Raw genomic sequence first — 57,671 nt, forward strand, 5'->3', positions numbered from 1 at the left:
GATCGCCTTTCCCATCGGCTTGATCGCCATCAGATCGCGCAAGTGAATCGGCGGGGCGGCTTGCATAGCGGCCGAGTATCGCTTCCACAGATCAAAGCTTGCTGTATTGCACGCGGTTTGCAGCATGTGCATGTTCTGCGCGCCCCACGCGTGGCTCTCGCCGGTTTTGCGCGCCTTGTAAAAGCCACCGATTGGCAGGACGTTGTCGGCACCGTTGAACGCGCGGGCGTGGACCTCCTCCAGCTTGGTCTGGATGCCGCTGACACCGATGCCGCTGATGCGGCTGACAAGGCCGGGAAAATATTCGGCACACATTGCGCGGGAGAGGCCAACCGCCTCAAAGTTCAGGCCGCCGCGATAGGACGAGATGACGGAAATACCCATTTTAGACATGATTTTGAGCAGGCCCGCGTCGATGGCCTTGCGGTAGCGCGCGACGACCTCTGTCAGGGTGCCGTCCAGAAGGTTCCGCTCGATCCGGTCGGCCAGGCTATCCTCGGCCAGATAGGCGTTGACCACAGTTGCGCCCGCGCCGATCAATACGGCGAAGTAATGCGGGTCGATGCACTCGGCAGATCGCACATTCAGCGAGCAGAACGTGCGCAAGCCTTTGCGGGTTAAATGGCTATGCACGGCGGATGTTGCCAAGATCATCGGCATGCCAATGCGGTCCTCGCCCACCGCCTGATCGGTCAGTATCAGATGACCCGCACCACTGCGCACCGCATCCTCGGCCTCCGCGCGGATCCGCGTCAGACCCTCTTGCAGGGCGCCCGGCCCCTTGGCGAAGGTGCAGTCAATATGGCCCACATCGGATGTGAACTGGCTCGTCAACACATTCCACTGCGTGTTGCCGACAAAGGGGCTGTCCAGCACGATAATCTGCGTTTGGGCACCACTCTCGTCCAGAACGTTCTTGAGGTTGCCAAACCGCGTCTTGAGACTCATCACGCGGTATTCGCGGAGAGAGTCAATCGGCGGGTTCGTCACTTGGCTAAAGTTCTGGCGGAAGAAATGGCTGAGCGGGCGGTATTGCATCGACAGGACAGCACTGGGTGTGTCGTCGCCCATGGATGCGATCGCTTCCTTGCCGTCCTCGCCCATGGGGGCAAGGATCTGCTCCAGCTCCTCAATCGTGTAACCGGCTGCGATCTGGCGGCGGCGCAAGTCGCCTGCCGTATGCATCGGCGCCTCGCTGACGACGGCCAGCGTATCGCCCAGATCGTTGATTTTGCCGACCCATTCGCCAAACGGCTGCGCGGCCGATAACTGGTCCTTTATCTCGACATCGTGGAAAAGCTTGCCCTCTTTCATGTCGACGGCCAGCATCTGGCCCGGTCCCAATGCACCCTTTTCGCGCACCGTGCCTTCGTCGATGGGCACCATCCCGGCCTCGCTGCCCGCGATCACCAGACCGTCGCCGGTCACAACATAGCGCATTGGCCGTAGCCCGTTCCGATCAAGGCCGGCGCAAACCCAGCGACCATCCGTCATGGCCAACGCGGCGGGGCCGTCCCACGGCTCCATCACGCTGTTGCAGTAGGAATACATGTCGCGCCACGCCTGCGGCAATTCCTGCGCAAGGTTCGACCACGATTCAGGCACCAGCATTGTCTTGGCCATCGGGGCCGAGCGGCCGGCACGCACCAGCACCTCGAATACAGAGTCGAGCGCGGCAGAATCGGACGCGCCTGCCGGAATGATTGGCTTGATATCCTCGGCCAGATCACCGAACGCGGACGAGGCCATGCGAATCTCGTGGCTTTTCATCCAATTGCGGTTGCCCTTTAGCGTATTGACCTCGCCGTTATGGGCCAGCATGCGAAATGGCTGCGCCAACCACCATTGAGGGAAGGTGTTGGTTGAATAGCGCTGGTGATAGATGGCGAATGCGGATTTGAACCGCTCGTCCATCAGATCGGGGTAAAAGACCGCGACCTCCTCGGCCAGCATCATGCCCTTGTAGATGATGCTGCGGCACGACAGGGACGCGATGTAAAAACCGCCAATTGCGGCGGCGATCACGGCCTTTTCGATGCGGCGGCGAATGACGTACAGCTCGCGCTCGAAATCCTCCTCGTCGATGCCGCGCGCATTGGAAATCAGGATCTGTTCAATCTCGGGGCGCGTTGCGTTCGCCTTGTCACCTAGGCAGGTGACATCTACGGGCACGTGCCGCCAGCCATAGATCGTGTGGCCCATGCGCAGCACTTCGGTTTCGACGATCGTGCGGCACGCCTCCTGCGCACCGAAATCCGTGCGGGGCAGAAACACCTGTCCGACCGCGACCAGCTGGTCTTGCCTCGGCTCGTGGCCCGTGCGGCGAATCTGGTCGTAGAAGAACGACACCGGGATTTGCAGGTGTATGCCTGCGCCATCGCCCGTTTTGCCATCTGCGTCGACGGCGCCGCGGTGCCAGATCGCTTTCAGGGCGTCGATGCCCGCCTGGACCACGCGGCGCGACCGCTTGCCACTTACTGCAACGACCAGACCGACACCGCAGGACGAATGCTCTTCGTCATTGGCGTACATGCCGTTCTCGGTCATCCACTCGCGCTTGGCTGCTTCGGCGGTGGCCCAATCGGTGTCGTAGGTGGTCATGGGGTATCTCCTTGGACGGCGGGGTTGTGGGCCTCATACTCAGCGGCGGTCTTGCGGGGGTGATCGCCCGTGAGCGGCGCGTAGGCCGGGGCCTGATCGATATAGATTTCCGATATCAGGGGGAACTTCGACGCCCCCTTGAAAAGGCCAGCCATTAGTTCGAACTTGGCGCCCTCTTCGTGGTCCCGCAGCCACAGGTTGCTGCCACAGGTCCCACAGAAGGCCCGTTCGGCTAAGGGAGAGGCGCTATAGCGCGTGACGGGGCCAGTCACCACAACGGACGTGGAAGGCGCATTGAACGTCGCATAAAGCGCACCTGACCAGCGTTGGCATCTGTAGCAATGGCACACCGCAACGCCGGTATCATGCGCGCCGCTGACCGTGATTTGCACAGCGCCGCACAGGCAACGGCCTTCGAGTTTGCTCGCGGCGCTCATTCGGCAGCAACCGCTTGAGCGGCGGCCAGATCGGAAAGGATGGCAGCGGCTGTATCGCGCCCGTCGCGGATGGCCCAGACGACCAGCGATGCACCGCGCACGATGTCGCCCACGGCATAGACGCCGGGCAGCGACGTGCGGCCGCTGGTAAATTCAGCCTTGATAGTACCCCAGCGCGTGACCTCCAGCTCGCGCTGATCCCAGAGGGTTGGCAGATCTTCGGCCTCGAAACCCAGCGCCTTGATAACCAGGTCCGCTGGCTCGTCATGGACGGCGCCGTCAATCTCCTCGGGCGATTGGCGCCCTGTCGCATCAGGCGCGCCGAGGCGCATCTTTTGCACACGGACGGAGGTGACAGGATCGCCGCCGAACCCCTTGGGTAGTGACAGCCAGTCAAAGACCACGCCCTCCTCCTCGGCATTGGCGACCTCGCGCTGGCTACCCGGCATATTGGCGCGGTCGCGGCGATAGAGGCATTTGACCGACGTCGCACCCTGCCGGATGGCGGTTCGCACACAGTCCATTGCGGTATCACCCCCGCCGATGACAACGACGCGCTTGCCGCTCGCGTTCAACTCGCCGCTCTCAAACTCTGGCACAGCATCGCCAAAGGAGTGGCGATTGCTGGTGGTCAGGAAGTCGATGGCACGAACGATGCCCGCCGCGCCCGCGCCGGGGCCACCCAGATCGCGGGACTTATAGACGCCCGTGGCGATGATGATCGCGTCGTGGCGCGCGCGCAGATCGCCGAATTCGGTATCCTCACCGATGTTGCAATTGAGCTGAAACTGGACGCCTCCTGCCTCCAGCTGCTCGATCCGGCGCATGACCACGTCCTTCTCCAGCTTGAAGCCGGGGATGCCGTAGGTCATCAGGCCGCCGCCCCTGTCATATCGGTCATAAACCGTGACTTGAATCCCGGCACGGCGCAGCATGTCAGCCGCCGCAAGGCCGCCGGGCCCTGCGCCGATGATGCCGACACTCTCGGTGCGCTCATGCGTGGGCTTGGCCGGCGTGACCCACCCTTCGTCCCATGCTGTGTCGGTTATATATTTCTCGACCGCGCCGATGGTGACGGTGCCGTGGCCGGAAGTCTCGATCACACAGTTGCCCTCGCAAAGGCGATCCTGCGGGCAGATGCGGCCGCAAATTTCTGGGAATGTGTTCGTGGCTTGGCTGAGCTCATACGCCTCTTGAAGACGGCCCTCGGCAGTCAGACGCAGCCAGTCTGGGATGTTGTTGTGCAGGGGGCAATGGCTCTGGCAATAAGGGACGCCGCACTGGCTACACCGGCTGGCTTGCTCTCGCGCCTTGGCGCCTGCATACTCGGCATAGATCTCGCGGAAATCGTGGGCACGCAGATCCGGCGGACGCTTTTCGGGCATGTCGCGAGTGACAGTAGTGAATTTCAGCATCGGGTTGTCGGCCATTGGCGCACCTATCTATTCAGCCGTTGATGAATAGACTGGGTTTGGATGCTATAAAAGACAGTGTTACTGTCCTATATATCAATTAATCTAGGGCTAGGCATAAAAAATCCTATCACCCGCGCAACTATATGGCATTATTACTGACTTACTTTTCAGTAGCCGACCAGAAGGAATACCAAAGCTAGCGAGCCGATCGCGATTCTCCACCAGCCGAACAAGGCGTATCCATTGCGCGACACAAACCCAAGCAGCCATTTGACCACGAAGATCCCGCTGATGAATGCCAGCGCAAAGCCGACTGCGATGTCACTCATTGCACTCAAGTCCAGAACGTCGCGATTTTTATAAAGGTCGTAGGCCACCGCCCCTGCCATGGTGGGCATCGACAAAAAGAACGAGAATTCCGCTGCTGCCCGCTTGTCGACACCCATAAGGAGCGCGCCGACAATGGTCGCGCCTGATCGGCTGGTGCCGGGGATCATCGCAAGACATTGGAAAAAGCCAATGCGCAATGTCAGCCACATCGGCAGATACGCAGCATCAGTATAACGCGGCGGCGGCGCGAAACGGTCAACAAAAATCAAGATAATGCCACCGATGATCAACATGACGGCCACCAAAATGGGCGTCTCAAACAAGACATCCTTGATAAAGTCATGCGCCAGAACACCGACGAACAGAGCAGGCAGGAACGCGACGATAACCGTGGCCAGAAACCGCCGCGCGCCTCGGCTATACGGCGCATCAATGATAACTTGGCCAAGACGGGCGGCATAAACAGTCAGCAGTGCCAGCACTGCACCCAACTGAATTACCACCTCAAAGCTACGGCCAGGGCTGCTGAATCCCAGAAAATGCCCGGACAGCAACAGATGACCCGTGGAGGACACCGGAATAAATTCAGTCAGGCCTTCAATCAGCCCTAGGGCGGCCGCGACCAGCGTAGTGTCGGACATAGCTGTACCGCTCTTGCCTGTTAATATTCACCGCGCGTTGGCGGATGCCTCATTTGCAGCTCTTTGGCGATCTGTCTTTATCGCTCTGTACTCATTTTGCCTTCGGCACCCTTGGCCGATTCCTTGATCGCGGCGTATTGGCCGGATGGGCGAAAGCGCCACAGATAGTCTGGCAGGACTGCCGCCATTGCCGTCGGCTCGATCCCCAAATCCCGCAGTCCGCGCGCGCCGTCCGGCACAACGTTGTCGGATTTCAGCGATTTAACCTGATCGCGTGTAATTTGCGCAGACACAAGGCCCAGCGTCAGCGTCTGTCCCGTCTCCATCAGCACGCCCAAAAGATACGCTAGCGGGAATGGGATATTCATGACCAGACGTCGGCGACGGATCACGTCCAGCATGGTCTGCATCAGCTCCCGAAAGGTCTGCACATCCGGGCCGCCCAATTCGTAAATACCCGGCGCGGCCTTACCTTGGGCGCCCAACGCTGCGGCCTGTGCCACGTCGTCAACATAAACGGGCTGAAAGCGGGTGTCGGCGCCAACAACGGGCAGGACCGGGCCAAGTTTAGTCATCCCCGCAAAGCGGTTAAAAAACTGATCCTCTGGCCCAAAGACGACAGAGGGACGCAGGATCACTGGATTTGGGAAATACTCCTGCACGCCCGCCTCGCCGCGTCCCTTACTCTGGGCATAGAGGCTGGCGCCGTCCACATCCGCGCCGATGGCCGAGATATGCACGAGGTGCGATGTACCCTCTTCGGCGGCGATACGGGCGATGCGCGTGGCACCCTCGTCCTGCACAGCGCCGAAGTTGTTCTTGCCCTTGCGGTCGAACGTACCAACACAATTGACAACAGCATCCGTGCCGCGCGTGACGCTGCGCACGCTGTCATCATTGCGGATGTTGCACATCACAGGCTCGACCTGCCCGACATCACCGTAGGTCCGCACAAAACCCGCCGTTTCGGGACTGCGGCAAGCGACACGCACACGCCAGCCATCCTGCGCCATGCGGGACGCAACATAGCGACCGACAAAGCCCGATCCGCCAAAGATTGTGACCAGTTTCGACATTAGGAAGGCCTCCGGCACGCTTCGCTGAGTTCTTTTGCGCCTACCGTCCTACCCGCGCACGGCCCCGCGGGCAAGGTGGCATCGCCGCACATGGGAAAAACGCCGTTGACACGCCCAGTGGCTGGGGCTAAACGGCCCGTCACGTGACCTGCCCAGGTGGCGGAATGGTAGACGCGCTAGCTTCAGGTGCTAGTACTGGCAACGGTGTGGAGGTTCGAGTCCTCTCCTGGGCACCACTTAATTAAAATTACCCCTCAATAAGATCGGATAGTTTGGCATAAGCCTTGCTCGCCAGTGGCCCTTGTGTAGATCCGTTATATGCGATGGTCACTTGCGCGTTGCAGCCGTTTGTTCACAGAACCGCAGCAATCGGTCCATCGGCAGGCCGAGCGTCTCGGCCTCGCTGTTGCTAATATTCTGCGACCATCCGCTGATAGATCGCCGGGTAAATGGGCTTGGGCTCGTCGCGTTTGGCTCGGCTGTATTGGCGTCTATTTCACGGAATCGTTCGGGTAAGGTCCGGCGTAGAAGATCAACGGGTATTGGTGCATCAGAATGCAGGTGGTCTAACGGATTGATAACTGGGGCGGCCTTTTCGACAGGCACAATTGACCTGACTGCTAGCTGCAGCGGAGCCGGTTCGGGCGCATCTTCCAAATCGTCGGCGCGCGTGTGTTTGTGGGGGAAGCGGGTCAAGCGCCGAGGCTCAAAGGTTCGATGAAACACCTTTTCCGGGGGCTCTTGTTTCTTGAACAGCTTGGCAAACATCAGTAATTTTCCCTAATCCGACCTGACACACTAATTCCTAAATTAGTTATCGTGCAACCGAACTGAGGCATTTTATTGTTGATAATGGAATGATTTAGAGACGCTCAATTCAATCGTTGAGCCAGAGATCCGATCTTGCGGGCTTTACGCGTCAGATCTTTTAACCTTCGCCGTTATTCGATCTACTCACGAGACAGCAAGCCTTGGTTGCAAGCGGTATCGCTGGTTTCGAAGTAATGAACACCCCCAGCGCCATACATCCAGCGGCCGCGAACGGCAGGCTTTTTGCATGGAAAACTACAGCGCGTGGGGTGCACTCAGCATCTCGGCGAACCATATGCGCTTTATATGCGGTTACAGAAATGCGGCCCTTTAAATATTTAGGTGACTACAGTCACGAAACAAAAACCCCGCCGTCGCCCGTTGAGTTAAAATAGTACATCTACGCGGCTATGATAGATCTCGGTCTTCTGCTCATCAGCCAAGCTGGCGTATTAAGGAGAGTAAGCGATGGATGGGCGCCTTCTCGTCGTCACGCAGCATCTTAGCGCATTTATGGGATGCTGAATGAAGGCATTTAGGCTTAACGCCCATACAACACGTCGAAGTATTGACCGCCTTTTGCCTTCTCAGCAAAGGATTTCCGCGTAAGTTCTCGAAAGCCGAAGTCAGAAAGATATTTGCTCAGGTCTTCAACTTGGCAACATCCGACGTAGGCTTCGAAATCTGCCGCCTCGGTCTTTATGTAGCGAAAACTCTTTAGCAAATCGCCAGCCCCCTTAAGGACCATCAATTCCGCTCCCTGAGTGTCCATCACAAGTACATCGTAGGCGTTGAGATCGATGTTTTCGGCCCTAACAAAGCTTTTAAATGTGGTGCTTTTCATCTTGATCGAACCGACGTAATGGACCTCTGGCCATATTTCCTTATGCTCTCCAAGCTCAAAAATCGACGACGACGCTCCGTTGTTGTTGGCGATTTTCAACTCTACGTCGTTGCCATCACGGTCCGTTAGGATGTAACGAAAGGCCCTTTGCCGCTCAAGTGGCGCAATGTTCTGCTTCAACTCTGTAAAGACTTCGGGGATCGGCTCGACCCAAACCACATCTAGGCCCTGACGTGCATAGATGTCCCGCTCCTGACCCGTATTGGCCCCGATATGAATGACTCCACTGGCATCCATCAGAAACGTATCGAGGTCCGACACTCGTTTATTGAATAGGTGCCGAAGTTTACGGCGTATTTTGTTCAGTGCCCCGGTCATAACGTTGGCTCTTTTGTCTTCGACGGTAATAAGCCGCATTTGCGATCAAAGGCCAAACATTAGGACTGGCCGATACTAACTTCTCAAATCGCTCGTACTTGAAAATGATGCGATAGTAAATTGACGGCATGATGCACTTCCTGAGGATAACCCATCTATCGGTCAAATCAGCGATTGCACTGGCGCCGCCTTATTGCTGAGCGTCCTGCCCGAAGGTGAATAGACGCTATGACGCCGACACGATGCGGCCGATGTCGCAAAGTGTTTCCGTCCAGAGTTGCTTCTGCTGCAACCGTAGTTTCTGGATCTGAAGCCTGACCTCGAAGCTCTATCGGCATGTCCCATGTCGACCCCAACACCCCCCTTAAAGAGCCGCGGCATTGCCCCGCGGCTCTTGCTTGTATCACCCTTTGATCAGACCCATCTGCTCCAGCTTGAGGATCACCTGGTGGGCGCAGTTGTCGACGTCGACTTTTTCGGTCTCGACGCGCAGTTCGGGTGTCTCGGGGATGTCGTAGGGGTCCGAGATGCCGGTGAACTCCTTGATCTTGCCTGCGCGCGCCAGCTTGTAGAGGCCCTTGCGGTCGCGGCGCTCGCATTCCTCCAGCGAGGTCGCGACGTGGACCTCGACGAAGGCGCCGAACTCCTCGACGTCCTCGCGCACCGCGCGGCGGGTGGTCGCGTAGGGCGCGATCGGCGCGCAGATGGCGATGCCGCCATTCTTGGTGATCTCGCTCGCGACGTATCCGATGCGGCGGATGTTCAGATCGCGGTGCTCTTTGCTGAAGCCCAGCTCTGAGCTGAGGTTTTTGCGCACGATATCGCCGTCCAGCAGGGTCACGGGGCGCCCGCCCATCTCCATCAGCTTGACCATCAGCGCGTTGGCGATGGTGGATTTGCCGCTGCCCGAATAGCCGGTGAAAAACACGGTAAAGCCCTGTTTGGCCCGCGCGGGACGCGTGCGGCGCAACTCGGTCACGACCTCAGGAAAGGAGAACCATTCGGGGATCTCAAGGCCCTCTTGCAGGCGGCGGCGCAGCTCTGTGCCGGAGATGTTGAGGATCGTGACGTCGTCCTTGTCCTCGATCTCGTCCATCGGCTCGTACTGGGCGCGCTCCTGCACATAGACCATATGCTTAAAATCGACCATCTCGACGCCGATCTCGGACTGGTATTTGCGAAACAGGTCCTGCGCGTCATAGGGCCCGTAGAAATCTTCCCCGGCCGAGTTCTTGCCGGGGCCCGCGTGATCGCGGCCGACGATGAAATGCGTGCAGCCGTGATTGGCGCGGATCAGGCCGTGCCAGACCGCCTCGCGCGGGCCGCCCATGCGCATGGCAAGGTTCAAGAGCGACATCGCGGTGGTCGATCCGGGGTACTGATCAAGGACCGCCTCGTAGCAGCGCACGCGGGTGAAGTGATCGACATCGCCGGGCTTGGTCATGCCGACGACGGGGTGGATCAGCAGGTTCGCCTGCACCTCCTTGGCGGCGCGGAACGTCAGCTCCTGATGGGCGCGGTGCAGCGGATTGCGGGTCTGAAAGGCGACGACCTTGCGCCAGCCCAGCTTGCGGAAATAGGCGCGCAACTCGTTCGGGGTGTCGCGGCGGGCGCGAAAATCATAATGCACGGGCTGCTGAATGCCGGTGACCGGGCCGCCAAGATAGACCGCGCCGGCCGTGTTGTGCAGGTAGTTAACGGCCGGATGGGCGCTGTCATCGGCGCCAAAGACGCCCTTGGCCTCGACGGATTTGTCGGGCATCCAGCGGTCGGTGACGGTCATGGTCGCAAGGATCACGCCCTCAGGGTCGCGCAGCGCGATGTCCTGGCCCAGCTCAAGTTTGCCTGCAAACTCGTCCGCCACATCCAGCGTGATCGGCATCGGCCACAGCGCGCCCGAGGCCAGACGCATGTCGCTGACCACGCCGTCATAATCGGCCTCGCTCATGAACCCCTTCAGCGGATTGAACCCGCCATTCATCAAAAGCTCCAGATCGCACACCTGCCGCGCCGTCAAATCGTGACTGACCAGATCCGCCGCCTCCAGCTTCAGCTTCTGCGAAGACTCGTGGCTCACGTAAAGTTCTGGGATGGGGGTCATCATTTGGGCGGTCATGCTGTTTCCTTTGGGGGATCGGTCTAGGGCTAAATCACGCTTTCAGAGCGTGGGACTTGAGCATTTCATAATACGGCAGGTGGTGATCCAGATAATCCTGCGCGCGCGGATGCTCTTGCACCAGTGCGGCGAATTTGCGCTTTTTCTCGGCGATCTCTTTGTCAGTTATAGGCGCGATCCCGGTCGAGGTGGAAGCTGTTCCGTGCCATTCACCGACCTGTTTCCAATCGCCTGGCTGCTCATCCTGCCAGGAAAACGCGTGATCGGCGGGCGGCAGGCCGATCGCCCGCCACAGCGCGCCAATCGTGCCGGGCGTATCGCCGCGCGCATCCTCGGCGCAAATGACCGGTGCGTTAATGCCCCGCTCGGCCAGAGCGTTAAAATGGCTCGCCTGCGCCTCCAGGCCGATCTCCTCCAGCGTCGCGTCCGGGTCCAGCTTGAAATAAGAGGTGATCGACGCGACGGGATCGCGGATGAGGAAGCAATTAACCAGAGCATCCGACAGCGCGGCATCATCCATAATGCGCGGCATCACATAGTAGCTCATGTCCTTGATAAAAACCGGGCCGTGTGCGCTGCGCTCCAGCAGCATTGCGCGCACGTCCTCGTAGGAAATCGGGCGGTCTGCCTCAGCCTCAAAATGGGGCATCTGGCGGACCTGCCGGTGCAGGTAATAGTCATACATGAATGGCTCGTGATGGCAGTCCAGATCGCCGCGTTCGCGCATGACGCGTTCCATCGCGGTCGACATTGAGCGCGGGTGCGACCAGAGGGCATAGATGGGGTGCATTTGGCGATCCTTGGTCAGGCGGTGGGGGCACAGCGTGCCGCGGCCTTAGGATATTTCAGGAATGCTACGGGCGTAACGGTGCCTTTAGGCACTATTCAGCCATGACGCGAGCGCGTTAGACTTCATCGCTATGACATGCACCGCTAAGATGCCCGGCGACAGCAACGGTGGCAAACAATGCACCGGCGCGATAGAAACTGATTTAGGGCGCGCTCCGGGAAGCATACCGGGACCGCCGCACTGCAAACACCAAGGGACCGCAAACAGGCCCCAACATACAAAGACGACCCAACAAGGAGAATAAGATGAAATCGATACGCACCCTGACCGCCCTGCTTCTGGCAGGTACGTCAACCATCGGCATGGCAAGCGCCGCCGAAATGGGCGCCACGGACGAGCCGATCAAACTGGCAATCAACGAATGGACCGGCCAGCATATCTCGACCCATATCGCGGGCGATATTCTGGAGAGCATGGGTTACACGGTGGAATATGTCACCGCCGGCAATTTTCCGCAGCACACCGCGCTGGGCGAAGGCGATCTGTCTGCCTCGCTTGAGGTTTGGCTGAACAACGCGGGCGAGATTTATCCCAAGATGAAGGAAGCCGGCAAGACTGTCGACATCGGCACGCTGGGTTTAGAGACGCGCGAGGGGTGGATGTACCCCATCCACATGGAAGAGACCTGCCCCGGTTTGCCCGATTGGAAGGCGCTGCTCGAGTGCAAGGAGGCACTGGTTACAGCCGAGACGTTCCCTGATGGCCGCATCCTGTCCTACCCCGCCGATTGGGGCACACGTTCGGCCGATATCATCGCCGCGCTGGACATTGATTACAAAGCCGTCCCAGCCGGGTCCGAAGGTGCGCTGGTAGCCGAGCTGAAATCGGCGGCAACCCGCAAGACACCGCTGGTCATGATGTTCTGGTCACCGCATTGGGTGTTTGCCGATGTCGAGGCCGGCTGGGTCGATCTGCCTGCGTACGAGCCTGCCTGCGACACTGATCCGGCATGGGGCCCGAACCCGAATGCCACCGGCGATTGCGGCGTTGAGCAGCCCGTAACGATGAAGGTTGCATGGTCCGGCTTTGAGGAAAAATGGCCGGCAGCTTATGCCTTCCTTGAGGCGTTCCAGATGAACACGCCCGATCAGGAACAGATGATGAAGGCCATCGACCAGGACGGCGCAAAGATCGATGATATCGTCAGCGCCTATGTGGAGGAGACCAAGGACACATGGACGCCTTGGGTCGAAGCGGCCACGCAATAAGCTGAATGGCGCGCGGCCCGCGTTGATGCGCGGGCCGCGCGCCTATTTGCCAACTTCCTCCGATATTTCTGGAGCGCGCGATGCCCAAATCCTCTGACGCCGCAGCAGCAGGCGCTGCGCCGAAGAAGGCCAAGCTATCGGTACGAAACCTGTGGAAGGTGTACGGCGATGATCCCGGCGGCGTCACCTCGGGTGATTTCACGGGTATGACGCTAGATGAGCAACTGGCGCACGTGCGCGGTGCCAATCATTTCGTCGCTGCCGCCAATGTCTGCTTTGACGTACCGGAGGGAGAGATATTCGTCATTATGGGCCTGTCGGGGTCCGGCAAGTCCACCGTACTGCGCTGCATTTCGCGGCTGGTCGATCCGACGCTGGGCGAAGTGTTCTTGGACGGGGACGACCTGCTAAAGGCAAACGCCCGCGCGCTGATTGAGTTGCGCCGCCGCAAGATGGGCATGGTGTTTCAGGATTTCGGCCTGTTGCCGCATCTGGACGTCGTGCAGAACGTCGCCTTTCCGCTAAAAGCGCAGCGCCGCCCGCGAGAGGAGCGGCGCGCCCATGCCCGCGAGATGATCGAGTTGGTGGGCCTCAAAGGCAAGGAAAGCGCCTATCCGCACGAGTTGTCTGGCGGCCAGCAGCAGCGCGTCGGCATCGCGCGCAGCCTCGCCGCCAATCCCGAGCTATGGTTTCTGGACGAGCCGTTTTCGGCGCTGGACCCGCTAATCCGCAGCCAGATGCAGGACGAATTCTTGCGCCTGCAAAAACAGCTATCCAAGACCATCGTTTTCGTCACGCATGACTTTTTGGAGGCGCTGAAACTGGCCGACAAGATCTGCATCATGAAGGACGGCCAGATCGTGCAGATCGGCACCCCCGCCGAGATTGTCCTGCATCCCGCTGACGCCTATGTGCGCGAGTTCATCGGCGACGTGCCGCTGGCCAATGTGCTAGCCGCCGAGGATGTGATGGGCCCTGCACATGACGACGGCAAAGATCACCCGCAGGTTCCGCGCCGCACCATTTTGGACGAGGCAATCAAGCTATTTGACGACCATACCGTGACGGTCGATGTGATTGACGACGCGGGCCGCGTTATCGGAGCGTTGGACCCGCTGACAGTGATACGCTCGCTTTATCACGACGACGTTGTCGCCGACATATGAGCCGCGCCGCCAAACGCACTCTACGCTCGGCCCAGATGGCATGGCCATGGCTGGCCCTGATCGCCGCGACCGCAATTCTGGTACTGATGCGAACCAGCACTCCGGCGATTGTCGGATACCCGGATGGCTGGACCATACCGCTGGCCGGATGGACCAACGTTGCCGCTGACTGGTTTATCGAACGCGCGCAGCCGTTTTTCCGCGCCATCGCGCACGGCCTAGATGCTGCGTTTTCACTGATGCAGACTATGCTGACTGAGCTGCCGTGGCTGGCGGTCTGCGCTGTCATCGCGCTGGTTGCATGGCAGGGCGGGGGCCGCAGGCTGGCGATTATCGCGGTCACCGGGCTGACCTACATCCTGATTTCGGGCTACTGGATACAGGCGATGAACACGCTGTCGCTGGTCTTTGTCGCGCTGCCGCTTGCGGTGGGTCTGGGCTTTGGCTTCGGCTATCTGGGCTATCGCTCTGCTAAGGCGCGCGTGATTATCATGCCAGCGCTGGACCTGATGCAGACGGTCCCGGCGTTCGCATACCTCATCCCGATCCTGCTTCTCTTTGGCTTTGGGCCGGTCGTTGGCCTGGTTGCCAGCGTGATATTTGCCGCCCCCCCCATGGTGCGCAACACAGTGCTGGGATTTCAGTCCATCCCGCCCGCAATACTAGAGAGTGCGCGCATGTCCGGCCTGACCGGCTGGCAGCGCTTCCGCTGGGCCGAGCTGCCGACCGCGATGCGCCAGATGCTGATCGGCATCAACCAGACCACAATGGCGACGTTGTCGATGGTCATCATCGCCGCCATTATCGGTGGCTTTGAGGATATCGGGTGGGAGGTGCTGTCGTCCATGCGTAAGGCACAATTCGGCCAAAGCCTGATGTCGGGCTTCGTCATCGTCGTTATGGCGATCCTGCTGGACCGGATCACCGCCGCCTTTGCCGCGCGGCAATTGCCGACTGCCAGTTTTGCGGGGCTGCCTGTGCTGCGATTCTTTGGCCTGCTGGCGATTGTGGCGGCAGTGGCCATTGGCGCTGGCTACCTTGTATCCGGTCTCTGGATTTGGCCGGAATGGGCCGTCTGGTCACCCGCGCAGAGGATTAACGGCGCGGTGGACGATTTCCTGATCCGCTATGGCGGCGCGATGGACTCGCTAAAGAATGGCGCGCTCTATTATGTTCTACTGCCGGTCAAGATCGGGCTGGAGCGGGCAATCGTCCCGTTCACATGGGGCGTGACATTCGTGCCAGCCGCCAAGGTGGCCTACTGGGCCGTTGCGGCACTTGCCTGCCTTGCGGGATTTGCCACTGGCAAATGGCGGGCGGGCATCGCCGTCGTGATCGGCGCGGCCTTTGTCTATTTCGGGGCTACCGGCCTGCCATGGCTGTCGGTGCTCGGCTTTGCAACGTTGCTGGCATGGCAGCTGGGCGGCTGGAAATTAGCTGCATTCGTCGGGGGCAGTACGGCGTTCCTTTTGGTTAACGGTATCTGGTCGCAGGCTATGCTGTCGGTCTACCTATGCTCGGTCGCCGTGTTCACCTGTATCCTGCTTGGCGGCCTTTTGGGCATCTGGGGCGCATCGTCGAAATGGGTGTCGGGCGCGATTAGGCCGGTGAACGATATGTTGCAGACCTTGCCGCAGTTTGTGCTGCTGATCCCTGCGCTGATGCTATTTCAGGTGGGTGATTTCACCGCCCTCTTGGCCATTGTCGCCTACGCGATCGTGCCGATGATCCGCTATACCGAGTTCGGTTTGCGCTCTGTCTCGCCCACATTGATAGACGCCGGTATTTCCAGCGGCTGCTCCCCTTGGCAGCTGTTTTGGCAGGTGCGCCTGCCGCAGGCGATGCCGCAGATATTGGTTGGTCTGAACCAGACGGTTCTCTATGCGCTGGGGATGCTGGTCATCGCGGCGCTGGTCGGTACGACCGGGCTGGGGCAGCTGATCTTTCTCGCACTGGGGCGCGCGGATGCGGGTGCCGGGTTAGTCGCGGGCCTTGGCATGGCGCTGCTTGCGATGATCGTGGACCGGATCTTGCAGGCAGTGATGCGGCGGCAGCTTTAGCCGCGGGCGGCAACTGTGTCGATATACATCCCCAGCAGATCCCGCTCGCCGCGCACGTCCAGCTTGGCATAGATCCGGCGCTTGTGATTTTTGACGTTGCCCACCGACAGGGCCAGCGTAGCGGCGATTTCGGCGTTGCCCATGCCCTTTATGGTGGCCTCGACGATATCTCGCTCGCGCGGGGTCAGGCCAAGCCCGGCAATCCAACTGCGGGCGCTGTGCCGCCGCGGCGCGGCGCCTGCACCCTGCCGCGCCAAGGTTGAGCGATAGTCGTCGGGGCTGGCCTCCGCATCGACATTGCGCTCCGGCGCAAGGTCGGGCCGCTCTTGCGCGCTCCATTCATTGGTGAACCAGATTGTCGCGCCTGTGTCGCTGGTCAGGCGCGGCGGACTGCCCAGCGAGGGCGAGCCGCCCCTCACTGCGCCGCCCTCCTGTCCCAGAAGCGCGCGGATATGGACCCGGTATAGCGCGGCGCCCGCATCAAACACTTGCCGCACATCCCGCACCTCGCCGGGCGTGAACAGCCGCTGGCGGTTGTTATAGAAAAACGCGACAGAATCGCGGCCCACGGCGGGCATAAACACCCCGATCTCGTCTCGCACGCCGATCTGGGGCAGAAACTCATCGGTGTAGGTCCGATACCGATTGCGCGAGAATGCAATATCCTGAAGCCAGACGACCCCCGGCTCCTCGGCGCTGCGCCAATGCTCGATATAGGGGTCGGCATCGACGAATTGCGACAGATACAGCTCGGCCATATGTGACGGAAAGGTGTGCGAATGGATCAGAAAACGTGGCTTACCGCTCACTGAATAGCGCGCCATCGTGATAAAGTCATACTCCAGCGCGCCGCCGATCGCATCGGCCAGATGCTTCTCAAACCGCTCGGTGCCGACCGCATCCATCGCGGAGGGCAAGGCGGCCAGAAAACCGGATGGAGGCATGGCGGTGCTCTTTCGTGCAGGACGGCGCGGGGGCATCATAGACCGCGCCGCCACTCTTTGCCGCCCTTTTCGGTATCAGGCGTTCAGTGAGGAAAACGCTGCGTCCAGCCCGTCCGCCACGCCCTCCACATCGTCCATCGACAGGCACATGGGCGGCACGATGCGCAGCACCGATTGATGCGGTCCCGATTTGGACAGGATCAGCCCCGCATCGCGGCACGCCTCGAACACGGTGGCAGTTGCGGCCTTGTCCGGCTCCTTGGTCTTTCGATCCTTGACGATCTCGACCGCCAACATCAGGCCGCGCCCGCGCACGTCGCCGATGGAGGGGTGACGTTGTTGCAAATCGCTCAAGCGTTCCAGCAGCGCCCCGCCGACGTCCTTTGCGTTTTGCTGCACCTTGTCCTCGGCGATCACTTGCAGGACTGCACGTCCGGCTGCGCAGCAGGTCGGGTTCGCACCATAGGTGTGGAACATGAATTTCTCGGCCATCGGCGCGGCGATATGCTTGCGCGCGACGACCGCACCAAGGGGGAAGCCGTTGCCGATGCCCTTGGCCATGACCACTATGTCGGGGATGGCCTCATCTGCCTCAAAGCCCCACATATGATCGCCGGTGCGGCCAAAGCCGGACTGTACCTCGTCCGCGACATATAACCCGCCCGCCGCGCGCACCCTTTCGGCCGCGCCGGTTAGATAGCCGGGAGGCATCGGGATGATGCCGCCGTAGCCCTGCACAGGCTCGATAAACATGCCAGCAATGCGGCCGGTGGTGGCGCTCTGAATTGTGCGCTCAATCTCGTCCAGATAGGGCTGCGTCGTGGCGCCAAAGATGCCGCGATACTGGTTCGGCTCGGCCACGAAGGCGACGTTGCCGGGCATGCCCGGATGGCGCCAGCCCGCGATGCCGGTAATGGATTGCGCGGCGGCCGTCGGCCCGTGATAGGCAGTGCGCAGCGCCAGCAGATCGAGGTTGCCAGTATAGGTGCGCGCCATGGTCATCGCCAGATCAATGGCCTCAGAGCCAGAGTTCGTAAAATGGACGACCCATTTGAGATCACCGTTCGGCCCCTTGGGCATGGTGGCTGCCAGTTCTTCGGCGAAATGCGCAGGAACGGGGTGGTAGAACATGGTAGTGCAATGCGTCAGTTCTTGCGCCTGGCTCATCGCCGCTTCGACGACGCTTGGATGGGAATGGCCCACTGAAATGCACAGGTTCATGCCCAAAAGATCAGTGTATTTGCGCCCCTCAACGTCCCACAGGTACTGCATCTGGCCCTTTTTAAAGACAAGCGGCTCGCGGAATGGCACGAATTTCGTCAGCGACGCCGCGTAATAGGCATCGCGGCGGGCGGCAGTATCATCGGTCGTCCAGTCGGTGTGCAGCATCTGTCAGCCTTTCAGTCTTATGTTTTCCGGATCGAACGGAGGCCGGTCCAGCACTTGTGCGGCGCAGGCGCGACCCAGTATTTCAACACTAAGGCCCTCGCGCGCATCGCGGTCGCGCAGATACGCCAGCGCCAGCGTTTTGCCGGTACGGTGGCCATGCGCGCCCGAGGTCACGATGCCGACGACCCGGCCATTCTGGTGGACCGAATGGGCATAGAACGGGTCGAAGCCTTGGGTATCCACCTCAAGCAGCACCATGTCCCAACGGGCAGGATCGTCCATCCGCCGTGCAAGTGCATCCTGCCCGGCAAATACGCGCGCGTCCATTTTTATCATCGCGCCCATGCCGCTCTCATGCGGGGTCCGCTCGGTCGTCAGGTCGCTGCCCCAGCCGCGATAGCCCTTCTCCAGCCGCATGGAGTTGGCGGCGAAGGCACCGTAAAATCCTATGCCGTGCACCTGCCCCGCCGCCTCTAGCGTAAGGAAAACGTGCCTCATATCCTCAGCAGCGACATGCAGTTCCCAGCCCAGCTCGCCGATATAGGACACGCGGAGGGCGCGGGCGGGTTTGCCTGCGACCTGAATGGTCTGCGCGGTCAGCCAAGGGAAAGCGGCTAGGTCCGTGCCCGTAACCTCTGCCAGCACATCGCGTGATTTCGGCCCCATCAGACCAATGACGCCGAATGCCCCGGTCACGTTCGTTAGCGTCACATCAAGCGCCTCGGCATGGGCGCGTAGCAGGTCCAGATCCATCTCTTCCGCTGCGGCGGCGGACGTCAGATACGCGTGATCATCGGCCAGCATCGTGACGCTAAATTCTGCCTGCGTCCCGCCTGCGGCTGTCAGCGCGTGCGTCAGGCCGATGCGGCCAGTGCGCGGCGCACGGTTAGCGCCGAGCGTGTCAACAAACACGCGCGCATCCGGGCCGATAACGTCAAATTTTGAGAAGACCGACAGATCGGCCAACGCCGCGCGCGTCGTCGCAGCCTCAACCTCTGACGCGACCGCAGCAAACCAATTCGGGCGGCGAAAGCTGTGTGTGGCCACATCACCGGGGACGGTTGAATACCAATTTGGCCGCTCCCATCCATAGGCCGCACCCATCACTGCGCCGCGCTCCAACATCAGGTCATGCAGAGGCGACAGGCGCTTGCCACGTGCGGCGGGACGCTCTTCAAACGGGTAGTGGACACCGAATTGAAGGCCGAAGCATTCGATAGCTTTCTCCACGCGGTAATCGCGGTCGGCCCAGCTGCCAAAGCGTCGACTGTCAATCGCGAGCGCATCCATGGGCGGCGCGCCATGCGTCATCCAGTGCGCCAGAAACCAGCCCGCGCCGCCGCCCTCCATCACGCCCATGGACGACCCGGTCAGGAGCCACGCACCCGGCAGGCCATGCGCCGGGCCGATCAGCGGATTGGCATCGGGGGTAAAGGTAATCGGTCCATTCACGACCGACTTGATCCCGCCATGGCCTAGCGCGGGAATGCGGGCCATCGCGGCCTCAATGATATGCTCTACCCGGTCCAGATCGGGCGGCATCAGGTCAGCGCCAAACTCTGGCGGCACCCCGTCGATGGACCATGTCTGCGCCGCCGCCTCATAGGGGCCAAGTATCAGGCCGTCGCGCTCTTGCCTCACATACCAGCTCTCTTCCGGGTCGCGGATGATGGGCAATTCGGGCGCACCCGCCTCCTTGCGGGCGGCGACCTCGGGGATCGTGTCGGTCACTAGATACTGGTGCAGCATCGGGACCGACGGGATGTTCAGACCCATCATGTGCCCGATTTCCCAGCCCCATGTGCCGGCGGCATTGACAATGTGGCGCGCGCGGATGGTATCCTTGGACGTCTGGACGATCCAATGCGCGCCGTCGCGCTGGACCCCTAGAACCGGCTCATACCGGCGGAAGGTCGCACCGTTCAGCGACGCAACCTGCGCCATCGCATTGGTCGCAAGCGTCGGATCAACGTGGCCATCATCCGGCTCATAGATACCGCCTATAAGTCCGTCTAGAGTGGCCAGTGGATGCAGCTCCGCGATCCGCTTCGGCGTCAGGATTTCCAGTGGATAACCGGTGAATTTTGACAGACCCGCAACATGGGCAAATTCGTCCATCCGGTCGGGATTACGCGTGATCCGCATAGCGCCCGACGGATGGAAGCCGACGTTTTGGCCCGTCTCGCGGGGCAAGATGTCACGGTAGAGACGCACGGATGTCGCGCGCAATTCCTGCACCGTGGCGTTATGTGCGAAATGCGTGCACAGCCCCGCCGCGTGCCAGGTAGATCCGTGGGTGAGGTCATTTTTCTCAACCAGCACGACGCCCTCCCAACCCGCCTTGACCAGATGGTAGGCCAGCGACACGCCCATCACGCCGCCGCCGATTATCAGAACTTCTGCATCCGTCATCCCCGCATCCTTTTGCCCTTGGGATCGAAGGGCGGCGCTGTGAGCGCGACTGCGGGGTACATTTTCCCCGCCACCTCGATCTGGAATTGTCTGTCTGCTGTGGCTGCCTGCTTCTCGCCCGGCGCTATGTCGATCATGGCGAAGGCGAGCGTCAGCCCGGTGCGCGCGCCCTTGGCACCAGAGGTTGTCAGGCCGATCACACGGCCCGCCTCCCACACAGGCTCATCATGCAGGATCAGCGGCCCGCCCTCGACCTGCACCAGGGCCATGCGGCGCGAGGGGCCTGCCTTGCGCTGCGCCTCCAGCGGCGGTTTGCCTAGAAAATCCTTGGTCCAGTCAATGGCAAAGCCAAGGCCCGCCTCTAGCGGCGTCACCTCTGGCCCGAGATCATGGCCCCAATGCTTGAACCCCTTTTCGATACGGCATGCGTCCAGCGCGTAGTGCCCCATCGGCTGCCCGCCTGCGCCGTGCAGCGCGTCCCATATCGGTGGGCCCTTCGCCGCGGGGATGCTAAGCTCCCAACCCAGTTCACCGACAAAGCTGACCCGCGTGGCGCGGCAGTGGCGGCCGGCGACGGTAACCTCGCGCGAGGTGGAGAATGGGAACTCGGCAAAGTCATCTGGCGACAGCGCCGCCAACATATCTCGGCTGCCCGCGCCCATGACTCCGATGACGACCTCGTCCTCTGTCCGGTCAGTGATTTGCACATCCAAGCCCGCAGCATGACGGCGCAGATATGCCGCATCACGCGTGCGCGTCGCCGCGCCCGAGGTCAGCCGAAACGCCTGCGCGCCCGTCCGGGTCACGGTCACGTCGCCTTCGATCCCGCCCTTTGCATTCATCAGCGGGGTATAGACGGCGCGGCCGACAGCAACATCCATCTGCGCAGCTGCGATATGGTTCAGCAAGGTCGCTGCATCCGGGCCGGTGATGTCGAACTTGCCGAATGGTGACAAGTCCAGCAGGGCGGTGCCATGTTGCATGATCGCCGCCTCGCGCTCGGCAATTGGCTGCCAATGTTGCGCGCCAATTGAGTAAGGCAAATCGCGCTCAGCCTTGTCCCGCGCGTACCACAGCCCGCGCTCCCACCCGGCTGTCAGGCCGCATACGGCGCCCGCGTCCGCCCATTGTGCGTGCAAGGCGGATTTGCGCAAACCGCGCCCGGCCTTGGGTTGCTTGTAGGGCCAATGGAGGGTGAACTGATCGGCCACAGCCTCGGCCATGCGGTTGTTCATATGGGCGTCATCGGCAGTAGCGGGATCGACGCGGGCGACATCGACCTCCCACAAGTCCATGGGTGCCTCGCCGTCGATCATCCAATCGGCCAATGCGCGGCCAACCCCGGCCGACGACATAATACCTACCGAGTTCATGCCCGCCGCAACGTAGAGCCCATCAACCTGCGGCGTCTGCCCGATCAGCGGGCGAGTGTCGGCAGTGAAACTTTCTGGTCCGTTCATGAAATGGGCGATCCCGGCCGTCTCGAGCGCAGGGATCAGCGCCAGAGCCGCCTCCATAAATGGGGTGAACTGATCCCAATCCTCGGCCAGTTCCAAAAAGGGGCGGTCGCCCTCAGGGCCGAAGGCGTCCCAACATTTTGCATCCGGCTCAAACCCGCCGATTACCAGCTTGCCCGCGTCGCCCTTGATATAGATGCCGCGGTCCAGATCGCGCACGACGGGAAAGGGCTGCGCGAGGCCGGGCATGGCTTCGGTCACAACATACATATGCTCGACCGCTTGCAAGGGCAGCGGCACACCTGCCGTCTGGGCCAGCCGTTTTGACCATACCCCGGCGCAAATTGCGACGCGATCTGCCTCAATCACTGTCCCATCCGCCAGACGCACGCCTGTGATCTGCGTGCCTGCCGTCTGCAATGCTGCCACGTCCACATTCTCGCGGATTTCAACACCCGCGGCCTTGGCACTGCGCGCGTAGGCCATGCACAGATCGACGGGATTGACGCTGGCATCCTCGGCCACAGACATCGCCCCGCTCAGGCCCTCTGTGGCCAAATCCGGCATTTGGCACGCCAGCTTACCGATATCGATCATCTGAGGCGTAAGGCCGAAATGGCGGCCTAGCGACGCGATGCGGTGCAACTCGTCCATTCGCGCCGGATCGCGCGCCAGCCAGTAGCCGCCTGTGCGGCGGTATCCGGTGTCCTGACCCGTCTGCGCGGCCAGCTGCGGAAACAACTCGCCCGCATACATCGCCAGACGCGTCATGTTAGGCGTCGCGCGCAGCGGCCCGACGATGCCCGCCGCATGCCATGAGGTGCCAGAGGTCAGCTGATTGCGCTCTAGCAGCAGCACGTCCTGCGCGCCCCGCTGGCCAAGGTGGTAGGCAAGGCTGAGGCCGATAGCGCCCCCGCCGATAATGATGGTTCGGCGCATATCAGTAGTAGTTCGCATCAGGCTTCTCGGCCTTGCGGCGGGCGATGTAGGCGCAAATCTCCTCATCTATCGCGGGGTCGAGGCCCGGATCGACGTAGCGGTCCAGCGTGTCCTTCCACAGCAGGTTGGCGCGCTGCGCGGCATCAAGGCCGCCATCGGCGCTCCACTGTTCGAACGAGTTGTTATCGGGCGTATCGGGGCGGAAGAATGCGGTCAGGAAATTGGCTTGGGTGTGATCGGCGCCAAGAAAATGCTTGCCCGGGCCAGTCTGCGCAATGGCGTCCATGGCTTGCGCGTTCTCGCTTAGGTCGATACCGTCAAAGAAGCGTGCGACCTTGCCGCATATATCGGCGTCCAGCATGGTTTTCTCAAACCCGGTGACCAGCCCGCCCTCCAGCCATCCGGTGGCGTGATTTATCACGTTGGCGCCCGCGAACATCGACATCATCAGGCCCCAAGTTGCCTCTTGCTGGCTCTGACCGTCCGGCAGCTTGGAGGCCGACAGCGTCCCGACAGTGTGCAGAGGCACGCCAAGGCGGCGCGCCAGTTGCCCCGCCGCCAGCACCATCTGTCCAGCTTCGGGTGTGCCGAAGGTAGGCGCGCCGTTCTGCATCGAGAGGGTCGAGGCGAAGCTGCCCATCAGGCAGGGCGCGCCGGGGGCGATCAGCTGCACCAGCGACAGTGTCGCCAGCGCCTCGGCCAATACCTGCGTCATCGTTCCGGCAACGGTGCAAGGGCTCATCGCGCCCGACAGCACCCAAGGCGTGCAGGCGACCGGCTGGCCCGCGCGGGCATATGTCTTGAGCGCGCCGGACATGTGGCTGTCCATCACCAAGGGCGCGTTGGTATTCGACACACAATAAAGCACGGCGTTGTTCGCGACAAAATCCTCGCCAAACAGAATGCGCGCGATGTCGATAGAGTGGCCTGCCCGCTCGGCCCCGATGAACGCACCCATGAACGGGCGATCGGACCAGCGAATGTGACCGTATAGCATATCCAGATGACGCTTGTTCGCAGGTAGATCGACAGGCTCGCACACCACGCCGCCGGAATGGTGCAGATGCGGGATCGTCTGGTGCAGTTTTATGAGCCGGGTGAAATCATCGTGAGTGGCATAGCGGCGTCCCTTGTCCAGATCATGAACGAAAGGCGGGCCCCATGAGGGGCAGAGCACAGTATTAGCGCCGCCGATACGAACCGAATTTTCCGGGTTTCGCGCGGCTTGGGTAAACTCTGCGGGGGCAGTCGCCTGAATGGTCTGGCGGCAGAAGCCGGGGTCGAACCGAACGCGCGTGCCTTGCACGTCACAGCCCGCATCGCGAAAGATTTCAAGGATCTCGGGATCGTCGTGGAATTCCATGCCAGTGTCGCGCAGGATCGCGTCAGCGTTATGCTCTATCAGCTCCAGACCCTCTTGCGAGAGGATCTCCATACAGCCGACCTTTCGAGTGATATAGGGAATGCGAGGCGCGGTTTCCTGTGCGCGGCGGGCACCGCGGCCTTCGCGGCCACCGCTGCGTCGGCGGCGCTCTTTGGGTTCTGCAACGGTCACGGGCGGCCCCTCCTTGGCCGTTATATGGGCCATCTTGCGGGGCCACATTGCAAATCATTTCATGCAGTATCAGTATAACTAATAGTAGCGTGCATTTCAGCGAGGTCCGATCATGTCCTTTGACAGTAACATTATTCGGTCGATCGAGGTCTTTGTCGCGCTCGTTGAGACGGGCAAAATGACCGTGGCCGCCGAGGTGATGGGCCTCAGCCAATCGGCGGTGTCCCAACATCTGGCGCTGCTGGAGCGGACGTTTGACGTGACCATCTTTGACCGCTCGGTCAGGCCGCTGCAACTGACGCAGGCCGGCACGCTCTTTCACCGGCACGCGCTGCGCATCCTTGGCGGGGTCGAGGATCTGGTGGCCGACATGCGCCATCAGGGCGCGCGCCCGATCAGCAATCTGCGCGTCGGTATTCAGGCGTCTATTGCAACCACGCTGACCCCCGATCTGATAACGCTGGCGCAGGCCGATTTCGGCGTCGAGGACATGACGATCCACGCAGGCCAGAGCAAGGATCACGAGGGGCGATTGCGCACGCGCAAGGCCGATCTGGTGATCACGTCGGACCCGCTATATGATCTGGACGGGCTGGAGCGGCACCCGATTATGACCGAATCGTTCCTCTTGGTCCTGCCCCAGGGTTATCGCGGCCCTACCACCAGCATCGGCGAGTTGCTGCAAAATCTGCCGCTGATCCGGTTTGCCGCCACCACCAATGTCGGACGCCTGACCGAGCAGCATCTGCGCAGGCTAAAAGTGCGCACGCCGCGCGTGATTCAGGCGGATCGCTCCAGCATGGTGACCGCCTGCGTTGCACGCGGCATGGGGTTTACCTTTCTCACGCCCAGCCTGCTGATCGACGGCTTTGTGGAGCAGATGCCGCTGAACATCAGGCCCCTGCCGATCACTGGCTTTTCGCGTAGCATAACGTTGCTGGCGCGCGACAGGGATTTGGGCGGTCTGCCCGCCGCCTTTGCCAAGGCGACCAAGCAGATTCTGGCGCAGCAGATCGCGCGCCAGATGGGCGCCGCGGGGACTGGTGCGGTTCAGTTCGCACCGGACGACGGGTAGTTGCTATCCCTCCAGATGCGCCAGCCTTAGGGGCGCGCTAGCTGCATCCATCAGGTCCAGCACGCGGGGCGGCGTCAGGGGCAGCTCATTGACCTGCTTGCCCGTAGCGTTGGCGACCGCGCAGGCGATGGTTGCGCCCACATTCAGAATCGGAACCTCGCCCGCGCCCTTGGTACCCAGTGGGCCGATGGACGGCGCGCCCTCATACATCTCAAGCGTAATGGGCAGTGTGTCGCCCGCCAGCGGTATCTTGTAAGTCTCGAACCCGTCCTGCTCGATACGGCCATCCGGGCCGATCGTAACCTCCTCATGGAGCGCATAGCCAAGGCCCTGCACCACTCCGCCCTGCACTTGGCTCGCAATAGCGCGCGGATTGATCGCACGGCCCACATCCTGCACGACGCGGTAATCCAGCACATGGACATGCCCTGCTGCCCGATCGACCGCGACATCGCAGCTGTGAACGGCAAAGACGGGGATATCTATCGCGTCGATGAAATGCCCGGCGGCACAGCAAGGCATCGCAGGCGTGCCGGGTGCGGTGAACGCGCCCGTGCCCGACACCGGGCCGTAGCGCGCCTCATGTTCGGCGATGACGATCTGGATCGCGGCGCCTGTGCCGGGGCGGTCCTCAATCTCGACCCGCCCATTTATCAGCACCAGCTTCGCGGCGTTAAGCGGTAGGGCGGCATTCTTAGCCGCCATCCGCATTAGCATTGGGCGCAGAACGTCACCTTCAAACACCTGCCCGGTCGCGCTCAGCGCACCGTCGCCGACGACGTGGCGCTTACGGAATTCCACCGGGTCCATGCTGATAGCGCGGCAAATCTCGTCGGTATGCCGTTCTAGCGCGAAGGTATTATAGACGCCCTTGCAGGCACGAAACGCACCGTTCGGCGGCGTGTTGGTGCAGACGGCCTGCGTGGTCAGGCGCGCCGCGCCCAGCCGGTAATTACCGCCCAGAGTGTGCGCCGTCATGGTGGTAAGGAACACCTGCTCGCCGCCATATGCGCCGCAATCCATCAGGACTCTGCCATCGCGTGCGACGATCTCGCCATTTGCGGTGACGGCAGAGCGCAGCCTGATCTCTGCATTTTCACGGCAAAGGCAGGTCAGCATTTCCTCTTCGCGGCCGAGGGCGAGGCTGACAGCCTGCCCCAATTTCTGCGCGAGAATCGCTGCATAAGGCTCGACCGAGCAGTCGAACTTCAGGCCAAAACCGCCACCTACGGGCGGCACAGTGACGCGCACCTTCGAGGGCGAAATTCCGAGCGCGGTTGCAGGGACGACGCGCACCGTCCAAGGCGTGTGTGTCGAGGTGATGATGTGGTGGCGCCAGTGTGTCGGCTGCAATCGCGGCAAGCGGTTCGCCATGATAGCGCACATTATCGCGCGCAAGGATCGGATGATCCGCGATACCCAGGCCGTGCAGACCCGGCGCATCCGCCGCAGTCGCGATGGCCCGCACGCCAGGCATCGCACGCGCGGCGTCCAGATCCAGCGGTGTACTTCGTGCGCCCGCGCAGCTTGTCCGCAGCGTCGCGGCGGGGGTCGTTCATCACCGCCTTGTGGCTCTGACCCGTCATGGTGCGGTCTCCACATCTTGCAAAGACATCACCGCGTCGATGATCCGCTCGTATCCGGTGCAGCGGCACAGATTGCGGGCCATGTCCTGCCGTTCATCTGCGCCGCTGCGCAGAGGAAACTTGCGCCGCGCTGCGCCTGCGTCATACTGTGGCAGCCCCGCCTCCGGAAGGGATGCGGGCACCAAGGGAGGTTTACAATGAACAAGATCACATCCGCCGTAGGCGGCGCCATTCTGGCCGCAGTCGCATTGGGCGCACCGGCCAAGGCCGACGAATTCATCAACGTGCTGACCGGGGGCACTTCGGGCGTTTATTACCCGCTGGGCGCCGGCCTCGCCAATATTTATGGCGAGAAAATCGAAGGGGCGCGCACGCAGGTCCAATCGACCAAGGCCAGCGTCGAGAACCTGAACCTGCTGCAAAGTGGCGGCGGCGAAATCGCCTTTGCACTGGGCGATTCGGTTGCCGCTGCATGGGCTGGCGACGAGGAGGCCGGATTTCCGGCCAAGCTGGACCAACTTCGCGGTATTGCAGCGATCTATCCGAACTTTATCCAAGTCGTGGCATCAAAGGAGTCGGGCATCACCGACTTTGAAGGCCTCAAAGGCCGGAGCCTCTCAGTTGGCGCACCTGCGTCGGGGACTGAGTTGAACGCGCGCGCCATCTTTGGCGCGATGGACATGTCCTACGACGATCTGGGCAAGGTCGAGTATCTGCCCTTCGCCGAATCGGTCGAGCTGATCAAGAACCGCCAGTTAGACGGCACTCTGCAATCGGCGGGCTTGGGCGTTGCGTCGATCCGCGATCTGTCATCTTCGTTGCCGATCACAGTTGTGGCGATCCCCGCCTCGGTCGCGGAAACGCTGGGCGCGCCCTATATCGCGGCCACCATCCCGGCCGGTACCTATGATGGGCAAGACGCAGACGTGCCGACAGTGGCAGTGTCGAATTACCTGGTCAGCCATGCAGGCGTCAGTGACGAAACGGCATATCAGATGACCAAGCAGCTGTTCGAAAACCTCGATACACTGGTTGCAGCGCATCAGGCCGCATCGCAGATCACGGTGGAGCATGCGCTGGACGGTATGCCCATTCCGCTGCACCCGGGCGCCGAGCGCTACTACCGCGAGCAAGGCCTCATCCAGTAAGGCCATCTCCGGGCCGCGCACCTCATAATGCGCGGCCCAATCGCATCCGCCAGTCCGGAGCCACTCATGACAAATCCAACCGTTCCGCCCATTCCTTCCGAGGTGCATGGCGTCGATTTTCCACCCGGCACGGTGGGGCGCCTGCTGTTCTGGATCGCGATCGTCTTTTCGATATTTCAGATCATCACGGCAGCGCATGTCGTCGACCTATCCAGCCAGATCACGCGTGCATTTCACGTCGGCTTTCTCACGCTGCTGGCGTTTCCGCTGGTCGCATATGCGCGCAGTGCATCGACTAATATCCGCACGCTCGCTTGGGCCTTTGCTGCGGCTGGCGTTGCTGTCGCACTCTATCAATGGTGGGAATATCAGCCGCTGATCCTGCGCGCTGGGCGTCCTCTGGACCAAGATATTGTGATGGGCGTTGTCGCATTAGCTGTCGTGTTCGCCGCTGCTTGGGCCATGATGGGTCCGGCGCTGCCAATCATCGCAGGCGGCTTTCTGGCCTACTGTTTTTTTGGTGAATACCTGCCGTCCCCGTTTAATCATCGCGGCTATGGCTTTGGCCAGGTCGTCGATCACATGGCCTACGGGACCGAGGGGATCTACGGCATCCCGACATTCGTGTCGTCGACCTACATCTTCCTCTTTATCCTCTTTGGTGCGTTTCTGGAAAAGGCTGGTATGATCCGGCTGTTCACCGACGTCGCCATGGGCATGTTCGGCCACAAACAAGGCGGCGCAGCCAAGGTCGCCGTCGTGTCCTCGGGCCTGATGGGCACCATTTCCGGCTCGGGTGTGGCGAATGTCGTCACGACCGGTCAATTCACCATCCCCCTGATGAAGCGGTTTGGTTATCGCCCGGCCTTTGCTGGCGGGGTAGAGGCGACGGCCTCGATGGGGGGGCAGATCATGCCGCCGGTGATGGGCGCTGTCGCCTTCATCATGGCCGAAACGCTGGACGTGCAATATATCGAAGTGGTGCGCGCCGCGCTGATCCCTGCGATCCTTTATTTCCTGTCTGCCTTTTGGATGGTCCATCTGGAGGCTGGCCGCTACGGCCTTAAGGGCCTTGCGCTGGCCGATCTGCCCTCACCGCTGGAGGCGCTCAAGCGTAACTGGATGCTGCTAGTCCCGTTGGGCGTGCTTATCTACCTTCTCTTTGGTGGCTATACGCCGCTTTTCGCCGGCACTATCGGGCTGGGACTGACGGTCCTTCTGATCCTGGGCGGCTCAGCGGCGCTGAACCTGCCTGCAGGCATTTTCCGCATCATATTCTGGGTCACACTGGGCCTTGTCGCTGCGGGATTTCTGCAATGGGGGACGGAGGTTCTGTTTGCCGCTATTGCCGCGCTGATCGCGTGGTGCGCCGTCACAAAGGGCGGACGCGAAACGCTGGCGCTTTGCCGTGACAGCCTTGCGGACGGGGCCAAGACGGCGCTGCCCGTAGGTGTGGCATGCGCGCTGGTGGGTATCATCATCGGCACCATGACCCTGACGGGCGCGGCCAACACGTTCGGCCAGTTTATCGTGTCGGTGGGCCAATCCAGCCTGTTTCTGTCGCTGATCCTGACGATGCTGACATGCATTCTCTTGGGCATGGGTATCCCAACGATCCCGAATTACATCATTACGTCCTCCATCGCCGGGCCTGCCCTGCTGGCCCTTGGCGTGCCGTTGATCGTGTCACACATGTTTGTCTTTTACTTCGGTATCTTGGCGGATCTGACGCCGCCCGTCGCGCTTGCATGTTTTGCCGCAGCGCCGATTGCTAAGGAAAGCGGGCTTAAAATCTCGTTTGAGGCGATCAAGGTGGCGGCGGCCGGCTTCGTCATTCCGTTTATGGCGGTCTATACGCCTGCGCTGATGCTGCAGGATGGCGGGCCGCTGGCCGAGGCGATCGGATACTGGCCCGCCGTGGCCTATGTTGTGGCCAAGACTGCCATTTCGATTGGCCTCTGGGGCGCTGCTGTCATCGGCTGGGTCGGGCGCCCGCTAGGCTGGCCACTGCGCATCCTTGCGATCGTGGCGGCCTTTACCTTGGTCGCGGCGTTACCCCTCACGGACGAGATCGGCTTTGCCCTTGCCCTTCTCTTTGCGGGGAGTGTCTGGATGACGCGGCGGCGCTCGGCTGAGGTATGACCTGCCTTGCCGTGGGCGCTATGGTGCTGGCCTTGGCATCGCCCACCTTTCAGCTCAGCTGGACACACTCGGTCGAGCATGTGGAGTGGCAGGAGGAGTGGCGCGTGTCCGGCAGTACCCTGACGCTGGACACCGCACGCATCCGCGGCTCTGGCGCAGGGATGGAGCCGGGTGACAAGGCTGTGCTAAAGGACGGCTGGTGGGAATGGCCCGGCGCGCTGAGCGTGCCGTCATTGGTGCTGGCCGCTTCCGGTGCGACAGGGGGCGGCTGGACAATATGCACGGACGGCACCTGTTCGCAAATCGGTACCGCATCCGGTGCGCCACTGATCATCGCGCCTTGTAGCGGCGATGCAATCCCGGAACCTGCCGCCACTGGTAAAACGAGCGGATGAGGCACCAGAGGTGTCTCGTCCATATCCGCCCCGCTGAGATCAAGAGCCTAAGTGCCCTCGTCCTCACCGCCCTGATGCGTAATCAGCCGATAAATATACAGACCTGCGATGCCAATCAGCAGCGCTGTCGTGACCGGGTTAAGCCAATCAGCGACGAGGGCGTATTGACTGCCCAGCGCATATCCGAGGCAGGCTAGAAGCGTTGTCCAAAATGCGGTGCCAATAAGCGAGTATATCAGGAACGGCACATGCCCCATTCCCGTCAGACCTGCGGGGACGGAGATGACAGTTCGGATGCCCGGCACCAACCGGCCCAGCAGAACCGCCATGCGGCCGTGACGCTGAAACCAGTCAGTGGCGCGGTCCAGATCATCCAGCGAGATGGTTAGCCACCGTCCATGTCTGGCGATCAAGCGGCGCACGCGATCGCGACCGATACGGCGCGCGACCAGGTACCACAGGTACGTTCCCATCAGCGATCCGGCGCTACCAGCAAGGATCACGGCGATCATGTTCAGCTTGCCTTGATAGATTAGAAAACCAGCCATCGGCATGATGACTTCGGACGGGATGGGGGGAAAGATATTCTCGGCCAGCATCAAAAGGGCGACTGCCGCCGCGCCGGTCTGCTCAATCGCTTGGGTGATCCACTCGAACATAATGCCTTACCATTTAGCTCCGCGGCCGCGCGCGCACTTTGGGGCAACGGCTGGCCTGCGCGCAATGTTCCATCCCGTCTACCCAGCCTTGTCTGAAAATACATACAGGCAGCGGCATGTCTGGCCCGGCTGCGCAAGGCAGGCGTGCGGCATCGCGCCGTCGAAATGCACGCTGTCGCCGGGGGACAAGACCGCCGGTTCGTACCCTTCGGAAACAAACACCAGATCGCCTGACAGGACATACAGGAAATCTTCGGTCGCGTGGCTGTTCCACGGGCCAAAATCCGCGATGTCGGTGCAGGTGAATTCAGCGACGTAGGACTGAAACTTGCGCCCGCGCAACTCCGCCGCCAGCGGGGTCAGCGCGCTATTATCATCGGTGACGGCAGGGGCAGGCGCACCGCGCGTCACGATCATGCGCCCCGTCAGAGCAGAGGGACCGCCGGTGTGCAACAGCTCGGCCAGATCGGTGCCAAGGCCGCGTGCAAGTTTCAGCAATAGCTCGAAGGTCGGAGACAAGTTGCCGTTCTCGATCTTGCTGAGCGTTGAGCGCGCAAAGCCAGCCCGCGCTGCCAGCGCCTCTTGGCTGAGGGAAAGGGCGATCCGCCGCGATTTTACCCGGCTGGCAAGGAAATGTCGGTCTGGCTGTTCAGTCTGCATTGCAGGCTCCGTCGGTGATTGGGGCAGATGATATGGCATAACGAGGCTGACCTCAATTGACCGCAAATTGTTCCTATAGTAACAATTTGTCCAAAGCCAGAACGGGGAGACGATCCATGGATATGACAAAATCAGAGGCGCTGCACGCGCGCGGACTAAAGGTGATGGTCGAGGGAGTGTCGTCAGCGTCGCGCGGCCCTGCCGCCTTTGGCCGGGCGCCCCAGTACATGGATCGCGGGATGGGCAAGCATCTCTATGATGTGGACGGCAACAAGTATCTGGACTGGATGATGGCCTATGGCGCGCTGCCGCTAGGCCACGGTCACCCGGCGATAGTCGAGGCCGTCACCAAGGCCGTGTCGGGCGGAACGCATACGGCAACAGCGGTGGCGATCGAGGTCGAGTTGGCCGAGATGATCGTCGCCATGCTGCCCCATGTCGACAAAATCCGCTTTGCCAATACCGGGACAGAGGCGGGCATGGCCGCGTTTCGGCTGGCACGCGGGCACACCGGACGGCGCAAGATCATCAAATTCGAGGGCCATTATCACGGCTGGTGGGACGGCGTTCTGCTAAACTCGAACCCGCACAATCCCCTGTCGCTGGGGCACCCCTCTAATCCGGTACACATCCCCGACAGCTCGGGCCTGACGCCCGGCGCGCTGGAGGACACAGTGGTCGTGCCATGGAACGACTTTGACGCGCTGGAGCAAGCGATGGCGCTGCATGGACGCGATGCGGCCTGCGTAGTGACCGAGCCTGTGATGGCCAATTTCGGCGTTATCGCGCCCAAAGACGGCTATCTGCAGCGCATGCAAGAGCTGTGCCGCGAACATGGCGCGCTGTTTTATGTCGACGAGACCGTGACCGGATTTCGCCTGTCGCCCGGCGGCTGCTGCGAGCTTTATGGCCTGACGCCAGACCTTGTGACCTACGGCAAGGCGATTGGCGGAGGGATGCCCGTTGCCGTGATCGGCGGGCGCGAGGATGTAATGGCCGGCCTCGAATGGGGCAAAGTGCTGCATTTCGGCACGCATAATGCGGGGCGGCTGTCGCTGACCGTGTCCAAGGCGATGCTGGAGGTGATGACAGCGAATAACAATGCAGGCTTCAAGCATAACATGGAGATTGGCGCGAAGATGCAGAGCGCCATTTCGGACGTGCTGCGCGGTCAGAACAAGCACCGCGCGATCTGCCAAGGCGTCACGTCGATGTTCCAGATCTTTTTCACCGATGCCGAGGAGATCACCGATTACCGTGATTTCTGTGCCAAGGTGGATCGTACGAAGTACCGCGATTTTGCCCTGCGGCTGATGGACCGGGGCATATACATGACGCCGGGATCGACGCTACATTCGCTGCCTTCGATCCTACATGACGAGGCCGATGTCGCCTACACGGCCCAGACAATCGCCGAGGTGCTGGAGGCGTGGGACTGATATGACACAAGCTCTTGGCATCCTTGGGACAGGCGCGCTGGCCGCGCATCTGGTGACGGGCTTGCGCGCTGGCGGCTTTAACGCTGAGATCATCGTGTCGCCGCGCGGGGCAAATGTGGCAGCAACGCTGGCTGCCGAGCATAGCGTCCAAGTCGCCGCCAGCAATCAGGAGGTGATCGACAGGGCGCGCATGGTGCTGGTCTGTCTTCCAGCCGCGCACGGCGCAAATATCTTGCGCGATCTGGTGTTCAACGCGGAGCATAGCATTTGTTCGGCCATGGCCGGGTTGGGGCCGGATGTGCTGTCGCCGCTGGCTGCCCCAGCGAGCGTGAGCCAAGTGATGATGCCTGGCGCCTCGAACGCAATCGGTGCTGGGCCGTGCCTGCTGTTCCCGGCAGGGCAGGAATGGCAGGCGCTGCTCGCGTATCTGGGCCCAGTCCTGGTGCCTAGCAGCCAAGCCGAATATGACATCGCCGCAGTATTCGGCGCGCTGTCGGGGGCCAGCTTTGTCCTGATGCAGGCGCTGGCTACGTGGTTTGAGCGGCGCGGCATCGCGCCTGAACTGGCGCGCCCGCTGGTGGCCGCGACACTTGCCGGAAACGCGGCGGTGTTGCGGGACGCGCCGCATGATTGGGATGCGATCATCGCCAGCGTCGCCACCCCCGGCGGCGTGACCGAGCAACTGGTGGGCGCGCTAGGACAGTCCGGCGGACTGACCGCATGGGATGCTGGGCTGGACGCGGTTCTGAAGCGGATGACTAAGGGCTAACGCGCTGGGTTGCGCCGCGTCCTAAATCTTGAGAACGTCCAGCACATCTGCGATCAGATGGCCCAGCACTGGCGACTCGTAGCCACCCTCCTGCACAATCACGGTCGGCAGAGCCAAGGCACGGACGCCCTCGGCCATGGCCGTGAAGGCTGCCCGCGTCACGGCGTGCCTGCCATGGCTGTCATGCTCGGACGCGTCTACGCCCAGCGCGAGGACCAGCGCATCGGGCGCGAAATCTGTGATAGCCGCAATGCTGCTGTCCAGCGCCGACAGGAATGGCGTATCACCCGCGCCGAAATCATAGGTGAGGTTCAGATTATAGCCCGCGCCGGCCCCCTCGCCGCGCTCCTCAGCGTAGCCGGTGAAGAACGGATAATAGCTGCGCGGGTGCGAGTGCATCGAGACCGTCAGCACGTCGGCCCGGTCATAAAATATCGCCTGCGTGCCGTTGCCGTGATGCACGTCGACATCCAGTATCGCGACGCGGGGCGCGGCCTTGCGCAGTTCCTGCGCCGCGATGGCGGCATTGTTTAGGTAGCAAAATCCCATCGCCTTACCCGCAAGCGCGTGATGGCCGGGCGGACGGCATAGCGCATAATGCGCGCGTCCGGTTTCCAGCACGCCGCGCGCGGCAGCGATAGCGCCTTGCGCGGCCCAATACGCGGAGGTCCAAGTGCCCTCAACGATCTCGGCGGCCATGTCGCCAGTGTACCAGCCGATCTGGCCAACGATCAGGTCAGGCTTTTGCGCGTAGGGAACCTGTGGAAAGACGTTTGGCATCGCGTGGCCGCCCGCGCCAAAAGGCGTGTCGCCATATTCGGCGCTCCAGCGATCCCACGCACCAGCAAGGAATTCGACATAATCCGCGTCATGTACCGCAAGGATCGGGTCCATGCCCGCATCGGGGGGCGCGCACAAAACTTTGCCGCGTGTGCGCAAGGTGGCTGCGATGGATGCGGCACGCTCCGCGCTTTCGCGGCTGGCGCGGATTGCGCCCAGCTGAACGAAATGTGTATTGCGGTGGCGCAGCTGTTCTTCGGACCAGAAAATGGTCATGGCGCGTTCCCTATCCTGCGGCCTTGTTGCGCTCAGACTGCAATGCAGCGGCGCATCTGGCAACAGGAACGCGCCTACATCACTCCGGCGCGCAACAGGTCGTGGATGTGGAGCACGCCCAGCGGCCTCGCATCCGCGCCCGCGACCAACAGCACGTTGACCTTGCGCGCATTCAAGATCGCCAGCGCCTCGGAGGCAAAGCAATCGGGCGCGACGGTCAGCGGATTAGGGTTGGCGACATCGGCTGCATGGCGGTCCATCAGGCCCACCATGTTTCGGCGGAGGTCACCGTCGGTGATAACACCGGCAATGCGGCCGTCTGACATAACAACAGCCATGCCCAGATTATGCGAAGTCATTTCCAGCAGGACGTCGCTCATCGGGGCGCTTGCATCGACGCAGGGCATGTCGCCGCCGCCATGCATCAGATCGCTGACGCGGCGCAATTGCGCGCCCAGTTTGCCACCCGGATGAAACACACCGAAATCGGCGGCGGACACGCCGCGCCGCTCCATCAACGCGACGGCAAGCGCATCACCCAGCGCCAGTGCCAGCGTGGTCGAGGTGGTCGGGGCCAAGCCTATCGGGCACGCCTCGGGCCGGTTCGGCAGGGTCAAACGGTAATCGGCGGCGCGCATCAATGTGCTGCCCTCATGCGATGAAATGCCGATCAGCGGGATTGAGAACCGCTGCGTGTGATAGATCATGTCATGCATTTCCGCGGTCTCGCCCGAGTTCGAGATCAGCACGCACACATCATTCGCGCCGAGCATCCCCAGATCACCATGGCTGGCCTCGGCGACGTGAACGAAATGCGACGGCGTACCGGTGGAGGCCAGCGTCGCCGCTATCTTGCGCCCGATATGGCCGGACTTGCCGATGCCGGCGACGATCACCCGGCCCGTGCAGCCCATCAAGCATTCTACGGCGGGCGCAAAATCAGCAGGCAGGTGCGCGGCCATATGCGCAAGCGCCTCGGCCTCGATCGTCAACACGCGGGTCGCGCTGCGCAGGATGTCGGAGGCGTCAGTGCTTGCGGGGCGCGCCGGGGACTGGGTCATAATCGGTATCTCTCGGCTCAAGGGTCTGGGCGGTTGGCTAGCACAATGGGCGGGCAGATGCCATGATGGCGACGATTGCCCTGCGTGCGGCGATATGGTGTATCTAGCGGCTCAGGCCAAAGGGAAGACATCATATGAAGACGGTCATTTTCATCCCCGCGCGGTACGCGTCGACGCGGTATCCCGGCAAACCGCTGGTAGAGCTGCGCCAAAAGGACGGCACCGCCAAGTCGCTGATCCAAATGAGCTGGGAGGCCGCCAGCGCCATTGAGGGGGTTGATGCCGTCTATGTCGCCACTGACGACACGCGAATCGCGGAGCATTCTCGCAGCTTCGGCGCCGACGTGGTGATGACATCGGATGCTTGCGAGAATGGCACCGCCCGCTGCGCTGATGCGCTGGCGCAACTGGAGGAGACGCCCGATCTGGTCGTCAACTTTCAGGGTGACGCGCCGCTAACGCCGCCGTGGTTCGTGGAAAAATTGATGGCAGCGATGGCGGTGGACAAGACAGTCCAGATGGCAACGCCCGTATTGCGCTGCGACCGCCAGACCTATGACAATTTCGTCGAAGACCGCAAAGAGGGCCGCGTTGGCGGCACGACCGCCGTTTTCGACCAGCACATGAACGCGCTTTATTTCTCAAAGGAAGTAATCCCCTACATCGCCCCCGGCAAACTGCCCCAGCCGATCCCGGTGTTTCACCATGTCGGCGTCTATGCCTACCGCCCGGACGCGCTGATGCACTACGTAGAGACGCCCGCGAGCACGCTGGAGGAGTTGGAGGGACTGGAGCAGCTACGCTTTTTATCCGCAGGCATCTCGGTGCGCTGCGTGGAGGTGGATGCGCGCGGGCGCGTGTTCTGGGAGTTGAACAATCCCGGCGACGTCGCCCGGATTGAGGCAGCATTGGAGGCGCAATGATAGAGACACGCACTGTAACGGTTGGCGATATCGCAATCGGCGCAAAGCACCCCTTTGCCCTGATCACCGGTCCCTGCCAACTGGAGAGCCTGGATCACGCGCGCATGATGGCCGAACGCATCGCCGAGGCTTGCGCGGCGACGGGCACGCGATTTATTTTTAAGGCCAGCTATGACAAGGCCAACCGATCGTCGCTGGCGACGCAGCGGGGGCTGGGGATGGACGAGGGGCTGACGATCCTGTCGAAAATTCGCGATGAATTTGGCTGCCCCGTCTTGACGGACGTCCATGCTGCGGATCAATGTGCACCCGCGGGCGAGGTCGTAGATGTGATCCAGATCCCTGCGTTCCTATGTCGCCAGACCGATCTGCTACTGGCCGCGGGCGAAACGGGCTGCGCAATCAACGTCAAAAAGGGCCAGTTTCTAGCCCCTTGGGATATGGGCAACGTCGCAGACAAGATCGCCAGCACCGGGAACGAGCGGATCATGCTGTGCGATCGCGGCACGTCGTTTGGCTATAATACGCTGGTCAGTGACTTTCGCGGGCTGCCGACCATGGCGCGCACCGGCTATCCGGTGGTATTCGACGCGACCCATTCTGTGCAGCAGCCGGGCGGCCAAGGCACCACCAGCGGCGGGCAGCGCGAATTCGCCCCGGTTCTGGCGCGGGCCGCTGTCGCGGTGGGTGTTTCGGCGCTGTTTATTGAGACGCACGAAGATCCTGACAACGCGCCCAGTGACGGGCCTAACATGATCCCGGTGGACCGGATGCAAGCCCTGATCGGCCAGCTTCGGAGCTTGGACGATCTGACCAAATCGCAGCCGGAGATTGATTTGGCGCGCTGAGAGGTGCGCAGTTCTGACCTGCATGGTGGCTGACTTAGCTGCATCAGGTGACAGCCAGCGGCTTCGCTGATATCATCGCGGCTTAGACATCCGGCCAAGCCATTGTTATCACAACGGGGCACCCGCCTTGTGATTTCGTGTGAGCGCAATCGCCAGCTATGCTGTGCGTCGGCCATTGCACAGCGAGGCCAGCGGGAACACAGTGATGCATCCGCGCGTTGTACCAATTGATATGATGGAGCTTGCCATGACCTCCTTTCGTGCGAAATACCTCACCCGGCCCATTCACCGCTGGGCCAAGCGCGCCCTGCCCGCCCTGTCCGATACAGAGCGCGAGGCGCTAAACGCTGGTGACGTCTGGTGGGAGGCGGAGTTGTTTTCCGGCAATCCCGACTGGTCAAAGCTGCATGCCATCGCCGCGCCGCGCCTGAGGGACGATGAGCAGGCGTTTCTGGACGGACCGTGCCGCGAGTTGTGCGACATGCTGGACGATTGGACGATCAATCAGGACGCCGCAGATCTGCCTCCCGAAGTGTGGCAATTCCTACGCCAGCACGGGTTTTTCGGCATGATCATCCCGAAGAAGTATGGCGGGCTGGAATTCTCGGCCTTTGCACACAGTGAGGTGGTGCGCTTTATCTCTACGCGCTCGGTTGCTGCGGCGGTCACTGTGATGGTCCCCAATTCGCTGGGACCGGGCGAACTATTGCACCAGTTTGGCACGAAGGAGCAGCAGGACTATTGGCTGCCACGCCTTGCCGATGGGCGCGAGTTGCCCGCCTTTGGCCTAACCAGCGCCGAGGCCGGATCAGATGCGAGTGCGATGATCGACGATGGTGTCATCTGCAAGGGCCAATGGGACGGCAAAGAGGTGCTGGGCATCCGCCTGAATTGGGCCAAGCGGTATATCACCTTGTCGCCCGTCTGCACCGTGCTGGGGCTGGCATTCAAGCTGCGCGATCCAGATAGCCTGATGGGTGATGTTAAGGAAATCGGAATTACCTGCGCACTAGTGCCGACAGACCTAGAAGGGGTCGAGACAGGGCGCAGGCACATCCCGTCATCGACCATGTTCATGAACGGGCCGACCATCGGCAAGGACGTGTTTATCCCGCTAGCGAACATCATCGGCGGTCCTGATTATGCCGGACGCGGCTGGATGATGCTGATGAATGCGCTGGCCGCCGGGCGGGGTATTTCGCTGCCATCAATGGGGTGCGCCGCTATTGCGCTTAGCGCGCACACGACAGGCGCCTACGCGCGTATTCGCGAGCAATTTCGCCTGCCTATAGGCAAATTTGGCGGCGTGCAGATCCGCATGGGGCGGCTGGCCGCAGACGCCTATTCGATGGATGCCGCGCGCCACCTTACCTGCGCCGGGCTGGACGCGGGCGTATCGCTATCGGTCGTATCTGCGATCATGAAGGCGCATGCCACCAACCGTATGCGCGAAGCACTGAACGACGCGATGGATGTCCATTCTGGCAAGGCGGTGATTGATGGGCCATCGAACTACCTGCTGCCGCTCTATCGTGCGGTGCCCATCGGCATCACGGTGGAGGGCGCGAATATTGTCACGCGCAGTCTGATTATATTCGGCCAAGGGTCGATCCGCGCGCATCCTCACATGCTGGATAACATGATGGCATTGCAGGAACCGGATCAGGCGAAATCGCTGGAGGCGTTTGATAAATCCGTCTGGGCGCACATTGGGCACACCGCACGGACGCTATTCCGCGCTTGGGGCCGTGCGCTGACTGGGGGCCGCTTTGCCCCTGCTCCGAACGCGGGCGCGGCAACGCAGATCTACCGGCGCCTATCGCGCTGGTCGGCGGCCTATGCCCTGACGGCTGATTTCTGTTTCCTCACGCTAGGCGGTGCGCTGAAGCGCAAGGAGATGATATCCACCCGTATGGGCGACATCCTATCCGAGATGTACATCCTCTCGGCCGCGCTAAAGCGGTGGGACGATGAGGGCCGCCAAGAGACGGACCTGCCCGTGCTGAATTACGCCGCAGAGGTTGGATTTCAACGTATCCAGATCGCGCTGGACGATGTGATCGTCAACCTGCCTGCGCGCTGGGCGGCGTGGGTGCTGCGGGCTATCACATGGCCGGGCCGCCGCGAGAAGGGACCAAGCGATAGGTTGGTTGAGGCGTGCAGCGATCTGATCTACGCCCCGTCGCCCACGCGCGAACGGATCACCGGCGAGATTGCGGCCGGCTGTAATCACCCTGGCATATCGCTGCTGAACCAGTGTTATGCCCGCGTGAACGCCATGGCCCCGGTGATGAAGCGGCTGCGCGATGCGCGCAAGACGCCCGCCGAGGGGCTGGAGGCTGGCATCGTTAACAGCGACGAAATGCAAAAGATTGCCGAGATGTCCGATTTAGTCGCGCGCGTCATCGCCGTCGATGATTTTACGCCCGAGGAACTGCCTCGCTATTTCGGCGGCTACATACCCAACGCGCAGAACCGTTATGCGCAAAAGCATCCCGTTCGGGAAAATCCTAATCAGGAGGCGGCGCAATGACGCATCCGCAACGCGTATTTCTGGTCGATGGCGCGCGCACGCCGTTCCTCAAGGCGCGTGGAACGCCCGGCCCATTCACCCCCGTGGATCTGGCGGTTCAATGCGGGCGCCCTCTACTGGCGCGCCAGCCTTTCGACCGGACAGCCTTTGATCTGGTCATCCTTGGCTGCGTCAACGTGATGGCCGACGAAGTGAACCCTGCGCGCGTCGCCGCCCTGCGGCTGGGACTGGGCGAGCGGATGGTCGCCTTTAACATGCAGATAAACTGCGGCTCTGGGATGCAGAGCATCGACACTGCTTACCGCTATATCCGGTCAGGCAGTCACAATATGATCCTAGCCGGTGGGGCGGAAGCCCTCAGCCATACGCCGTTGATCCTGCGCCAGTCGGCTGCAGAGTGGCTGGGCCGCCTTGCAGGCGCGCGCAGCCCGCTAGACAAAGTAAAGCTGATGAGCGGGATTAGGCCCGAATTTTTCAAGCCCGTCGTCGGGCTGGAACGGGGCCTGACTGACCCGATCACAGATCTGAGTATGGGCCAGACCGCCGAGATCCTTGCGCATCGCTTTGGTGTGGATCGAGAGGCGGCAGACACCTATGCGATGCAAAGCCATCACCGCCTCGCCGCCGCGCAGGCCGACGGAACGCTTGCGGATGAGGTCATGCCCGCTTTCGGCCCGGATGGCACGGTATATGACCACGACGACGGCGTGCGTCCCGATAGCGACCTGGCTGGGTTGGCCAAGCCTAAACCTGTGTTTGAGAAACCATATGGCAAGGTGACGGCAGGCAATTCCAGCCAGATCACCGATGGTGCCAGCTGGGTCATCGTCGCGTCGCAAAAAGCCGTCGATGCGCATGGATTAGAGCCGCTTGCCGAGATCACCGATAGTGAATGGGCGGGGCTTGATCCCGCGGTCATGGGCCTTGGTCCCGTTTTGGCGTCGACGCCCATCGCCCAGCGGCACGGCTATAGCCTGGACGACATCGACCTTTGGGAGTTGAATGAGGCCTTCGCGGCTCAAGTTTTGGCCTGCGTTGCCGCTTGGGAGGATGAAGCGTTCTGCCGAGAGGTGCTGGGATATGATGCGGCATTTGGCCGAATCGACCGAGATAGGCTGAATGTCGACGGCGGTGCAATCTCACTCGGGCACCCGGTAGGGACCAGTGGCAACAGAATCGTGCTGCATCTGGCGAACGCGATGAAGAAGCGCGGGCTCAAGCGCGGCATCGCCACCGAGTGTATCGGTGGCGGGCTGGGCGGTGCCATGCTGTTGGAGGCTGTGCAATGACCGGGGTCGTAATGAAGTTTCTGGGCGCAGAATTGCGCGAAATGGGCGGCGCGGACGCGCGTCAGGGTAACTGGCGCAGCGGGCGGGACGCGGACAACATCCTGTGGCTGGCCATGGATTGCGAGGCGGGCGGGACCAACGTGATTTCCCGCAAGGTGCTGGAGGAATTGAACACACATCTGGCCGCTGCCGAAGCGGACCTGCCCAAAGCGCTGGTCATACGCTCGGCCAAAGATGCGGGTTTCGCCGCTGGGGCCGATATCGCGGAGTTCAAGGACGTTACTGCCGATCCTGATAAACTACTGAAAGAGGGTCACGCGGTATTTGACCGCCTCGCCGCATTGAAATGCCCAACCATCTGCGTCGTGCATGGCGCGTGTCTGGGCGGCGGATTCGAGATGGCGCTGGCGTGCGACATGCGTATTGGTGTCCGGGGTGCATCCTTTGCCTTTCCCGAAGTGCAGTTGGGCCTACACCCCGGCCTTGGCGGCACTTTCAGGTCAATCGCGTTGATCGATCCCGTTGAGGCGATGACGCTGATGCTGACGGGCAAAACCGCACACACCAAGAAGGCCAAAGCGCTGGGGCTGTTGGATGCGATCGTAGAAGAGCGGCACGTCGCCGCCGCAGTCGAAGCAGCGGCGAACGGCAAGCTAGAGGGCCATGAGCCTGGACTGAAGGCGCGCGCACTCAGCCTGGGCACCGCACGCAGCTATGCCGCTCGGCAGATGCGCAGTAGCGCCGAGAAAAAGGCGCCCAAGGCGCATTATCCAGCGCCCTACGCCTTGATCGACCTATGGGAAGAGCACGGGGGCGATCCCGAAGCCATGCAAAAGGCCGAAATAGAGTCTTTTGCGCGGCTATTGCAGACGGACACGTCCAAAAACCTGCAACGCGCGTTTTTTCTGCGCCAGCGCCTGCGCGCTAATTCCAAGGGCGAGGACGGCATCAGCCACGTCCACGTCATCGGCGCCGGTGCAATGGGCGCCGAGATCGCGGCGATGAGTGCGATCCGCGGCAAGCGCGTGACACTGGGCGACACATCCGGCAAGGCGCTGGGCCATGCGGTCAAGCTGGCGAGGGAAATATACGCCTCTAAACACCTCAGTAGTCTCGAAACGCGTGATGCGCTGGACCGGTTGATGCCTGATCAGATGGGCTACGGCATAGGCGCGGCGGACCTGATTATTGAGGCCGGGCCGGAAAAGACCGAGATCAAGCAAAGTATATATGACGGCTTGACGGACCAGATGAAAAAAGGCGCGATACTTGCCAGCAATACCTCAAGCCTGTCGATCAGTGATCTGGCTGCTCACGCGCCGGATGCCGCAAGGTTTGCTGGGCTGCACTTCTTTAACCCCGTGTCGCGGATTGATCTGGTTGAGGTAATAGCCGGACCGGATACGTCCGAGGACACCACCAACCGCTTGGCGGCGTTCTGCGGCGCGATCAAGAAACTGCCCGTACATGTGGGCGATGCTCCCGGATTTCTCGTTAATCGCGCGCTGGTGCCTTACATGATGGAGGCAATGACGCTGATGGACGAGGGCGTGCCAAAGGAGGTGATCGACACCGCCGCACTACGCTTTGGCATGCCTATGGGGCCTGTTACGCTGGCGGATCAGGTGGGTTTGGATATCGGCCTACATGTCGCCGAGAGCCTCGCCGCAGAGCTCGAGACGCCGATGGCCCCAATATCGCAGACCTTGCGCGACAAGGTGGCGGCAGGCGAAATAGGCAAAAAATCAGGTACGGGATTCTACGACTGGTCTGAGGGCGCACCCCATCCCGATAACGATGCGGACGCGCCGGACGACCTGACCGATAGGCTGATACTGCCCATGCTGAATGCCTGCGTCGAGGTCCTGCGCCAAGGCGCGGCAAAGGCCGAGGACGATATCGACGCGGCGATGATATTTGCCACTGGCTGGGCGCCATTTAGGGGTGGGCCGATGCACTACGCCCGTGCGCGCGGCGTTGATGAGATCATCCTGCGCCTGAAAGAGCTTGAATCGGCGCATGGCCCACGCTTTGCACCTGACGCTGGATGGCACACACTGGGCTGAATCGGTAAGTTGCCAACAGAGCCTACGGACCCGGCGAAGAGGTCGTCCGAAGAGAAGCCATCGCGCGTTTAGCCGTTTTCAGCAGCAGAGATACGCAGTAGGTCAATGTGATGAAGCTGACCCTGACCGACATCTCAGAATTGTCCCATTTGGCGGCAGATACAGTGATTGACGCACGCTCGCCAGCCGAGTTCGCTGAGGATCACCTGCCCGGAGCAATCAATCTGCCCAGCCTCAGTGACGATGAGCGTGCGCAAGTTGGCACGATCTACGTGCAGGATGACCGATTTAAGGCCCGGCGCATCGGGGCATCTCTGGTCGCGCGCAATGTGGCCGCGCACCTGGAAGGGCCATTGGCAAATTATGACGGTAGCTGGCAGCCGCTAGTCTATTGCTGGCGCGGTGGCCAGCGATCGGGCGCGTTCGCGTCGATCCTAGAGCAGATTGGTTGGCGAACACATCTGCTGGATGGCGGATACCGCGCCTATCGGCGGCTGGTCGTGACGATGCTGTACGAACAGCCTTTGGCGCTGCGCCCTGTGCTGCTGGATGGCAATACCGGCACCGCAAAGACCCGTCTGCTGGAGTTGCTCGCGGGTGCGGGCGCTCAGGTGATTGACCTTGAAGGTCTGGCCAACCATCGCGGCTCGGCCTTGGGCGCGCGGGAAGGGGGGCAGCCACCCCAGAAACTGTTCGAGGGACGGCTAGCACAGTGCATCGCCGCGCTTGACCCGCTGCGACCTGTCGTGATTGAGGCCGAATCGCACAAGGTAGGTACGCGTATCGTCCCGCCCAGCCTGTGGATGGCGATGAAGGACGCGCCTGTGGTCCGTGTGACGGCCCCGCTGCCAGCGCGGGCGCAGTATTTGGCCAAAGCATATGCCGACATGACAGATCAGCCCGATGTGTTGATACAGAGCCTTGATTTACTGCGGCCGTTGCGGGGGCATGAGGCGGTCGATCATTGGCAAGCGATGGTAGAGGCTGGCGAATTTCCGGAACTCGCGGCAAGCCTGATGCAACACCACTACGATCCCGGCTATGAGCGCGCCCGCGAACGGCACGATAGGGCCGCGGCCGAGACAGTCCATCTGCCTGCGCTGGATGATGCCGCTCTTGATAAGGCGTTGCCTGCGCTGATGGAAGCCATTGAGCGCGTTACTAGACCCTAATGCAGGGTGATTTGCGGTGGGGTATCCTCGATCATGCCGATTCTGACGGCGGGGATACCGCCAGACGCTAGCTGGGACAGCGCCAATTTAGCGTCTTCTGGCGCCAGAGCGGCGAGAAAGCCGCCTGCGGTTTGAGGATCGAAAAGGATCTCACTTCGCGGACTATCGTCGAAGCCGATCAATTCGGGCACTGAATAGGCTTTATTCGCACCATGAAGCGAGGATCGCCTACCCTCGTTGAGCAGTGGAAGCGCACCGGCCAGCAGCGGCAGCGTTGCCATGTCGAGCACCGCGCCGAAACCGCTGGCGCGGCACATGCCCAGAAGGTGACCGGCGAGGCCGAAGCCTGTAACATCAGTCATAGCGTGGGCAGCTATTAGGCTCTGCGCGGCGCTTTGGGGGCTGGCGGCCATTTGATCCAGTGCATTGCGTACGATCTCTCCATCCGCCTGCCCGGCCATATCAGCGGCGAGGATGACGCCGGTGCCCAGCGCGCCTGTGAGGATCAGGTGATCGCCAGGCCGCGCGCCATTTAGGCCGATGGGCGTGCGGCCCTCGGGCATCAGACCGGTGACGGTGTAACCAATGGTCAATTCGGCGCCTTGGGTGGTGTGACCGCCGATAATCTCGGCGCCGGCGTCCTCCATCACCTCCTGCGCGGCGGCCATAATCTCGGCCAGAGTTCGCGCCTGAAGCGGACCGCTCATCCTAGGCAGGACGAGATTGACCAGCGCCGCCTGCGGCGCGGCGCCCATCGCCCAGACATCGCCCAGCGCGTGCAGGGCCGTGATGCGCGACATCAGAAACGGGTCGGCGGTGAAGGCGCGCAGGTGGTCGGTGCTGACGACCTGTATCCGGTCCCCAAAGAGCAGCGCGCCGGCATCATCGCCGGGGCGTATCAGCACATCGGATCGCTGATTTGTACGCGCACCGCTGAGAGCGGTTTGCAACGCGGCAGGCCCAACCTTGGCGCCGCAGCCGCCGCATATCATGGGATGTTCGACAAGCTCCGCGGTCATGCCCAACGCCGACTCTTGCGGCAGTGGCGGGACGGACATCACGGGCAGGTCGCGGAATTTCTGCATGAAACGCTGATCAATCCGATCCTTCCAAAACCAAAGGCCAGGAAGGGTGATGCCAAGCGCCCCACGATCAGCAACGGCCTCCTTGCCGCCTAGTGAAACCAGCTTGAGATAGCGTTTTTGCGGCTGATACTGGCGCATTTGGGTCTGTTCGCTAAGTGCGGCGCGCAAGTTATCATGCAGGATCGGCGCCGCGCGCACTGCATAAACGCCGGCCTTTGGGCGCGGGGCATAGTTGAGATGTGCGCAATCGCCGGCCGCAAAAATCGCCGGGTCGGTGACGCTGCGCAAATCGGGGCCGACGGTGATAAATCCATCGGTGAGGTCCAGCCCGGTGCCCTTTAGCCACGGCCACGGCCGCGCGCCTGCCGCCGCGACGGTCAGGGATGAACTGAGTGAGGTGCCATCTGCCAATTCGACACTATTACTGGTAATTTGGATGATTTTTGCGTCTTCGATGACGTCGATGCCCGCGTTCTGCATTCGCCTGCGCAGGATACGGGCGGTTGCGGTGGCGACACCGCTGAGCGCGCGCCCAGTGTCGACGACGCATATGCGCGGCGTGGCAGATATGTGCGACAGGCGGTGCCGCATCGCCAGCGCCAGCTCGACACCAGCGACGCCGCCGCCGAGAATGGTGCAATCGGGGGCAGCAGTGCCCGCACTCACCTCCTCGACGAAAGCCTGCCAGCGATCTGCAAAGGGCCCCAGCGGCTTAGCGGCGATGCCGTGCGAGTCAAATCCTTGGATTTCAGCCGGGGCGGAGGTGATGCCAACATCTATGGAAAGAACGTCATAAGCGATATCGGGCCTGCCCTCTACTGACACGCGGCGCGAGGCGCGGTCTATGGACGTGGCGGCGCCGACGATCAGGCGCGCCCCGGCGAAATGGGCCAGCCGAACCAGATCAATATCGAGCGCGGCGCGCGGATAGTGCCCGGCGATATGACCGGGCAGCATGCCAGTATAGGGCGCCTTTGGATTTGGATCGATCAGAGTCAGGCGCGCGCCGGGCAGAGGGTTCATTCCCCATTTGCGCAGTACAAGCGCGTGGGCGTGGCCGCCGCCGATCAGCACGAGGTCGCGGGTAAGAGGAAAAACGCTTTTCATGGGTGCCCTTGGATATGCTGGCAGCTCGCTGGTTCTGCACAGAACAGACATAAAGGAGTGTTGCCTTGGCCGACAAGGTCTAGAGCATCTGCGCGCCGGCATCGCGTTGCTGCGATACGAGGTTTACCAAGCAGCTAGAATGGCAACGCTGCGCCGCGATGAAAGTAGTGGCATCGATCAGTACATGACTGATTCGCGATGGAAAACCGGTGCGCATTATGGAACGGTCGCGCCGATTGCGTCCTATCCCCTATAAGGCGCCACCATAGCTCGGAGATACGATTGGAACAGCGCCTGACCATCTTTACCCTCGCGATGGTCGCGCTGGTCGGCTTGCTGTGGGGGCTGAACTGGCCCGCCGTGAAGTTCATGCTGCGCGAAGTGCCGCCATTCACCCTGCGCGCGGCGGGATTTACCGGTGGCGCGCTGGTATTGCTGTCTCTGGTCAAGGGACTGGGTCATCGCCTGCGCCCTGCGCCGGGGGAAGCTATGCATATCTTAGCGGCGGGCCTATTTGTGATATTTGGGTTCAATATAGCGACCGCGCTAGGCCAGCAGCTGACCGAGGCGTCCCGCGCGGCGATCATTGCCTATACGATGCCTGCAATCACGGCGGTTTTGGCGTCGATATTCTTGAAAGAGCGGCTGACTTGGCGGCGCATTATGGCCGTCGCAATAGGCATGATGGGCCTCGCGGTACTGGCATCGACTGATTTTGCGGCACTGATCGCCGCGCCTGCAGGGCCGCTGCTGATGTTGGCGGCAGCATTGTCGTGGTCGATCGGTAACGTGTTGGTGCAGGGGCGGATATGGTCGCTGTCGCCGCTGGCGCTGACCTTTTGGTTTTTTGTGGTGTCGATGGTGATGGCTTGGCCTCTGGCGCTATGGTTAGAGCCGTATGGCACAGCCGCGTGGCCGGGGCGGGCGACATGGCTGGTCTTCGCCTTTCACGTCGCAGGCCCGATGGCGACCTGCTATTTTCTCTGGGCCGTATTGCTGCGGCGCCTGCCCGCGACGGTCGCGGCCATTTCGATCCTGACGGCACCGACCGTCGGCGTATTGTCGGCTATTTTATTACTCAGCGAGCCTGTGAGTTGGCAAAAGATAGTCGCTCTGGTCTTGATCGTGCTGTCGATCGGTATCACGCTAACGGCGCGGGCCACGGATGTCGCGCCGCCCGTCCCAAAAGGAGCTTGAGCCATGCGTATCGTCGCCGCCCGTTTCAATCATGAGACGAATACTTTTTCGCCCGTGCCGACACTGCTGGAGGATTTCGACCCGCTGCATGGTGCGGATGCGCTGGCGTTGGGGACAGGTTCAGCCACTGCATTGGGGGCGTTCATTGCATATGCCCAATCGATCGGCGCGGATCTGGTGACGCCGCTATCTGCGACCGCCAATCCAAGCGGCCCGGCCGAGCGTGATGTCTTTGAGGCGCTAACCGCGCCGATATTGGAGGCGGTGCGCGGTGGATGTGACGCGATTTTGCTGGACCTGCACGGAGCCATGGTGGCAGGCGGCGTTGACGACTGCGAAGGCGAGTTGTTGGCGCGGGTGCGCGCCGCTGCACCCGGCGTGCCGATCGGCGTTGCGCTGGATCTGCACGGCAACGTCACGGCGCGGATGGTCGATAACTGCGACTGCATCGCCGGATTCAAAACATACCCGCATATCGACATGTTCGAGACCGGCCAGCACGTGACGCGGATGATGGATGCTATCCTAAAGGGCGACGCACGGCCTGTAATGGCGCTAACTCACCCCCCGATTTTGGCGCAAACGTTGAAGATGAACACAGAGGTGCCGGGGATCATGATCGACCTGGTCAATGCTGCCCGCGCGGCTGAGGAACGGGACGGCGTCCACGCAGTATCGATCTTTGGCGGGTTTCCGTTATCCGACATCGCAGATGCGGGTGTGTCAGTCGTGGCAGTGGCGGACAATGCGATCTTGGCACGCGAAGTGGCGCGGAATCTGGCCCGTGCAGCATGGGACGGGCGCGAGGGGTTCGTCTACGACGAGGTGCCGCTTGCGCAATCTTTGGCCCAGGCGGTGCGGGCGGCGGGCGGACCGGGCGAAGGACCTGTTCTGCTGCTGGATCATGGCGACAACTGCATGTCAGGCGGCACGTGTGACACCGTGGATTTATTGCAGGCTGCGTTGGAGGCAGGAATGGCTGGCATTATCGCTGGGCCAATTTGCGATCCCGAGGTCGTCGATCAGATGTCCACTGCCGGGACCGGTGCGGCGATCACTGTCGCGCTTGGCGCAAAAGTATCGCTGGATGGGTTTCCCCCGCGCGCGCCATTGACCTTAACCGGCATTGTAGGCTCGGTTGGCCAAGGGCGGTATATCGTCAGCGGGCCAATTTATACCGGGCAGACCTGCGATATGGGCCGCGCCGTGGTGCTGGAGGTAGATGGCGCGACGATCCTGATCACCGAAAAGCCACATGAGCCATGGGATTTGGGAGTGTTTGCTTGCGCTGGGATTGATCCCATTGAGGCAAAATATTTGATCCTAAAGTCGCGGATGTATTGTCGCCCAGTTTTTGCCCCCTTGTCGCGGGCCATAGTGGAATGTGCGAGTGCGGGGATAACGAGCTCGAATTTGGATTTGTTCCGTTTCGAGAAACTGAAACGGCCTATTTTCCCCATCGAGCGAGATACAAACTGGGCGCCAGATGATCACGCAAACACGCATGATCAGACAGCGCTCTGACACCCATCTAAAAGGAGACGCAACATGTCATTCAACGCACTGATCGTGACCAAAGACGAGGGCAGCGGCAAGACAAGCGCCGCAGTCACCCAGATTTCCGAGAGCGATCTGCCGAATGGCGACGTGACGGTCGCGGTCGAATATTCCGGCCTGAACTACAAGGACGGCCTCTGCATTGGGCCGGGCGCGGGGTTGGTGCGTAAGTATCCGCATGTTCCGGGCATCGACTTTGCCGGGACGGTCGAGGCATCGGATGACGCGCGCTACAAGCCGGGCGACAAGGTGGTTCTGACCGGATGGCGCGTGGGCGAGGCGCATTGGGGTGGCTATGCGCAAAAGGCGCGGGTCAAGGCGGACTGGCTGGTGCCACTGCCGGACGGTCTGGATACGCGGCAGGCGATGGCGGTGGGCACGGCCGGAATTACCGCGATGCTGGCGATCATGGCGCTGGAGGATGCAGGGCTAAAGCCGGGCGCGGACCCTGTTCTGGTCACGGGCGCGGCGGGCGGTGTGGGCAGCGTGGCGGTCGCGATCCTCGCGCAGCTGGGCTACAAGGTGGCCGCTGTCACAGGGCGGCCTGAAACCAGCGACTATCTGATGGGTCTGGGTGCGACCCAGATCGTGCCGCGCGAGGATTTGAGCGAGGTGACCAAGAAGCCGCTGGAGGCAGAGCAGTGGTCTGGCTGCATCGACGCGGTGGCCGGGGCGATGCTGGGCCGCGTGCTGAAGCAGATGAAATATGGCGCGTCTGTTGCGGCCATCGGTCTGGCCGGCGGCGCGCCGATCGAGGGGGCGCTGATCACACCGTTTATCCTGCGGGGCGTGAACCTTTTGGGCATCGATTCCGTCATGCAACCCTATGCACGGCGCGTCGAGGCGTGGAAGCGGATCGCCAGCGATCTGCCGATGGAGAAGCTGGAGGCGATGGTGCAATCCGCCACGTTGAGCGATCTGCCAGCGCTGGGCCGCGACATCCTAAAAGGCCAGGTAAAAGGCAGGGTTGTGGTGGATGTGAACGGCTGAATGAGAGGGGTATGAGGGAGGGTTTGCCACCCTCATACCTTAATAAAGTGTAACTAATACAGGCGGTTACATACCTTTGGTCGGCCAAAATCGTTTGACTTTGCGTACGGTCTACCGTATAGGTTGTGACATGCTGGAAGAAGTGGGCAAGCGGCCCCGAGGTTAATCCCTCGGTGGTCGCTTTTTCATTTTGCGCGGGCGGTGGGGCAAGCAACGCAATCGCATGAGGCAGTATTCACGAATGAGTTTGATAACACCCGAAGAAGGCCCTTCGGGTCTGAGCACAACAGTCACGACGCTGGAACGTCAGCTGCGCGGCATGTGTGAGGACTTGGAGGCACTGTCAGACAGGGTCCGGGCTGAGGATTTTGAGGATATCAAGAACCGAAGCCGTATCTTGGGCGACATCCGGCAATGGCTAAAAATGGCAATCGAAGCGGAGACACAACTTGAGCAACGCAAGAAGAAAGAACAGGGGATCGTCAATGGATACGCCCTCGACATGGACGCAGCACGGGATTCGATCGGGTGCCGTCTGGATCGCCTCAGAAGAGCAGGCTGTCCGGGACGCTTTCCTAGATAGTCTGGACGAGGGCGAACTGTTGGCTCTGCCGTATCTCTTCGATTTCTGGGCGATGGAGCATCAGCTGCCCCCGGAAGGAGATTGGCGTTCATGGGTCATCATGGGCGGCCGCGGCGCCGGAAAGACCCGCGCTGGTGCCGAGTGGGTGCGGTCATGCGTCGAAGGATCGACACCTTTGGATCATGGTGAGTGTCGGCGGTTGGCGCTAATTGGCGAGACTGTTGCGCAGGTTAGAGACGTTATGGTGTTTGGCGAAAGCGGCATTTTGGCGTGCTCGCCGCCAGATCGGCGGCCCGAATGGCAAGCGTCGAAGGCGCGACTAGTCTGGCCGAATGGGGCCGTGGCGCAGGTGTTTTCGGCGCATGAGCCAGAGGGACTGCGCGGACCGCAATTCGACGGCGCTTGGGTCGATGAGATGGCAAAGTGGAAGAAGGCGCGCGAGACGTGGGATATGCTGCAATTTGCACTGCGCCTGGGCGAACAACCGCGGGTCTGCGTTACCACGACGCCGCGAAATGTAGGGGTGCTGAAAGAGTTGCTGAAATCGCCCTCGACGGTGATGACCAGCGCGCCGACGGAAGCGAACAAGGCGTTTCTAGCCGAAAGCTTCCTTGAGGAAGTGCGTACGCGCTATGCCGGGACCCGTCTAGGTCGGCAGGAACTGGACGGCATCTTGATGGAGGACGCGGAAGGCGCGCTGTGGACCACGGCTGGGTTGGAAGAGATCCGCGTTGAGTTGGCACCAGAGATGGACCGGATTGTTGTGGCGGTTGATCCACCTGTCACGGGCGGGGCGAAGTCAGATGAGTGCGGTATTGTCGTTGTCGGTGCAATCACGCGAGGGCCGGTGCAGGATTGGAGGGCTTATGTCCTTGCGGACGAGTCTATCGGAGCGGCCAGCCCAGCCAAATGGGCCGCAGCCGCCGTGCGCGCGATGCAGTCCTGGGGGGCCGAGAGGCTGATTGCCGAGGTCAATCAGGGGGGCGAAATGGTATCGGAGGTCATCCGGCAAATCGACCCTATGGTGCCAATCAGAACGGTCCACGCGTCGCGCGGCAAAGTGGCGCGGGCTGAGCCTGTGGCAGCATTGTACGAGCAGGGGCGCGTGCATCATCTGCGCGGTTTGGGCGAGCTGGAGGACCAAATGTGCGCCATGACCGTTCAAGGTTATGAGGGTAAAGGCAGCCCCGACCGCGTTGATGCGCTGGTCTGGGCGCTACACGAATTGATGATCGAGCCGGCTGCGAAATGGCGCCATCCGAGGGTGCGCGCCGTTTAAGTCAAGGTTGGGTGGCCCGAAGGGGGCCGCCCGACGCCTACGCCTTATACGGCTCGGCCCAGAGTGCCCAGAAGGCTAACAGCGGTGCGTCACCTGACAGCATTGCATGTAGGATACCGGGTGGATTATAGAGCGTGCCGCCAACACCCGGCTCAACCCAGTTGTCTGCACCTTGCATGAACTGGCCGGGACTGAGGACCAGATACGTCTCCTCGGGTGGGTGGGTATGGTCGGGATAGCGGATATTCGGCGCTACCAGTGATACCCCGATCCAAACGTCGCTGCGGCGTTCGGCCCCACCGGGGCCGACGATCATCGCATTGGCGTGGCTTTCAGCAAATCCCGGACCTGCATTTGTCCAATCGCCCTTGCGAAGGCCCCATTGCAGGTCTGGTTCGAGCGCTAGAAACGTCTCAATCAGGCGACGTAGGGACACATCTTGGAGATTTTTTATATCGGTGGCCTCGGCCAAGTGGGCGCAGGTGGGCAGCCGCGCGCCCGTTGCGCCGGACATGATGCCGGGCGATTCGAGGGCCGTAAATATATGGGACAGCGAGACTTTGGCTTCCGGCGCTACGACCTTGGACATGAAGGCCGCACGCGCGGCGGCGAGGAAATCCGTTAGGGTTTGGGATCGCATATTGGGCCTCCTCTCAGTTTCGATATTAGCGGTGCTGTGCCGCCTTCTCTAGCAAAAATTGGTCTATCGGCGTTTTGATCAAGCGCTATTGGGCAGCGTACGGTCAGGGTCAAATTTATTAAACCTTTAAGGGTCAAATGCCTTCAACAGCGGATCAAAGGCGGTCGCCGACGATCCTGCACCGCACAGTAAGGAGTAGACGCAAATGATCATGGACTTCTTTCGGCAAGGCGCGGCGCAGGCCAGTGTGGCAGACACAGGTGCGCCTGAGGCCAAGGCGAGCGCGGCAGGACGAGTGATGGCGTGGCACGGCGCAAACCGGGTGGCGTGGAGTGCACGGGATACCGGCACGCTGACGCGTCAGGGCTTTGCCGCTAATCCTGTAGGATTTCGCTGCGTCAAGATGATTGCAGAGGCGGCGGCCGCGCTGCCACTTGTCCTACAAGATGCGGAGCAGCGTTTTGCCGAGCATCCCATGCTGTCGCTGATCCGCAGCCCGAACCCGGCGCAGGGCCGTGCCGAGCTGCTGGAGGCGCTCTTTGGCCAGCTACTGCTGACTGGCAACGCTTATGTCGAGGCCGTAGGCGGCCCCGACGGCGCGCCGGTGGAGTTGCATGTGCTGCGCTCGGATCGGATGAGTGTGGTGCCTGGCACGGATGGCTGGCCGGTGGCGTATGAGTACGCTGTAAGCGGACGAAAGCATCGGTTTGATGTGAGCGGCGGCCACCCGGCGGTTTGCCATATCAAGAGTTTTCATCCGCAGGACGACCATTATGGTCTGTCGCCGATGCAGGCGGCAGCGCAGGCGGTAGATGTTCATAACAGCGCGTCTCGCTGGTCCAAGGCGCTGCTGGATAACGCGGCACGTCCCTCTGGGGCGATCATCTATCGCGGGGCCGAGGGCCAAGGGACATTGAGTACGGATCAGTACCAGCGCCTAGTCGACGAGATGGAGAGCCATCATCAGGGTGCGCGCAATGCGGGCCGGCCGATGCTGCTGGAGGGTGGACTGGATTGGAAGCCGATGGGATTTTCGCCCTCGGACATGGAGTTTCAGAAGACCAAGGAGAGTGCCGCGCGAGAAATTGCGCTGGCGTTCGGTGTGCCGCCCATGCTGCTGGGTGTGCCCGGAGACGCCGCCTATGCGAACTATCAAGAGGCGAACAGGGCGTTTTTCAGGCTGACGGTTCTCCCGTTGGCAAGCCGCGTGGCAGCAAGCCTGTCGGACTGGCTAAGCGGGTTCGACGGCGCAAAGCTAGAGCTGAAGCCAGACCTTGATCAGGTGCCGGCGCTTGCAGCTGAACGTGATGCGCAATGGGCGCGGGTGGCTGGTGCAGACTTTCTGACCACAGGCGAGAAGCGCGGCCTACTGGGGCTGCCGACTTTGCCCGAGCCGGGAGGGGCGGATGAGTGAGGGGCGCGGAACGGAACGCTATGGGTTCGAGGCGTTCGACTGTGCGCCTGCGCTGCGGCTAGAGGCGAATGAGCGGGTCGCGGTGCTAAAATTCCAAGCAATCGCCGAGCAACAGAAGAAGCTGGAAGAGGCGATGGAACGGCTGGAGCGGCGACTGTGGCTGGCGGTGTACGGCATGGCCGCGGCGATTATGGCGCAAGCATTTCAACCGCTGATCGCGGCATTGCCCTGAGAATTGGGTGAAAGGATAAAGTGTATGGATATGGATAATGGGCTGGAGCGCAAGTTTGCACGGTTCGATGCAGACCTGACCGTTAAGGATGGTGTCGAGCTTGAGGGATATGCCAGCTATTTTGGCGACGCCGATCAGGGCGGCGATGTGGTGGTTGCGGGTGCCTACACCAAGTCACTGGCACGGCTATGCGCTGACAACCGTCAGGTCAAAATGCTTTGGCAGCACGACCCGGCGCAACCAATTGGCATCTGGGACGAGGTTCGCGAGGACAAGCGCGGTCTCTATGTTAAGGGCCGTCTGCTGGAGGCCGTCGGGCGCGGGCGCGAGGCCGCTGCACTGATCAACGCTGGCGCGATTGACGGGCTGAGCATCGGCTATCGCACCGTGCGGGCGAGCAAGAATGACAAAGGCCAGCGGCTTTTGCAGGAACTGGAGCTATGGGAGGTGTCTTTGGTGACGTTCCCCATGCTGCCCAGTGCGCGGGTGGCGGCCAAGGGTGATGCCCTGGGCGGCAGCGATCTGCGTGAATTGGCGGCGACCTTCGAGGATGCGCGCCGGGAATTGGCGCGCAAGTAGCGCCGGACAAACGGACACCAAAACAAGGAGCATGAGATGAATGAGACCGAGAATTCTCGGGCCGGGGAAGGTGTGTCTGATGGGCGCGCGCCGGTGGCCGAGGTGAAATCCGCAGTGGCGGGTTTCGTCCAAGAGTTGAAGGGCTTCCAGTCCGACATCGAAGAACGACTGCAACAACAAGAAGAGAAAATGAACATGTTCGAACGTAAATCCTTTGTACCCTCGCGTCCCGTTCTGGCAGGCGGGAATGACGGCCCTGCCCCGCATCAGAAAGCGTTTAACGCGTATCTGCGTTCGGGCGATGATGACGGCCTTCGCGGCCTTGAACTGGAAGGCAAAGCGCTGGGCACATCGGTCGCTGGCGATGGCGGCTATTTAGTCGATCCGCAGACAGCCAGTACGATCAAATCGACGCTGAGCGCGACGGCTTCGATCCGTGCGATTGCCAATGTCGTGGGCGTTGAGGCGACCAGCTTTGACGTGCTCATCGATCATGGCGATGTCGGCCATGGCTGGGCGACCGAGGCAGCTGGCGTCAACGAGACGGCGACACCCGGTATCGATCGCATCACCATCCCGCTGCACGAATTAAGCGCACTGCCGAAAGCATCCCAGCGTCTGCTAGATGATTCTGCGTTCGACATCGAAGGTTGGCTGGCTGGCCGTATCGCAGACAAGTTTGCGCGGGCTGAGGCGGCAGCGTTCGTCAAGGGTGACGGCGTCGACAAGCCGACAGGTTTCCTAACCAAGCCTGCAATTGATAATGACGTCTGGGCCTGGGGCAATCTGGGCTATGTGCCAACTGGCGCGGATGGCGATTTCAGCGATGCCGATGCGGTAATCGATCTGGTCTATTCGCTGGGCGCCGAGTACCGCGCCAACGCGAGCTTTGTCATGAACTCCAAGACCGCTGGCGCTTTGCGCAAGATGAAAGACGCCGATGGCCGCTTCCTTTGGTCCGATGGTTTGGCCGCGGGCGAGCCTGCGCGTCTCCTGGGCTACCCGGTGTTGATTGCCGAGGACATGCCGGACATGGCGCTCGATTCGATGTCGGTTGCGTTTGGTGATTTTGGAGCGGGCTATACTGTGGCAGAGCGTCCTGATCTGCGCGTCCTGCGCGACCCCTTTAGCGCCAAACCGCATGTCCTGTTCTATGCGACCAAGCGCGTGGGCGGTGACGTCAGCGACTATGCGGCGATCAAACTGCTGAAATTCGCGACCTCCTAACCGAGGCGCGAAGCGGGCGGGGGCATCTGCCCCCGCCGTGGCGCGCGCCGCCACTAATTTGATGCGTTGTCCAGCTGCTCCCCTCCGTCCGAGCAACGCGAGGCTGCGCGCGCCTGAACCACCGGAGGGATCCGGGACTATCGGAGTTATTCCATGATGTTGATTGAAGAAACAGCCGTGCCCGAGGTCGCCCTGCCGATAGCACAGTTCAAGTCGCATCTGCGGCTCGGAACAGGCTTTTCCGACGATGATGTGCAGGGCCCAATTTTGGCAAGTTTTCTGCGAGCTGCGATCGCGTCGATTGAGGCACGTACCGGCAAGATACTGATAGA

The 57,671-nt window shown here is 61.4% G+C and carries 46 protein-coding genes, 1 tRNA gene and 1 pseudogene (2 of these 48 running past the window's edge); 25 read left to right on the plus strand and 23 right to left on the minus strand.

Going from position 1 to position 57,671, the window contains the following annotated elements; all coding sequences use genetic code 11:
- The 5 genes from gltB to MK6180000_RS16350 form a co-directional block, all read right to left on the minus strand.
- On the minus strand, window positions 1–2,601 hold the 5' portion of the coding sequence (gene gltB, locus MK6180000_RS16330) for a glutamate synthase large subunit (RefSeq protein ID WP_138935696.1). 1,929 nt of this gene lie to the left of the window's left edge; 2,601 of the gene's 4,530 nt are visible here — the first part of the coding sequence; the start codon lies at window positions 2,599–2,601; its stop codon lies off the left edge, out of view.
- Window positions 2,598–3,038: a GFA family protein gene (locus MK6180000_RS16335; protein ID WP_138935697.1), complete on the minus strand. Its 441-nt coding sequence runs from the start codon at window positions 3,036–3,038 to the stop codon at window positions 2,598–2,600. The genes gltB and MK6180000_RS16335 overlap by 4 nt, the downstream gene beginning before the upstream one ends.
- Complete coding sequence (locus MK6180000_RS16340) at window positions 3,035–4,468, minus strand: NAD(P)-dependent oxidoreductase (RefSeq protein WP_138935698.1); 1,434 nt, start codon at window positions 4,466–4,468, stop codon at window positions 3,035–3,037. Before MK6180000_RS16340 ends, MK6180000_RS16335 begins: the two co-directional genes overlap by 4 nt.
- 152 nt (window positions 4,469–4,620) lie before the next feature.
- Window positions 4,621–5,424, minus strand: a complete 804-nt coding sequence (locus tag MK6180000_RS16345; RefSeq protein ID WP_138935699.1) for an undecaprenyl-diphosphate phosphatase — start codon at window positions 5,422–5,424, stop codon at window positions 4,621–4,623.
- Window positions 5,425–5,501: 77 nt separating this feature from the next.
- Complete coding sequence (locus MK6180000_RS16350) at window positions 5,502–6,500, minus strand: complex I NDUFA9 subunit family protein (RefSeq protein WP_138935700.1); 999 nt, start codon at window positions 6,498–6,500, stop codon at window positions 5,502–5,504.
- 150 nt (window positions 6,501–6,650) lie between these two features.
- Here MK6180000_RS16350 and MK6180000_RS16355 point away from each other — a divergent pair.
- Window positions 6,651–6,736: transfer RNA gene (locus MK6180000_RS16355), tRNA-Leu, on the plus strand.
- 91 nt (window positions 6,737–6,827) lie between these two features.
- On the opposite strand, the gene MK6180000_RS16360 is transcribed toward MK6180000_RS16355, so the two are convergent.
- From MK6180000_RS16360 to MK6180000_RS16375, 4 genes are all read right to left on the minus strand, one after another.
- A complete protein-coding gene (locus MK6180000_RS16360) occupies window positions 6,828–7,268 on the minus strand; it encodes a hypothetical protein (RefSeq protein WP_138935701.1) in 441 nt (146 codons plus the stop codon).
- A 583-nt stretch (window positions 7,269–7,851) separates the two neighbouring features.
- Window positions 7,852–8,532, minus strand: a complete 681-nt coding sequence (locus MK6180000_RS16365) for an FkbM family methyltransferase (protein WP_171054666.1) — start codon at window positions 8,530–8,532, stop codon at window positions 7,852–7,854.
- Window positions 8,533–8,935: 403 nt separating this feature from the next.
- Window positions 8,936–10,648 carry a bifunctional sulfate adenylyltransferase/adenylylsulfate kinase gene (locus MK6180000_RS16370; RefSeq protein WP_138935703.1) on the minus strand — a complete coding sequence of 571 codons (1,713 nt, stop codon included), beginning with the start codon at window positions 10,646–10,648 and terminating at the stop codon, window positions 8,936–8,938.
- A gap of 34 nt (window positions 10,649–10,682) precedes the next feature.
- Window positions 10,683–11,438, minus strand: coding sequence for a sulfotransferase-like domain-containing protein (locus MK6180000_RS16375; protein ID WP_138935704.1), 756 nt, complete (start codon window positions 11,436–11,438; stop codon window positions 10,683–10,685).
- 305 nt (window positions 11,439–11,743) lie between these two features.
- On the opposite strand from MK6180000_RS16375, the gene MK6180000_RS16380 reads away from it, so the two are divergent.
- The 3 genes from MK6180000_RS16380 (at window position 11,744) to MK6180000_RS16390 (ending at window position 15,932) form a co-directional block, all read left to right on the plus strand.
- On the plus strand, window positions 11,744–12,706 hold the full coding sequence (locus MK6180000_RS16380; RefSeq protein WP_171054667.1) for an ABC transporter substrate-binding protein: 963 nt from the start codon (window positions 11,744–11,746) through the stop codon (window positions 12,704–12,706).
- Between the two features lie 80 nt (window positions 12,707–12,786).
- Window positions 12,787–13,872 carry a quaternary amine ABC transporter ATP-binding protein gene (locus MK6180000_RS16385; RefSeq protein ID WP_138935705.1) on the plus strand — a complete coding sequence of 362 codons (1,086 nt, stop codon included), beginning with the start codon at window positions 12,787–12,789 and terminating at the stop codon, window positions 13,870–13,872.
- Complete coding sequence (locus MK6180000_RS16390) at window positions 13,869–15,932, plus strand: ABC transporter permease (protein WP_138935706.1); 2,064 nt, start codon at window positions 13,869–13,871, stop codon at window positions 15,930–15,932. The genes MK6180000_RS16385 and MK6180000_RS16390 overlap by 4 nt, the downstream gene beginning before the upstream one ends.
- Here MK6180000_RS16390 and MK6180000_RS16395 read toward each other — a convergent pair.
- The 5 genes from MK6180000_RS16395 to MK6180000_RS16415 form a co-directional block, all read right to left on the minus strand.
- Window positions 15,929–16,876 carry a helix-turn-helix transcriptional regulator gene (locus tag MK6180000_RS16395; protein WP_171054668.1) on the minus strand — a complete coding sequence of 316 codons (948 nt, stop codon included), beginning with the start codon at window positions 16,874–16,876 and terminating at the stop codon, window positions 15,929–15,931. The two genes, MK6180000_RS16390 and MK6180000_RS16395, sit on opposite strands and share 4 nt — an antisense overlap.
- Window positions 16,877–16,951: 75 nt before the next feature.
- Window positions 16,952–18,265, minus strand: a complete 1,314-nt coding sequence (locus MK6180000_RS16400) for an aspartate aminotransferase family protein (protein WP_138935708.1) — start codon at window positions 18,263–18,265, stop codon at window positions 16,952–16,954.
- A gap of 3 nt (window positions 18,266–18,268) precedes the next feature.
- Window positions 18,269–20,677 carry a GcvT family protein gene (locus MK6180000_RS16405; protein WP_138935709.1) on the minus strand — a complete coding sequence of 803 codons (2,409 nt, stop codon included), beginning with the start codon at window positions 20,675–20,677 and terminating at the stop codon, window positions 18,269–18,271.
- The gene (locus MK6180000_RS16410) at window positions 20,674–23,091 is read right to left on the minus strand and encodes a GcvT family protein (RefSeq protein WP_246040556.1); all 2,418 of its coding nucleotides are present in this window, start codon (window positions 23,089–23,091) and stop codon (window positions 20,674–20,676) included. The genes MK6180000_RS16405 and MK6180000_RS16410 overlap by 4 nt, the downstream gene beginning before the upstream one ends.
- Window positions 23,075–24,628: a trimethylamine methyltransferase family protein gene (locus MK6180000_RS16415; protein ID WP_246040557.1), complete on the minus strand. Its 1,554-nt coding sequence runs from the start codon at window positions 24,626–24,628 to the stop codon at window positions 23,075–23,077. The genes MK6180000_RS16410 and MK6180000_RS16415 overlap by 17 nt, the downstream gene beginning before the upstream one ends.
- 112 nt (window positions 24,629–24,740) lie before the next feature.
- Here MK6180000_RS16415 and MK6180000_RS16420 point away from each other — a divergent pair, with 112 nt between their 5' ends.
- Window positions 24,741–25,703, plus strand: a complete 963-nt coding sequence (locus MK6180000_RS16420; protein WP_138935710.1) for a LysR family transcriptional regulator — start codon at window positions 24,741–24,743, stop codon at window positions 25,701–25,703.
- A 3-nt stretch (window positions 25,704–25,706) separates the two neighbouring features.
- Here the strand turns inward: MK6180000_RS16420 and MK6180000_RS16425 are convergent, their stop codons facing one another.
- The 3 genes and pseudogenes from MK6180000_RS16425 to MK6180000_RS20420 form a co-directional block, all read right to left on the minus strand.
- The gene (locus tag MK6180000_RS16425) at window positions 25,707–27,077 is read right to left on the minus strand and encodes a xanthine dehydrogenase family protein molybdopterin-binding subunit (RefSeq protein ID WP_246040558.1); all 1,371 of its coding nucleotides are present in this window, start codon (window positions 27,075–27,077) and stop codon (window positions 25,707–25,709) included.
- A gap of 25 nt (window positions 27,078–27,102) precedes the next feature.
- Window positions 27,103–27,240, minus strand: a pseudogene (locus tag MK6180000_RS20755) (xanthine dehydrogenase family protein molybdopterin-binding subunit); the annotation flags it as partial.
- Between the two features lie 45 nt (window positions 27,241–27,285).
- A complete protein-coding gene (locus MK6180000_RS20420) occupies window positions 27,286–27,471 on the minus strand; it encodes a 2Fe-2S iron-sulfur cluster-binding protein (protein ID WP_171054669.1) in 186 nt (61 codons plus the stop codon).
- 15 nt (window positions 27,472–27,486) lie between these two features.
- On the opposite strand from MK6180000_RS20420, the gene MK6180000_RS16435 reads away from it, so the two are divergent.
- The 3 genes from MK6180000_RS16435 (at window position 27,487) to MK6180000_RS16445 (ending at window position 30,974) form a co-directional block, all read left to right on the plus strand.
- On the plus strand, window positions 27,487–28,437 hold the full coding sequence (locus tag MK6180000_RS16435; protein ID WP_138935711.1) for a TAXI family TRAP transporter solute-binding subunit: 951 nt from the start codon (window positions 27,487–27,489) through the stop codon (window positions 28,435–28,437).
- 66 nt (window positions 28,438–28,503) lie between these two features.
- A complete protein-coding gene (locus MK6180000_RS16440) occupies window positions 28,504–30,579 on the plus strand; it encodes a TRAP transporter permease (protein ID WP_138935712.1) in 2,076 nt (691 codons plus the stop codon).
- Window positions 30,580–30,602: 23 nt separating this feature from the next.
- Window positions 30,603–30,974, plus strand: a complete 372-nt coding sequence (locus MK6180000_RS16445) for a DUF1850 domain-containing protein (protein WP_425466849.1) — start codon at window positions 30,603–30,605, stop codon at window positions 30,972–30,974.
- A gap of 47 nt (window positions 30,975–31,021) precedes the next feature.
- On the opposite strand, the gene MK6180000_RS16450 is transcribed toward MK6180000_RS16445, so the two are convergent.
- Both MK6180000_RS16450 and MK6180000_RS16455 read right to left on the minus strand, forming a co-directional pair.
- Window positions 31,022–31,633, minus strand: coding sequence for a DedA family protein (locus MK6180000_RS16450; RefSeq protein ID WP_138935714.1), 612 nt, complete (start codon window positions 31,631–31,633; stop codon window positions 31,022–31,024).
- Between the two features lie 78 nt (window positions 31,634–31,711).
- Window positions 31,712–32,293, minus strand: a complete 582-nt coding sequence (locus tag MK6180000_RS16455; protein ID WP_171054670.1) for a helix-turn-helix domain-containing protein — start codon at window positions 32,291–32,293, stop codon at window positions 31,712–31,714.
- A gap of 116 nt (window positions 32,294–32,409) precedes the next feature.
- Between MK6180000_RS16455 and MK6180000_RS16460 the strand changes: the two genes are divergently transcribed.
- Both MK6180000_RS16460 and MK6180000_RS16465 read left to right on the plus strand, forming a co-directional pair.
- The gene (locus MK6180000_RS16460) at window positions 32,410–33,732 is read left to right on the plus strand and encodes an aspartate aminotransferase family protein (RefSeq protein ID WP_138935716.1); all 1,323 of its coding nucleotides are present in this window, start codon (window positions 32,410–32,412) and stop codon (window positions 33,730–33,732) included.
- Between the two features lies 1 nt (window position 33,733).
- Window positions 33,734–34,501 (plus strand): NAD(P)-binding domain-containing protein, encoded by a 768-nt coding sequence (locus MK6180000_RS16465; protein WP_171054671.1) that lies wholly within the window; start codon window positions 33,734–33,736, stop codon window positions 34,499–34,501.
- A 21-nt stretch (window positions 34,502–34,522) separates the two neighbouring features.
- Here the strand turns inward: MK6180000_RS16465 and MK6180000_RS16470 are convergent, their stop codons facing one another.
- Together MK6180000_RS16470 and MK6180000_RS16475 are read right to left on the minus strand one after the other, a co-directional pair.
- On the minus strand, window positions 34,523–35,557 hold the full coding sequence (locus MK6180000_RS16470; RefSeq protein WP_138935718.1) for a histone deacetylase family protein: 1,035 nt from the start codon (window positions 35,555–35,557) through the stop codon (window positions 34,523–34,525).
- A 74-nt stretch (window positions 35,558–35,631) separates the two neighbouring features.
- Window positions 35,632–36,618, minus strand: a complete 987-nt coding sequence (locus MK6180000_RS16475; protein ID WP_138935719.1) for a KpsF/GutQ family sugar-phosphate isomerase — start codon at window positions 36,616–36,618, stop codon at window positions 35,632–35,634.
- A gap of 134 nt (window positions 36,619–36,752) precedes the next feature.
- On the opposite strand from MK6180000_RS16475, the gene MK6180000_RS16480 reads away from it, so the two are divergent.
- The 6 genes from MK6180000_RS16480 (at window position 36,753) to mnmH (ending at window position 45,449) form a co-directional block, all read left to right on the plus strand.
- Complete coding sequence (locus tag MK6180000_RS16480; protein WP_138935720.1) at window positions 36,753–37,541, plus strand: 3-deoxy-manno-octulosonate cytidylyltransferase; 789 nt, start codon at window positions 36,753–36,755, stop codon at window positions 37,539–37,541.
- Entirely contained in the window at window positions 37,538–38,389 is an 852-nt protein-coding gene (gene kdsA / locus MK6180000_RS16485) for a 3-deoxy-8-phosphooctulonate synthase (RefSeq protein ID WP_138935721.1), read from the plus strand. The genes MK6180000_RS16480 and kdsA overlap by 4 nt, the downstream gene beginning before the upstream one ends.
- Window positions 38,390–38,636: 247 nt before the next feature.
- Complete coding sequence (locus MK6180000_RS16490; RefSeq protein WP_212751921.1) at window positions 38,637–40,922, plus strand: acyl-CoA dehydrogenase; 2,286 nt, start codon at window positions 38,637–38,639, stop codon at window positions 40,920–40,922.
- Window positions 40,919–42,211: an acetyl-CoA C-acetyltransferase gene (locus MK6180000_RS16495; protein WP_138935722.1), complete on the plus strand. Its 1,293-nt coding sequence runs from the start codon at window positions 40,919–40,921 to the stop codon at window positions 42,209–42,211. The genes MK6180000_RS16490 and MK6180000_RS16495 overlap by 4 nt, the downstream gene beginning before the upstream one ends.
- A complete protein-coding gene (locus MK6180000_RS16500) occupies window positions 42,208–44,277 on the plus strand; it encodes a 3-hydroxyacyl-CoA dehydrogenase NAD-binding domain-containing protein (protein ID WP_138935723.1) in 2,070 nt (689 codons plus the stop codon). The genes MK6180000_RS16495 and MK6180000_RS16500 overlap by 4 nt, the downstream gene beginning before the upstream one ends.
- Before the next feature lie 110 nt (window positions 44,278–44,387).
- Window positions 44,388–45,449 (plus strand): tRNA 2-selenouridine(34) synthase MnmH, encoded by a 1,062-nt coding sequence (gene mnmH, locus MK6180000_RS16505; protein WP_138935724.1) that lies wholly within the window; start codon window positions 44,388–44,390, stop codon window positions 45,447–45,449.
- Here mnmH and selD read toward each other — a convergent pair.
- On the minus strand, window positions 45,446–47,641 hold the full coding sequence (gene selD, locus MK6180000_RS16510) for a selenide, water dikinase SelD (protein ID WP_138935725.1): 2,196 nt from the start codon (window positions 47,639–47,641) through the stop codon (window positions 45,446–45,448). The two genes, mnmH and selD, sit on opposite strands and share 4 nt — an antisense overlap.
- A 282-nt stretch (window positions 47,642–47,923) precedes the next feature.
- Between selD and MK6180000_RS16515 the strand changes: the two genes are divergently transcribed.
- The 4 genes from MK6180000_RS16515 to MK6180000_RS16535 all read left to right on the plus strand — a co-directional run bounded on the left by MK6180000_RS16515 (window position 47,924) and on the right by MK6180000_RS16535 (window position 53,247).
- Window positions 47,924–48,838 carry a DMT family transporter gene (locus tag MK6180000_RS16515; protein ID WP_171054672.1) on the plus strand — a complete coding sequence of 305 codons (915 nt, stop codon included), beginning with the start codon at window positions 47,924–47,926 and terminating at the stop codon, window positions 48,836–48,838.
- A gap of 3 nt (window positions 48,839–48,841) precedes the next feature.
- Window positions 48,842–50,362, plus strand: coding sequence for a M81 family metallopeptidase (locus MK6180000_RS16520; protein WP_138935727.1), 1,521 nt, complete (start codon window positions 48,842–48,844; stop codon window positions 50,360–50,362).
- 24 nt (window positions 50,363–50,386) lie between these two features.
- Entirely contained in the window at window positions 50,387–51,385 is a 999-nt protein-coding gene (locus MK6180000_RS16525) for an MDR family oxidoreductase (RefSeq protein ID WP_138935728.1), read from the plus strand.
- Window positions 51,386–51,870: 485 nt separating this feature from the next.
- On the plus strand, window positions 51,871–53,247 hold the full coding sequence (locus MK6180000_RS16535; protein ID WP_138935730.1) for a DNA-packaging protein: 1,377 nt from the start codon (window positions 51,871–51,873) through the stop codon (window positions 53,245–53,247).
- Window positions 53,248–53,284: 37 nt separating this feature from the next.
- Here MK6180000_RS16535 and MK6180000_RS16540 read toward each other — a convergent pair whose 3' ends face one another.
- Window positions 53,285–53,887 carry a dimethylsulfonioproprionate lyase family protein gene (locus tag MK6180000_RS16540; protein WP_138935731.1) on the minus strand — a complete coding sequence of 201 codons (603 nt, stop codon included), beginning with the start codon at window positions 53,885–53,887 and terminating at the stop codon, window positions 53,285–53,287.
- A gap of 205 nt (window positions 53,888–54,092) precedes the next feature.
- Here MK6180000_RS16540 and MK6180000_RS16545 point away from each other — a divergent pair, with 205 nt between their 5' ends.
- The 5 genes from MK6180000_RS16545 to MK6180000_RS16565 all read left to right on the plus strand — a co-directional run.
- Window positions 54,093–55,301 carry a phage portal protein gene (locus MK6180000_RS16545; protein WP_138935732.1) on the plus strand — a complete coding sequence of 403 codons (1,209 nt, stop codon included), beginning with the start codon at window positions 54,093–54,095 and terminating at the stop codon, window positions 55,299–55,301.
- Entirely contained in the window at window positions 55,294–55,533 is a 240-nt protein-coding gene (locus tag MK6180000_RS16550; protein WP_138935733.1) for a GTA head formation protein, RCAP_rcc01685 family, read from the plus strand. The genes MK6180000_RS16545 and MK6180000_RS16550 overlap by 8 nt, the downstream gene beginning before the upstream one ends.
- 24 nt (window positions 55,534–55,557) lie before the next feature.
- Window positions 55,558–56,112, plus strand: a complete 555-nt coding sequence (locus tag MK6180000_RS16555; RefSeq protein WP_138935734.1) for an HK97 family phage prohead protease — start codon at window positions 55,558–55,560, stop codon at window positions 56,110–56,112.
- Window positions 56,113–56,148: 36 nt separating this feature from the next.
- Window positions 56,149–57,339: a phage major capsid protein gene (locus tag MK6180000_RS16560; RefSeq protein ID WP_138935735.1), complete on the plus strand. Its 1,191-nt coding sequence runs from the start codon at window positions 56,149–56,151 to the stop codon at window positions 57,337–57,339.
- Between the two features lie 153 nt (window positions 57,340–57,492).
- Window positions 57,493–57,671: the start of a head-tail connector protein gene (locus MK6180000_RS16565; protein ID WP_138935736.1), read on the plus strand. The gene runs 421 nt beyond the window's last position; only the first 179 of its 600 coding nucleotides appear in the window; it begins with the start codon at window positions 57,493–57,495; its stop codon lies off the right edge, out of view.

This window comes from Roseovarius arcticus (assembly GCF_006125015.1).
GTDB classification, from domain to species: domain Bacteria; phylum Pseudomonadota; class Alphaproteobacteria; order Rhodobacterales; family Rhodobacteraceae; genus Roseovarius; species Roseovarius arcticus.

Excerpts from the sequence above, each read along its gene's own strand:
- MK6180000_RS16335 (WP_138935697.1), bottom strand. The coding sequence starts at position 3,038 with ATGAGCGCCGCGAGCAAACTCGAAGGCCGTTGCCTGTGCGGCGCTGTG.
- MK6180000_RS16340 (WP_138935698.1), bottom strand. The coding sequence starts at position 4,468 with ATGGCCGACAACCCGATGCTGAAATTCACTACTGTCACTCGCGACATG.
- MK6180000_RS16345 (WP_138935699.1), bottom strand. The coding sequence starts at position 5,424 with ATGTCCGACACTACGCTGGTCGCGGCCGCCCTAGGGCTGATTGAAGGC.
- MK6180000_RS16350 (WP_138935700.1), bottom strand. The coding sequence starts at position 6,500 with ATGTCGAAACTGGTCACAATCTTTGGCGGATCGGGCTTTGTCGGTCGC.
- MK6180000_RS16360 (WP_138935701.1), bottom strand. The coding sequence starts at position 7,268 with ATGTTTGCCAAGCTGTTCAAGAAACAAGAGCCCCCGGAAAAGGTGTTT.
- MK6180000_RS16365 (WP_171054666.1), bottom strand. The coding sequence starts at position 8,532 with ATGACCGGGGCACTGAACAAAATACGCCGTAAACTTCGGCACCTATTC.
- MK6180000_RS16370 (WP_138935703.1), bottom strand. The coding sequence starts at position 10,648 with ATGACCGCCCAAATGATGACCCCCATCCCAGAACTTTACGTGAGCCAC.
- MK6180000_RS16375 (WP_138935704.1), bottom strand. The coding sequence starts at position 11,438 with ATGCACCCCATCTATGCCCTCTGGTCGCACCCGCGCTCAATGTCGACC.
- MK6180000_RS16380 (WP_171054667.1), top strand. The coding sequence starts at position 11,744 with ATGAAATCGATACGCACCCTGACCGCCCTGCTTCTGGCAGGTACGTCA.
- MK6180000_RS16385 (WP_138935705.1), top strand. The coding sequence starts at position 12,787 with ATGCCCAAATCCTCTGACGCCGCAGCAGCAGGCGCTGCGCCGAAGAAG.
- MK6180000_RS16390 (WP_138935706.1), top strand. The coding sequence starts at position 13,869 with ATGAGCCGCGCCGCCAAACGCACTCTACGCTCGGCCCAGATGGCATGG.
- MK6180000_RS16395 (WP_171054668.1), bottom strand. The coding sequence starts at position 16,876 with ATGCCTCCATCCGGTTTTCTGGCCGCCTTGCCCTCCGCGATGGATGCG.
- MK6180000_RS16400 (WP_138935708.1), bottom strand. The coding sequence starts at position 18,265 with ATGCTGCACACCGACTGGACGACCGATGATACTGCCGCCCGCCGCGAT.
- MK6180000_RS16405 (WP_138935709.1), bottom strand. The coding sequence starts at position 20,677 with ATGACGGATGCAGAAGTTCTGATAATCGGCGGCGGCGTGATGGGCGTG.
- MK6180000_RS16410 (WP_246040556.1), bottom strand. The coding sequence starts at position 23,091 with ATGCGAACTACTACTGATATGCGCCGAACCATCATTATCGGCGGGGGC.
- MK6180000_RS16420 (WP_138935710.1), top strand. The coding sequence starts at position 24,741 with ATGTCCTTTGACAGTAACATTATTCGGTCGATCGAGGTCTTTGTCGCG.
- MK6180000_RS16425 (WP_246040558.1), bottom strand. The coding sequence starts at position 27,077 with ATGGCGAACCGCTTGCCGCGATTGCAGCCGACACACTGGCGCCACCAC.
- MK6180000_RS16435 (WP_138935711.1), top strand. The coding sequence starts at position 27,487 with ATGAACAAGATCACATCCGCCGTAGGCGGCGCCATTCTGGCCGCAGTC.
- MK6180000_RS16440 (WP_138935712.1), top strand. The coding sequence starts at position 28,504 with ATGACAAATCCAACCGTTCCGCCCATTCCTTCCGAGGTGCATGGCGTC.
- MK6180000_RS16450 (WP_138935714.1), bottom strand. The coding sequence starts at position 31,633 with ATGTTCGAGTGGATCACCCAAGCGATTGAGCAGACCGGCGCGGCGGCA.
- MK6180000_RS16455 (WP_171054670.1), bottom strand. The coding sequence starts at position 32,293 with ATGCAGACTGAACAGCCAGACCGACATTTCCTTGCCAGCCGGGTAAAA.
- MK6180000_RS16460 (WP_138935716.1), top strand. The coding sequence starts at position 32,410 with ATGGATATGACAAAATCAGAGGCGCTGCACGCGCGCGGACTAAAGGTG.
- MK6180000_RS16465 (WP_171054671.1), top strand. The coding sequence starts at position 33,734 with ATGACACAAGCTCTTGGCATCCTTGGGACAGGCGCGCTGGCCGCGCAT.
- MK6180000_RS16470 (WP_138935718.1), bottom strand. The coding sequence starts at position 35,557 with ATGACCATTTTCTGGTCCGAAGAACAGCTGCGCCACCGCAATACACAT.
- MK6180000_RS16475 (WP_138935719.1), bottom strand. The coding sequence starts at position 36,618 with ATGACCCAGTCCCCGGCGCGCCCCGCAAGCACTGACGCCTCCGACATC.
- MK6180000_RS16480 (WP_138935720.1), top strand. The coding sequence starts at position 36,753 with ATGAAGACGGTCATTTTCATCCCCGCGCGGTACGCGTCGACGCGGTAT.
- kdsA (WP_138935721.1), top strand. The coding sequence starts at position 37,538 with ATGATAGAGACACGCACTGTAACGGTTGGCGATATCGCAATCGGCGCA.
- MK6180000_RS16490 (WP_212751921.1), top strand. The coding sequence starts at position 38,637 with ATGACCTCCTTTCGTGCGAAATACCTCACCCGGCCCATTCACCGCTGG.
- MK6180000_RS16495 (WP_138935722.1), top strand. The coding sequence starts at position 40,919 with ATGACGCATCCGCAACGCGTATTTCTGGTCGATGGCGCGCGCACGCCG.
- MK6180000_RS16500 (WP_138935723.1), top strand. The coding sequence starts at position 42,208 with ATGACCGGGGTCGTAATGAAGTTTCTGGGCGCAGAATTGCGCGAAATG.
- mnmH (WP_138935724.1), top strand. The coding sequence starts at position 44,388 with ATGAAGCTGACCCTGACCGACATCTCAGAATTGTCCCATTTGGCGGCA.
- selD (WP_138935725.1), bottom strand. The coding sequence starts at position 47,641 with ATGAAAAGCGTTTTTCCTCTTACCCGCGACCTCGTGCTGATCGGCGGC.
- MK6180000_RS16520 (WP_138935727.1), top strand. The coding sequence starts at position 48,842 with ATGCGTATCGTCGCCGCCCGTTTCAATCATGAGACGAATACTTTTTCG.
- MK6180000_RS16525 (WP_138935728.1), top strand. The coding sequence starts at position 50,387 with ATGTCATTCAACGCACTGATCGTGACCAAAGACGAGGGCAGCGGCAAG.
- MK6180000_RS16535 (WP_138935730.1), top strand. The coding sequence starts at position 51,871 with ATGGATACGCCCTCGACATGGACGCAGCACGGGATTCGATCGGGTGCC.
- MK6180000_RS16540 (WP_138935731.1), bottom strand. The coding sequence starts at position 53,887 with ATGCGATCCCAAACCCTAACGGATTTCCTCGCCGCCGCGCGTGCGGCC.
- MK6180000_RS16545 (WP_138935732.1), top strand. The coding sequence starts at position 54,093 with ATGATCATGGACTTCTTTCGGCAAGGCGCGGCGCAGGCCAGTGTGGCA.
- MK6180000_RS16550 (WP_138935733.1), top strand. The coding sequence starts at position 55,294 with ATGAGTGAGGGGCGCGGAACGGAACGCTATGGGTTCGAGGCGTTCGAC.
- MK6180000_RS16555 (WP_138935734.1), top strand. The coding sequence starts at position 55,558 with ATGGATATGGATAATGGGCTGGAGCGCAAGTTTGCACGGTTCGATGCA.
- MK6180000_RS16560 (WP_138935735.1), top strand. The coding sequence starts at position 56,149 with ATGAATGAGACCGAGAATTCTCGGGCCGGGGAAGGTGTGTCTGATGGG.